The following is a 57,671-nucleotide window of genomic DNA, read 5'->3' as shown; positions in this document are numbered from 1 at the left end:
CAGTATCTGCGGATCGATCAGCATACCTACCGATACGAAGAAGATAGCACCGAACAGGTTTTTGACAGAAGTCACCAGGTTCTCAATCTTATGCGACTGTGTGGTCTCTGCCAGGATGGATCCCATGATAAAAGCCCCCAGGGCAGCAGAAAAACCGAACTGATCAGCCAGGGCAACCATACCCAGGCAAAGACCTATGGATACGATCAATAAGGTTTCGCTGTTCAGCAGTTTACCGGCGCGCTTAAAAAAAGAGGGAAGAAGGAAAATGCCCATCAAAAACCACAAACACAGGAAGAAGATCAGTTTCAGCAGTGAGAAAAAAAGTTGCGTTCCTTCAAACTGCTGGCTCACCGAAACGGTGGAAAGTATCACCATTAATAAGATGGCCACCAGGTCTTCTATGACCAGCACCCCCAGGACCAGTGTCGTAAATTGTTTTGTTTTCAGTCCCAGTTCATCAAAAGCCCGGAAGATGATAGTGGTGGAGGAAATGGCAATGATGCCGCCGAGAAAAATACTATCCATATTTGACCATCCCAATAACTGCCCGGCCATAAAACCCAGCAGCATCATAAAGCTCAGTTCGGTAACACCTGTAATGGCAGCAGAGCCGCCCACTTTCAGCAGCTTTTTGAAACTAAACTCCAGGCCCAGGGTAAACAGCAGGAATACCACCCCGATCTCAGCCCATATCTTGATGCCTTCAATGTCTACGATCGTGGGAAACAGCTTGAAATTCGGGCCTACCAGCAGGCCTGCAATGATATAACCGAGTACAACGGGCTGTTTGATCCGCTTGAAGAAAAGGGTGATCACACCGGCAGCGCCAAGGATCAATGCAAGGTCCTTTATCAGATTGGGTAAATGCGTCATTGTGCTTTTTTAATCAATAAGATCACTCGAATGGCATATCCGGATACAAAACAAACCATACTTGCCACTGTAACGAAAATACGACTAAGTATTCAGCTATACCAGCACACAATAGCGCAACAACCGTCTAAAAAACTTCATCCCTTTTGTACAAAATCCGCAGATCAGGAATACAAAAGGGCCACACTTCTGTGTAGCCCTGTAACCATTTTCCTATCTATGTAATACGCACAACCTATGCGTTATTCTTTACCAGTTACAAAAACATTAAATTGTCTGATCAAAGCACATCCATAGTTTCCTGCTGAAGACAGATTCAGATAAATGGTGTAGTAACCGGGGGTTGTTACTGTAAAATTCTTTCCGTTGGCAGAGGGTGTATTGTATCCATTTTTCGTTTCTTTTCCCATCGTGAGTGTGTTATCATCGTTTGCCCTGAACCTGAATTCGCCCACCTGCAGGGCAAGCGTTACCTGGTAGTTTCCGGTTACAGCATCGTATGTCATAACCGGATCTGCTTCATCGGTACTGGTTACGGCGGTTCCATGAATACCCCACTTGTCAATCCGGGTACAACTCCAGGTATTGTTGTTGGTGCTGGCTTTGATGAAATAGTTACCCGCATTGGCAGTAATGGAAAACAGGGTTCCTCCGAAACCAAATTTATTGGCGCCCAGATTGGTAAACGTATTGGTAATCTCCCATTTGGCTCCTTTCACAAACATGAATTGTGGGTTTTGTTTGGTGAAGTTGATGTATCCCTCATAGTCGCCGTCGTTTTTCGTACTTACTATTTGAGGCGCATTACTCAATTCCCAGTCCTGGTAATTACCCGGCACTTTCATGTATTGTGGATATGCATATTCTGTGGTAGGCCGGTAAGTGGTTACATTCAGCGAAATGGGTTCAGAATATACCAGAACATCATGATCACCATACAGGTCGGTTGCTTTTACCCTGAGTGCAATCCTGGTTGTAATACCAGCGGGGGTCAGGTTACTCAGTTTCTGATTCAGCTCTTTAACCAGCAGATCCAACTGACTGGCAGAAGTGTTACCCAATTCTATCAGTTCAGAAAAATTAGATGACACGGCAGCGGCTTCAATGGTATAACGCAGAGGATTATTGCCCGGCAAGGGAACCCAATTAAAACTGATGGCATTTTTATCCGCATTCGTTTGCTGTAAACTAACGCTCTCTACAGAACTACGGAACCCTGTAATGACGGTAGTTCCCTCTTTAATTTCACTATGAGGAACAATCGTTGCGGGAGTATCGACCTGCTTCTGGCAGGCGGTAAGAAATAATAAGGCAACTCCGATTAAAAAAAAGCCGGTATTTCGGGGGGCCTGTTTTGATTGGGTTTTGGGGGTAAGCAGCCTCATCAAATACAGTTTTGGTACAACTATCTATACATCAAGATGTATATTGATTACACTACAAAGAGACGACAACCCCCTTGGCCGGTGAATAGAGCGTGTTGTGAAAGAATAGTAGGAATCTAAGGCCCGGAGGGGTAAACAGAATGGCATGGGGCACATAGATATCAGAAAGATCTCCGGGTAAACATCATATAGAAGGCTTCGTAACCCTCGCAAAAAAGACCGTAGTGAAACACCTATAAAATTTCGAACTAAGCGGTCATATTTTACGTTAATCGCTGAAAATCAACAGATATTAAAAATACATTTTGACGAAAAAACAACATTTTGGCACTTTTTATTGCTTTTTTACTGCATTTTATCAATCGTTCAGAATAGCGCAGACGCTGGAAGAAAATCGTTGTCTACTGCCGGATATTAATCACCAGGGGCAATGAATAAGCGGATACCCGGATAACCACGATTATCGGTATAATGATGCCATCAAAGACAAGACAGGTAGTTAATACTACAAAGATTGAGAACGCAATCCGGATGTTAGTGATCGCAGTTAATCAAGAGGAGCAGAACTGTTTTAGCGGATACTACTGATACCCCCATCTACATGAAATACCTGTCCGGTGATCCAGCTGCTTTTATCACTCAAGAGAAATGCGGCCGTTGCTGCCATGTCATTGTCGGTTCCGATTCTTTTTAATGGGTGCCGCTGTGCATTTGCTTCAACTTTTTCCTGCGTGTTCAGGAACTGCCGGGTTAAAGAGGTTTGTGTGATGGACGGGGCAATACAATTAACCCTGATCGTTGGAGAAAGCTCTGCAGCCAGCGCTTTGGTCAAACCCTCAATGGCACCCTTGCTGGCACTCACCATACTATGAAAATTAAAACCCGTTTGTACAGCAACGGTGCTGAATAGTACAATGGAAGCCTGACCGCTTTTTTTCAGTGCTGGTAAACAGGCCTGGATGATTTTAATAGCGCCGGCCACCTGTAATTTGTAATCTTCCACAAATTCTGCTGCCGGTATCCTCGAGAACGGTTTCAGGTTAACAGAACCCACACAGTAGGCCAGTCCATCCAGCTGATCGGGTAGAAAACCCAGATCGGGGTTGTCATCCAGCACATTCAAATAATGATAGGATCTGTTGTTGTTGTCGGGCCGCTGGTTCCTGTAATAAGTAGCATAGATTCTATTGCCCGGTTCCAATTGTTCGCAAAGAGCATTACCAATTCCGCTGGTGCCGATGATCAGATAATTGTTCATGGGTAATGTAACATCCCAACCGGGCATTTGTTTATCGCTGGCATGGTAACGGTCACATGAGAAATGCGCCAAACAAAAAACCCCGACATTACTGTCAGGGTTTCTGTGGTGTGGGCCGGGATCGAACCGGCGACACAAGGATTTTCAGTCCTTTGCTCTACCGACTGAGCTACCGCACCATTTCAGTTAGCAATTAATAATAGATAATTAGTAATTACTTTTTTATCGGTTTGTCCCTATTCGGGGGTGCAAATATAGGGTTGCCGGCTTATATTCAGAAATTATCCACAAAAAAATTAAAAACCGTGGTTTACTGCTGAAAAACCGGGGCCTCCCGTACCGCTGCGAAGAATACCATCCGCACAAAAGGACCATCCTTAAAACTCACAGTTATTGGGTGTTCTCGCAAAAGCGATCACATCGCGGATATTTGTCATGCCTGTCACAAATAATACCATTCGCTCAAATCCCAGTCCGAAACCGGCATGCGGTACGGTTCCAAAACGACGGGTATCGAGGTACCAGCTTAGCTCCTCGGCAGGGATATGCATTTCTTTCATACGCTGCTCCAGTTTGTCCAGACGCTCTTCCCGCTGCGATCCGCCAACGATCTCGCCGATACCCGGCGCCAGTATATCCATGGCCGCTACGGTTTTGCCATCATCATTCTGGCGCATGTAAAAGGCTTTGATGTCTTTCGGATAATTGGTCAGTATCACCGGTTTTTTGAAGTGTTTCTCTACCAGGTAACGCTCATGCTCACTCTGCAGGTCCACACCCCAGCCCTCTACCGGGTATTGGAATTTCTTCTTCTTATTGTGATTGCTCTCTTTCAGGATCTCGATCGCCTCTGTGTAAGTAAGACGCTGAAAATCGTTGTTCAGCACAAACTCCAGCTTCTCGATCAGGCCCAGTTCGCTGCGCTTGTCCTGCGGCAACTGTTTTTCCTCGTCTGACAGTCGCTGCGCCAGGAATTCCAGGTCCTCGCGGTTATTGTCCATCACATACCGGATCAGGTATTTAATGAATTCTTCCGCCAGGTTCATATTATCTTCCAGGTCATGAAAAGCCATTTCCGGTTCGATCATCCAGAACTCGGCCAGGTGGCGGGTAGTATTCGAATTCTCCGCCCGGAAAGTAGGTCCGAACGTATAGATCTCACTGAAAGCCATGGCTCCCAGTTCACCTTCCAGCTGACCGCTTACCGTAAGGTTGGCGCTCTTTCCAAAAAAGTCTTCCTTGAAGTTGATGGAACCGTCTTCGTTACGTGGCGGATTATCCATCGGTAATGTGGTTACCCGGAACATTTCACCTGCACCTTCCGCATCACTGGCTGTGATAATGGGCGTATGCAGGTATACAAAACCTTTCTGGTGAAAGAACTGGTGCACTGCAAATGCCAACGAGTGGCGGATACGGAACACCGATCCAAAAGTATTGGTACGGAAACGCAGGTGCGCTTTTTCGCGCAGGAATTCCAGGCTGTGTTTTTTGGGCTGCAGCGGGTATTTTTCCGCATCACTATCGCCCAGTATTTCAATTGTGGCCGCTTTTACCTCAATATTTTGTCCCTTCCCCACAGAGGCTACCACCTGCCCTGTCACTTTCACAGAAGCCCCTGTAGTCAGGCGTTTCAGTAAAGTCTCTTCAAATTCGCCCAGGGTAGCTACTACCTGCAGGTTATGATTGGTGCTGCCATCGTTCAAGGCAATAAACTGGTTGTTACGAAACGTTCGTACCCAACCCATTACGATTACATCCTGTCCTGCCGCACCGGTGGCGAGCAGTTGTTTGATCTTGGTTCTCTTGTTAAACATGTTGTATGTCAATGAGTGAATGAGTGAATGAGCGGATGAGTGAATGTTCATCTGTTCATTGCTGAATCTGGGGGTTGCGGTCTTATGAATGGGTTTGGGATGTTCCGCCAATCCATGATCCGCCGGTCCGCCAATATATCGGACCGCAAAGATAACCAAACCGGCCGCCAAACCGTGTTTTAACAGGATTCTAAGTCTAAAAAGCCTAAAAAAATGTTTGTTTTCCGAAAATCTGGCTTAACATTGCACTGGAAACCAAACCGGTTCGGTCTTCAATTCGCTCTCGACACAACCTGTTTACTCTCTTTCCGCTCAAACAATCACAACCCGATCTGAGTTCCAAAGTTCCTTAGACTGGATTTTTAACCCTTGACAAATTGAATATCCCCTATTAACAGATTTTATTTCTTATGTACGACATTTTGCAATTAAATGACATGCTCCTGCCTGAGTTGCTGGATATTGCTGAGCAACTGAACATCACCGGTGCTAAAAAATTAGACAAGCAGGGACTCATCTACAAAATACTGGACAGCCAGGCATTACAGGCCAGTGAAACCAAAGAAGACCCCAAGAAAAAGAATGCCCGGCAGCGTAAACCCGTTACGGTAAAGACCACTAACGGAACCGAAGAAGCAGAAGTAATGCAGGAAGCACCCGCTCCGGCAGAAAAAGCAGCACCTCGCAAAGGACCAGCCCGCAAAGGCAAAACAGATAGCCGTCAGCAGACTGCCAAGGCAGAAACCGCACAGCCCCAGGAAAGTACGGAAGCCCCGACAGAAGCGCTTGTGGCAACCGAAGCCAGCCAGCCCGGCGAAAACGGCACAGCACCCGATGCACCCCAGCACCAATACCCCGCTAAACAACAACGCAAAGAACCCGCATTCAATATTGAGTTCGAAGGTGTGATCCTGGGAGAGGGTGTTTTGGAAATGATGCCCGATGGCTATGGTTTCTTACGTTCCTCTGACTACAACTATTTATCATCCCCTGACGATGTATACGTTTCGCCATCTCAGATCAAACTATTTGGCTTAAAAACGGGCGATACCGTACATGGTGCAGTGCGTCCACCCAAAGAAGGTGAAAAATATTTTGCCCTGTTAAAGGTTGACAGCATCAACGGCAAACGCCCGGACGAAGTTCGCGACCGGGTACCGTTCGATTACCTGACTCCGCTGTTCCCTTTTGAAAAACTGAACCTGTTCACCACTTCCAATAACTACAGTACCCGTATCATGGACATCTTTACCCCCATCGGTAAGGGCCAGCGTGGACTGATCGTGGCACAACCCAAAGTGGGTAAAACCATGCTGCTGAAAGAAGTGGCCAATGCCATTGCGGCCAACCACCCCGAGTGTTACCTGATGGTGGTACTGATTGATGAACGCCCGGAAGAGGTGACTGATATGGAACGCAGCGTTCGCGCAGAAGTGATCGCTTCTACATTCGATGAGCCCGCAGAAAAACACGTTAAGGTTTCCACCATCGCATTGCAGAAAGCAAAACGTTTGGTAGAATGCGGACACGATGTGGTGATCCTGCTTGACTCCATCACCCGTTTGGCACGTGCACACAATACCGTTGCGCCGGCATCCGGTAAAGTATTGTCCGGTGGTGTGGAAGCCAACGCCATGCAGAAACCCAAACAGTTCTTTGGCGCCGCCCGTAAAATTGAACACGGTGGATCACTCACCATCCTGGCAACAGCCCTGATCGAAACAGGAAGTAAAATGGATGAAGTGATCTTTGAAGAGTTCAAGGGTACCGGTAACATGGAACTATTGCTCGATCGACGCCTGGCCAACAAGCGTATTTTCCCGGCTATCGACCTGACAGGTTCATCTACCCGCCGCGACGACCTTCTGCTCGACAAGGAAGTACTGCAGCGCATGAACATACTCCGCCTCTTCATCAACGATATGAATACAGAAGAAGCAATGAGCGAACTGCTGAAACGCATGCGAGGGACCAAAGACAACGAAGAGTTCCTGATGTCGATGAACCGATAAGAGCGATCCTAACTTATACAAAGGGAGACAACCAAATTGTCTCCCTTTTTTATTTCCTCCCCCCAACGGATTTCTTTTACTCTCTTTTTTTCCTGTCCCTCTCTTACCGAAGCCTTCCTGACCAAACTGTCAACCGTCTGTATGTTACCTATGGCATTGTATTCCAACTCAGCCGGTTTGTTCTGTGTCTGGTGCTAAGAAATAGCAGGTAGCAGTAAGACGAGAAAGGGGTAGCAAATTTTTTATACCAGGATCTGTTACGCTGCAAATACGATCTTATTTTAGCAATGTCTTTAGCGCAACGACAGGTTGCTATTTATAATAACCATTTCGTTCGATCTCTTCGCGTACGTTTTCCGGAACCAGGTAACGGATCGATTTCCCGTTACGGATGGTATCGCGGATCTCTGTGGCAGAGAGTTGTAACAGGGGAGCATCCAATACCAGGTGTTTCGCGTTCCAGTTGTCGGTTATCGGAAAACCCGGACGTTGGTAAATGAGGAAGGAATAGTTTTTTACCAGTTGCTCAAAATTCTTCCAGCGGGGCAGGTTCTGAAAACTATCACTGCCCATCACGATCGAAAAATCGTGTTGCGGATATTTCTCCTGCAGATAAGTAAGTGTGTCGATGGTATACGAGGGGCGTGGCAGCTTGAATTCCACATCAGACGCTTTCAACCGAAAGTCGTTTTCCACCGCCAGGTGAACCAGGTTCAGCCGGTCGTACTCATTCAATAATACAGAAGAGGGTTTCAGCGGGTTCTGTGGTGATACCACAAACCAGACCTGTTGCACATCGGTATGGTTGGCTACATAACTGGCCACGATCAGGTGTCCGATATGAATGGGATTAAAAGAGCCAAAATACAGACCGACTTTCATCTAATTAGTTGATAATCAATTAATTAAGAAGTTATGCTACTTCTACAAAGATACTATGAGCCTCATTCATCCGAAGACTCAAGTGATAGCCCGCCACCGATATGGATATGGGATCACCCAGGGGTGCCACCTGTTCTACTTTTACCTGTTCCCCGGGAACACAACCCATTTCCATCAATTTGATAAATATGTCATCTTTCTCGAACGAATGGATCACTGCATGCTGGCCCACGGCTAATTCTGACAATCGTTTCATTTCCACTAATTAATATTTAAAGGTAAAGCGGTAGCATAGCATTTTGTTACGAATTTTGGAGTAATACCTCATTATGTCCAACATACAGTTCCGTTCAGCTGACAGAAGCCTGCAGCTGCCAGGCAGATCCGCACTCAAAGCTTTTATTGCCGGTATCTTCAAAAAAGAAAAGCAGGCGCTTGCTTCCATCACGTACGTGTTTTGCTCAGATGCGTTCCTGCTGCAAATGAACCGTGATTTTCTGCAACACGATTACTATACGGACATCATCACTTTCGGCCTGTCGGAAAAAGGGGAACCGGTAGAGGCGGAAGTATACATCAGTCTCGACCGGGTCAAAGACAATGCCCGTAACCTGCAACAGACCTACCGGCAGGAAATCGTACGGGTGATCTTTCATGGCGCCCTGCACCTATGCGGTTATAAAGACAAAAAGAAAAGTGAAATCGAACTGATGCGGAAAATGGAAGATCATTATTTGCGTTTATTTGAGAAACAGCAAATGCATGCCTAAGGCACTGGTCTTTTTTTTGTGTTTCATCCCCATTCTCTCTTTTTCCCAGGTATCGGTAGTTGAGTTGGAGGTCAAGTCCATCCCCGGGCCGGTTACACGGGACTCCTTTGTTGACCGCTGGAATTTTGCACAACCCGGATACCAGAAACTATCCCCGCAGGCCAAAGAACTGTTTTACTGGACCAATTACAGCCGCAACAACCCAAAAAAATTCTGGGACAGTGCCGCGGCACCCATCATACAACTATTCCCCCGCTTACAAACACCCGAAGCCCGCAGTCTTGAACAGAGCTTACTCCAGACAGGACCACTGCCCATGTTCAGGCTAAACCCCATTCTGGTTAAGACCGCCCAAGCCCATGCCAACGATATGGCAGCCAATCAGGCCGGTGCCAGCCATATTTCTACCAATGGAAACGATTTTGCTACCCGGATGCGGATGGCGGGTATCCGTGGAGTGGCCAACGAAAACGTATCCATCAGCAGCCAGAGCATCTTGCTCTCTGTCGTCCTCCTGTATTTAGACATAGACCTTCCCGCCCTGGGCCACCGGAAAACCCTGCTCGATCCAATCTTGAGGGAAATAGGAGTTGGTACGGCCTTGTATGGTAAGGATCAATGGTTTCTGGTTCAGGACTTTGCCGGTCAGCAATAGGGCTCAGGTTCCACGAATCCCAGTTTCACCCCGGAACATTCGTTTTAAAAAATGGTTCCACGAATCCCAGTTTCACCCCGGAACACAGTAATTTTGGTTATGGCAAGAAAAAGATGGACGCCCCAGGAAGAGATCACCGACTCTTTACTCCGTACCCGGGAGAAAAGAAAATGGCAACTGGCCTATAGAAGGTATGTGCTGGAGAACCTGCCGAGTGAAGCCTATGCCCATTATTTCGGACTGGACAGCGTCACCCTCCGGCAATGGTTCGAGTGCCAGTTCACAGAAGGGCTCTCATGGGAGAACTTCGGGAAAGCCTGGCAGTTCGACCATATCATTCCCTCCACCTATTTTGATTATGGCGTGGAGGAAGACCTGGTGCTGTGCTGGAGTTTTATCAATATGCGGGTAGAACCCATTGAACAGGATAGGGCAAACCGGATCGATATCCTATCCGTTAAGGCCTATTTCCAGGATCTGTACCAGGCTACCGGTTTCGGACTCTGCCAGAAAATGCTGGAGAAGATCCAAATCATTGAAGAGTCCCGTCAAAAGAATCACCCGCCCATTGAACAGTTCCTCATCCAGAACAAAGAAAAACTGGAAACCATCGGTACCCTGAACCGGGAGGAACTGGCCAGTCTGAACCAGGGCACCCCGCTTTCCGATATTTTATTAGAAAGGGAAATCCTTAGAAAATTCACCGCAGGCCAATAAGGCTGATTTATCTTTGCCGACTATGTTTCCTGAATATGATGTGATCGTTGTAGGCGCCGGGCACGCCGGATGTGAGGCCGCTGCTGCTGCCGCCAATATGGGCAGCAAAGTGTTGCTGGTGACCATGAATATGCAGACCATCGCCCAAATGAGCTGTAACCCGGCCATGGGCGGTATCGCCAAAGGACAGATCGTTCGAGAGATCGATGCCATGGGTGGTTATAGCGGTATCGTCAGCGACCTGAGTACCATCCAGTTCCGGATGCTGAACCGTAGCAAGGGGCCCGCTATGTGGAGCCCCCGTACCCAGAACGACCGTATGCTCTTTGCAGCCACCTGGCGCGAGATGCTGGAGAAAACCCCGAACGTGGATTTTTACCAGGACATGGTCCGCTCCATCATCATCAAAGGAAACAAAGCCTGTGGCGTTCTGACCGGATTAGGCCACGAGGTAAGGGCAAAGTCTGTGGTTGTAACCAGTGGAACCTTTTTAAATGGTATCATCCATATTGGTGAGAAACAGTTCGGCGGAGGCAGGGTTGCCGAAAAAGCTGCAACCGGTATTACCGAACAACTGGTGGCATATGGTTTTGAGAGCGATCGCCTGAAAACCGGAACACCGCCCAGGGTAGACGGCCGCAGCCTCGACTACAGCAAAATGGAGGAACAGAAGGGCGACGATGAGATCGTTGGATTCTCTTACACCAACACACCCCGCATCAAACCGGAAGCACAAAGAAGCTGCTGGATCACCTACACCAACGATACGGTGCATGATATCCTGAAAACCGGTTTCGACAGGAGCCCCATGTTCCAGGGAAGAATTGAAGGGATCGGTCCGAGGTACTGCCCCAGCATAGAAGACAAGATCAACCGTTTTGCAGACCGCGACCGTCACCAGCTGTTTGTAGAGCCGGAAGGATGGAACACGGTCGAGATCTATGTGAATGGTTTCTCCACTTCTTTACCGGAAGAAGTTCAATACGAAGCACTTCGTATTGTTCCGGGGTTTGAGAACGTCCGCATCTTCCGTCCGGGTTATGCCATCGAATACGACTACTTCCCACCCACACAATTGAAATATTCCCTGGAGACTAAGAACCTGGCCAACCTGTTCTTTGCAGGACAGATCAATGGAACCACCGGTTACGAAGAAGCCGCCTGCCAGGGACTGATGGCCGGTATCAATGCACACCAGAACGCCAAAGGTCTGGAGCCCTTGATCCTGAAAAGAAGTGAAGCCTATATTGGTGTACTGATCGACGACCTGATCAGCAAAGGCACCGAAGAACCCTATCGTATGTTTACGAGCCGCGCCGAGTTCCGCACGCTGTTGCGCCAGGACAACGCCGATCTGCGCCTGACAGAGATCAGTCATAAACTCGGCCTTGCTTCAGACGATAGGATGGCAGAAGTGGCGCGCAAGAAAAACGAAGTGGGTTCCATCAAAAAAACACTTTCTGAAACCAGCGCGGAACCAGAACAGGTGAATCCTTATTTCGAAAGTATCGGTTCGGCTCCGGTATCTGAGAAACAAAAGATCGCCAAACTACTGCTACGCCCTAATGTTGATCTGCCATCTTTACTTAACTCAGTTCCAACCTTACAGACTGCGTTAGCAATGCAGCAACCAGACTCACTAGAGCAGGCAGAGATCCAGATCAAATACGAACGTTATATTGAAAAGGAGCAGGAGATCGTTGACAGAATGAGCCAGCTGGAGAACATGGCCATTCCGTCGGCTTTTGATTATGACAAGGTGAACGCCCTCTCCAACGAAGCCTTACAGAAATTCAAGAAGATCAGACCAGCCACTCTCGGCCAGGCAAGCCGCATCAGCGGGGTGAACCCTAGCGATGTACAGATCCTGATGGTTTATATGGGCCGTTAATCAATTATTGGATAACTTAGGTTTCTTAAACGATTCTGCTATGAAACCTATGCTCTCCCTGCTCGGGCTGGTACTGTTATTGTTTTCCTGCAAACAGACAGACAGCAACGCACTCTCTGTAAAAGATTACCATGCCATTGTTGACACAGGCATTCAGACCGGCGGTGTAAAACTTATACCCATAGAGACCCCTGTTGGTAAATTCAACGTGTGGACCAAACGTTTCGGCAATAACCCAAAGATCAAGGTGTTGCTACTGCATGGAGGTCCCGGCGGTACACATGAATTCTTTGAATCCTTTGAAAGTTTTCTTCCACAGGAAGGAATAGAGTTCTACGAATACGACCAGTTAGGCTCGTACTTCAGCGACCAGCCCAAGGACAGCAGCCTGTGGACCACTGAACGTTTTGTAGAGGAAGTGGAGCAGGTACGGAAAGCTCTGGGTCTTACTAAGGATAATTTTTATCTCCTGGGACACAGCTGGGGCGGTATCCTCGCAATGGAATATGCACTGAAATACCAGGATCATATCAAAGGACTCATCATCAGCAATATGATGAGCAGTTGTCCGGAATATGGGAAATATGCAAAAGAGGTTTTGGCCAAACAGATGGATCCAAAAGTGGTGGACAGTGTGCGTGCCATGGAAGCCAGAGGTGCTTATACCGATCCGAAATACATGGAACTACTGACCGGTTTTTATGAAGCACATCTCTGCCGCGTGAAACCCTGGCCAAATGCAGTTCAGCGTGCTTTCCCTCATATGAACGGAGAAATCTATACAATGATGCAGGGGCCCTCTGAGTTCGGTATCTCCGGAAGATTGGCCAATTGGGACCGGAGCAAAGACCTTCCTAACATAAAAGTGCCCACGCTGACCATCGGCGGCAAACACGACACCATGGATCCCGAACACATGAAATGGATGGCCACTCAGGTGCAACAGGGCAGAAGTGTGATCTGCCCCAATGGTAGTCACGGTGCCATGTGGGATGACCAGCCCACTTATTTCCCGGGGCTGATCAGTTTCATCAAGGATGTGGATGCGGGCACTTTTAAGAAGTAGCCGGCTCACCGACCAGAAACCCGCTTTACCGAATTTATGATGAATGGTTTTCACAATTAACCGATTTCAGTAGTTTTAGTACTCTTCCAAAACCAACAATCAAATCATGAGAAAAATCAAGCTCCTGCTTTCCGGGTTGCTGTTTGCTGTATTGCTGCAGGCCCAGGAAACATTCCCCGTGAACGGGGTGGCTGACAAACGCGAAGGCTGTTATGCTTTTACGAACGCCACCATCGTTACCAATGCACAAAACACACTCACCAATGCAACACTGGTGATCCGCGACGGCAAGATCGTTGCCGTAGGCACAACTGGTGTCGTAATTCCGAAAGACGCGGTAGTGGTAGACTGTAAGAACAAGTACATCTATCCCTCCTTCATAGACATCTATAGTGATTATGGTATAGCCGCTCCACAACGTACGATGGGTGGTTTCAACTTTAACGCCCCGGCTCAGATCAGCTCAAATACCAAGGGTGCTTATGGCTGGAACCAGGCAATCAAACCGGAAACAGCAGCTGCCAAAGTTTTCTCAGTGGATGATGCCAAAGCGAAATCTTACCGCGATAACGGTTTTGGCACAGTGCTTACTCATGTAAAAGATGGTATTGCCCGTGGAACCGGAACCGTAGTTACCCTGGCCAACCAGAATGAAAACCTGGTGATGTTAAAAGAAAGAGCTTCTGCTCACTATTCTTTCAACCGCGGGACGTCTACACAGAGTTACCCCAGCAGTATGATGGGTTCCATCGCCCTGCTTCGTCAGACCTACCTGGATGCACAATGGTACAAGAACAAGCCCGCAAAAGAAGGTGTGAACCTTTCACTGCAGGCCTGGAATGATAACCAGTCACTCCCCCAGATCTTTGAAGCAGAAGACAAGTGGAATGACCTGCGTGCCGACAGGATCGCGAAAGAATTCGGTACACAATATATCATCAAGGGCGGAGGCAATGAGTACCAACGAATCAAAGAGATCGCAGGAACCAAAAGTCCTTATATCTTATCCCTGAACTTCCCCCAGGCAATGGATGTGGAAGACCCCAATGATGCCCGCGCGGTATCTCTGGGTGATATGAAACACTGGGAACTGGCCCCTACCAATCCTGCTGCTTTTGAAAAAGCGAATATCCCATTCTGCCTGACCACAGCCGACCTCCGCGATGCCAAGCTGTTCATGACCAATCTGCGCAAAGCCATTGAAATGGGTCTTTCAGAAACAAAAGCCATGGAAGCGCTTACAAAAATACCGGCCACTTTATTAGGCGTTTATGATAAAGTGGGAAGTATAGAAACCGGTAAACTGGCTAACTTCCTTATTACCAACGGACCGCTATTCTCAGAAAAGACCACTATCCTGCAGAACTGGATCCAGGGAGATAAATATGGTGTGAAGGAAGATGCCTGGTATGATGTGAAAGGAATTTATAACCTTACCCTTAACACTCCTTCAGGCCCCGTTACCTATAGTCTCGATGTGAAAAGTGCCGCTGCTGCCAACGTGATCGGAAAAGATACCCTTACCGGCAAGTTCAGCTTTGATGGTAAACAGGTGAAACTGAGTTTCTCTACTGTGCCCGCCAGAAGACCTGCAGCTGGGGCTCCTATGGCCGGCGCCGGATTGGGTGGTGCACGCGGTGGCGCTGCAGCAGCGCAATACCGTTTAAGCGGTGTGGCCAATGGGAATAACTGGAACGGATACGGAGAAGATACCGCCGGTCACAAGATCACCTGGACCGCATCCTTTGTCTCTTCAGCAACTGCCGGTACAGACTCATCGGCCAGAAGACGCCCGAATATTCCACAGCGTTTATCCAAAGTAACATTTCCTTTTGACGGCTATGGCTGGGAAGAAGCGCCTAAACAGGAAAACCTGCTGATCAAAAACGCAACCGTTTGGACCAACGAAAAAGAAGGTAAACTGGAGAATGCCGATGTATTGGTGAAAGACGGCAAGATCGCCAAAGTGGGCAAGAACATCACAGACGCTAGCGCGAAAGTGATCGATGCTACCGGTAAACACGTAACCGCCGGTATCATCGATGAACACTCACACATTGCTGCATCCTCAATTAATGAAGGCGGGCAATCCGTAACTTCTGAAGTAAGGATCGCTGACAACCTGAATCCGGAGGACATCAATATCTACCGTCAGTTAAGCGGTGGTGTTACCTCTTCTCATATCCTGCACGGATCTGCCAACACCATCGGCGGACAAACACAGCTCATCAAACTGCGCTGGGGTGCGAATGATGAAGACCTGAAGTTCAAAGGTGCTGATGGCTTTATCAAGTTTGCGCTGGGCGAGAACGTGAAAAGAACCACTTCTACCAGCAACAACCGTTTCCCGGATACCCGTATGGGTGTGGAGGAAGTGCTGAACGATGCTTTCGCCCGTGCAAAGGATTATGAGAAAGCGCTGAAAGCCGATCCTAAGACCAAACGCGACCTGGAACTGGATGCGCTGGTTGAGATCATGAATAAGAAACGTTTCATTACCTGTCACTCTTATGTACAGAGCGAGATCACTGCTGCTTTGCGCATCGGTGATAAATATGGCTTCAAATTCAACACATTCACGCATATCCTGGAAGGATATAAAGTGGCCGATAAGATGAAGGCACAGGGATCCAGCGCTTCTACTTTCTCTGACTGGTACTATTATAAGGTAGAGGTTACTGATGCCATCGCCTACAATGCTGCCATCATGCACAAAGTGGGTCTGAATGTTTGTATCAATTCAGACGATGCTGAAATGGCCCGTCGTCTCAACCAGGAAGCGGGTAAAGTGGTACGTTATGGTGGTGTATCTGAAGAAGATGCCCTGAAAATGGTAACCCTGAACCCGGCCAAAGCCCTGCACGTAGATGACAAGGTAGGAAGCCTAAAAGCCGGTAAAGATGCAGACCTCGTGATCTGGAGCGACAACCCGCTGAGCATCTATGCCAAATCAGAAAAGACAATTGTTGACGGTATCGTATACTTCGACAGGGAGAAAGACGCAGAGCAGCGCAAGAAGATCAGTAGTGAAAGGTTCCGCCTGACACAGAAGATGATCGGTGAGAAAAGAAGCGGAGGTCCGGTAAGACCGGCAGAACCCAGCTTCCAGGTACTGTTAAGCTGCGGCGACCATGACCACAAAGATGGAATGTACACCATCCATACCGAAGACGCCGAAACCCTCAACAAATAAACCGACAGATTATGAAAAAAATATTCAGCACACTCAGCGTATTACTTCTGGTCGCCGGTTTAACCAAGGCACAGGAAGTTGTATACCCGGCCAAAGAGAACAAGGGCCGTATCTATATCACCAACGGAACCGTTCACGTAGGTAACGGGACCGTTCTGGAAAATGCGACCATAGAGATCAACCAATCAAAGATCACCCAGGTGGGCACCCATATCACAGCGGCTGCCGGAGCAACCGTGATAGACGCCAAAGGCAAACATGTATATCCCGGTCTGATCCTTCCTGCAACCGATGTGGGACTGAAAGAGATCGGTGCAGGTGTACGCGCCAGCAATGACTTTTCGGAACTGGGCGAGTACAATTCCAATATCCGTTCCATCACTGCGTATAACACCGACTCCCGCGTGATCGGCGTATTGCGCTCCAATGGTATCCTGCTGGCCAATATCGTTCCGGCCGGCGGATCGGTGAACGGCTCATCCACTGTTGTTCAGCTGGATGCGTGGAACTGGGAAGATGCGGCTTACAATATGGACGGTGGTCTTCACGTAACCATGCCCAGCTTTATCAACCGTTTTGGCGGCAGAAGGGGTGGCGGTATTCCTCCGGCTCTGTTGGCGCAGCTCGGCATCAGCATCAACGCACCGGCAGATCCTGCCAAAGCAGCACTGGACAAGGTAGAAGAGATCAAATCCTTCTTCCGCCAGGCAAAAGCCTACCTGCAGGAACCCTCACACGAAAACGTGAACCTGAAATTCGAAGCGTTGCGTAAACTCTTCGATAAAAAACAAAAGCTCTTTGTTCATGGCGACCAGGTAAAACAGATGCTGGTAGCCATAGACTTCGTGAAAGAGTTTGGTTTTGATGTAGCGATCGTAGGCGGCAGTGAAAGCTTCCAGATAGCAGACCTGCTGAAAGCCAATAATATCGCTGTTATCCTGAACGAGCAGCATGCATTGCCCGCCACTGAGGATGATGACATAGACCAGCCTTACAAGACACCCGCCGTATTACAGAAAGCCGGTGTATTGTTTGCACTGAATGATGGCAGCGATAACGCACGCTACCGTAACCTTTCCTACAATGCAGGCACCGCCGCTACCTATGGCCTGACCAAAGAGCAGGCTTTACAGGCCATTACGCTCAACGCAGCCAAGATCCTGGGGATCGCCGACAGGACCGGTTCGCTCGAAGCTGGTAAGGACGCCAATATCGTGATCAGCGAGGGCGACCTGCTGGATATGAAGAGCAGCACCGTGACCGATGCTTTCATCCAGGGACGCCAGGTCAGTCTCGATAACAAACAGAGACAACTCTACGAACGCTATAAGTATAAATACGGTATCAAATAGAACAATACCGATAGCAGAAAAAACCTCCGGAGATCCCGGAGGTTTTTTATTTCCCTGCCCGCCGCTCTTCCTAGTCCACTATGGACTATCACCTGCATTTACTACCTTAGCCCCATGGGTAAGAAACTATTTCTGCTAGACGCGCTGGCATTGATCTATCGGGCATATTATGCGTTGATCCGCAATCCCCGTATCACTTCCAAGGGAAGGAACACCAATGCACAATTCGGATTCACCAACACACTGTTCGAACTCATCAACAAAGAAAAACCCACGCACCTGGCGGTCTGTTTCGATACACATGCACCCACTGAGCGACATGTAGACTTCACCGATTACAAGGCCAACCGTCAGGAAGCGCCGGAAGATCTGTTGGATGCCATTCCGGATATCAAAAGGATCATAAAGGGGTTCAATATACCCGTGGTGGAACTGGATGGCTATGAGGCCGACGATGTGATCGGGACCGTGGCCTGGCAGGCAGCCGACAAAGGATATGAAGTATACATGGTCACGCCAGACAAGGACTATGGGCAGTTACTGATACACCCACATGTATATATCTATAAACCACCTGCATTCGGAAATGCGGAGGAGATCCTGACTGCAGAAAAGATCTGTGAGAAATGGGATATCAAACGCGTAGAACAGGTGGTTGACATGCTGGGCCTGATGGGAGATGCGGTGGACAATATACCCGGCATACCCGGTGTAGGAGAAAAGACAGCCGCCAAGTTGCTGAAGGAATATGATACGCTGGAGAATATCCTTGCCAACGCAGATAACATCAAGGGAGCTTTGGGAGAAAAAGTGCGGAACGGGATAGAACTGGCCATCGTCAGTAAAAAACTGGCCACCATCATCACCAATGTGCCGGTAGAATTCCACGAAGAAGATTATCGGCTGAAAGAATGGAATAAAGAGGCGTTGGTAGAAGTGTTCACAGAATTGGAATTCAAAACACTGGGTAAAAGGATCCTGGGCGATGAGTTCAACGCTTTTCATGCAGCTCCGCAATCTGTTCAGACAGACCTGTTCGGCAACAATGTTCTCTCGCAGGGAAAAAAGGAATCAGCGTCCAAAAAAGAAACTGCGCCCGTTCTTCTGGGAGAAGAAAGCGCCGGACTGTTGGCTGAGAAAAATATTCACAACACCGAACACAACTACCAACTGGTAGAAGGCAAACAAGCGATCGACAGTCTGGTAAAGACCCTGTTGGAACAGAAAGAAATCTGTTTTGATACGGAAACCACCAATATCGATGCTAACGATGCTGAACTGGTGGGCATGAGTTTTTCTTATAAACCAGGGGAGGCTTTTTATATACCCTGTCCTGCAGATCAAAAAGCTGCCCACAGCATCCTTGAGCAGTTTGATCCGTTGTTCAGTAATAAAGAGATCACCTGGGTAGGACAGAACCTCAAATACGATATGCTTGTATTGAAATGGTACGGAAAAGAGCTGGCCGGAAATATTTTTGATACCATGCTCGCCCATTATGTCATAGAGCCGGAAGGCCGGCGTAGTATGGATTTACTGAGTGCACAGTACCTCGGCTACGAACCAGTGCATATTGATGAGCTGATCGGCAAAAAAGGAAAGAACCAGCTGAACATGCGAGATGTGGAAGTGCATAAAGTAAAGGAGTATGCTGCTGAAGACGCCGATATCACCCTGCAATTAAAACAGGCATTCACACCACTGCTGAAAGAAAAAGAAGTAGAACGCGTTTTTGAAGAAGTGGAAAATCCGCTCGTACGCGTACTGACCGATATGGAATTCGAAGGTGTTAAGATCGATGTGGATTTCCTGAACGATTACAGCAAGGAACTGGAGAAAGATGCCAAACAGTTTGAAGAGAACGTATATGCTCAGGCTGGCGTACGTTTTAACCTTGCATCACCCAAACAGCTGGGTGAAGTACTGTTCGAGATACTCAAGATAGATCCCAAAGCCAAAAAAACAAAGACGGGTCAATATGCCACCGGCGAAGACGTATTACAGAAACTGGCCGCCAACAATCCGATAGTGGCCGACATCCTTGGTTTTCGCGAGTTGACTAAACTCAAAAGCACTTATGTGGATGCCCTGCCGGAAATGATCAACCGTAAGACCGGTCGTGTGCACACTTCGTATGCACAGGCCGTAGCAGTTACCGGCCGACTGAGCAGCAACAATCCCAACCTGCAGAACATTCCCATCAGAAGCGATAAGGGGCGCGAGATCCGTAAAGCCTTTTTGCCCAGAGATCATAAACACGTTTTGATCAGTGCCGACTACTCACAGATAGAACTGCGTATTGTAGCGGCCATCAGTGGTGACCCGAATATGTGCGAGGCCTTCAAAGAAGGAAAAGATATTCATACGGCCACAGCAGCCAAAGTGTACAACGTGCCAGAGTCAGAAGTCACCAAGGAAATGCGCTACAAAGCCAAGAGTGTGAACTTTGGGATCATTTATGGACAGGGTGCATTCGGACTGGCCGATAACCTGGGTATTTCGAGGACAGAAGCCAAAGAGATCATTGATAATTACAAAAAGGAATTTGTTGGCATCACTTCCTATATGGACGACACCGTCCGTTTTGCCCAGGCAAACGGTTATGTGCAGACATTGATGGGAAGGAAGCGCTGGTTAAAAGACATCAACTCTTCCAACTTCACCGTTCGGGGTTATGCCGAGCGAAACGCCATCAACTCACCCATACAGGGAACTGCGGCCGACATGATCAAACTGGCCATGATCCGCATCTATGATGAGATGAAAAAAGGAGACTGGAAATCCAAAATGATCCTGCAGGTACACGATGAATTGGTGTTTGATGCCGTTAAAGAAGAGGTGGATGACCTGAAAAAACTCATCATCGATAATATGACACACGCTATGATCCTGCCCAACGGAGTTCCGGTAGAAGCGGAAGTGGGTATGGGCAGCAACTGGCTCGAAGCACACTGATGTCTTATTAAACACAGCAAAATACACCATGACGAACGAACAGACCATACAACGGTTTTACACCGCATTCCAGCAGTTGGATTATGCCACCATGCAGGCCTGTTACCATGATGAAGCGGTTTTCAACGATCCCGTCTTTGGCCTGCTGGATATCACAGAGACCCGCGCCATGTGGGAGATGCTGTGTAAACGTGCCCGGGATTTTTCGCTGGTGTATGGCAATATCCGGCTACTGGATGAGGAATATACCACCTGCGACTGGACCGCATCCTACCTGTTCTCAAAAACCGGCCGCAGGGTGGTGAACCGTGTAACGGCGCATATGCGTTTTAAGGACGGGTTGATCATTGAGCACACAGATGCTTTTGATATCTACCGATGGTCAAGACAGGCTTTTGGGTTGACGGGCCTGTTATTTGGATGGTCCCCCTGGATGAACCGTAGCATACAACGTAAAGCAAAATTGGGTTTGCAGCAATTCATGAACAGCTGAGCCTTGCTACATCATAGCAAACAGGAGAAAAAATATTTCAAGTAAAGCCATGATCAGCACGAGCCTTCGCCAGCTTCTCCGCAGAAACGAATCCCTGACGAGGGTTCGGTTTTGTAAGATGAAGTAAAGAGCGGCAGAAGCCAGTACCAGTAAAACCAGTTTCTGATAAGCTAAAGAGGTTTGAAAAAAAGGAAGTACGGATGTATACAAGGTCTCCATTTCCGACATTTCCTTTCCCTTACTGGTGGCATCGATCATGAACCACCTGGTGATGGCATAGGCCGCCGGGAGCACCAGAATGGTGGAAACTGGCAGAAAAGACCTGTTTTTCATAGGTTTAAGTTAACAAAATCCCGCCTCTTTTTTATCTTGTCCTATATTTAAACATGAACTGGACCTTCTTTTTCCAGAGTAGCTGGCTGATCGGCGGGCGTTATTTCATGATAGCGGGCTTTGCCTTTTTACTGTTTTATGTACTCTGGCGTAACCGATTCTTCTACAAAAAAATCCAGTTGCGTTCTCCCCGTTATTCAGATTACGTGCGTGAGATAACCTACTCAGTACTTACCATCTGCATCTTCTCCTTCGTTTCTGTCATCCTGTTTAAACATCCACAGGTGGCTCCGCATACCACCCGGTACTATTCGATAGAAACATACGGGTGGGTGTATTATTTCCTCGCTTTCCCTCTCATGCTCATCATGCACGATACCTATTTTTATTTTACGCACCGGCTCATGCACCACAAAGCACTGTTCCGGTGGTTTCACCTGGTGCATCATAAGTCCACCAACCCATCCCCCTGGGCCGCTTATGCTTTTCATCCGCTGGAAGCCATTGTGGAAGTGGGCATTGTGGTGATATTCATGTTCACCATACCGATACACAAGACACACCTCCTGATCTTTTTTCTCATCATGATCATTTATAATGTATACGGACACCTGGGTTATGAATTATATCCAAAGGGATTCAGTAAAACGGCCGTTGGTAAATGGCTCAACACATCTGTTAACCACAACCAGCACCATCAATACTTTACCGGAAACTATGGGCTCTATTTCCTGTTCTGGGATCGGGTATTGGGTACAGTAAGAACTGATTATGACCAGCGATTTGAAGAAGTAAAGTCAAGAAAGCGTGCTTAGTGGTTCACCGACCAATTATAAAACTGCAGGTTACCTTTCCCCTGGATCATGATATTCTTGACATTACGCCCGAGTTGAAGCGAAAGTTGGTTGTTTCCTTTTTGTAAAGGTACCCGTACATAATGGATCGTGGCGGGTAATGATTGCCAATTACGGGTATCTGCTTTTTCGGTGGCTGTATTGAAAAGATTCACCAGTAACCCTGCGGTAAGCGCAGCTGTTTCTGCATTACGCTCTTTTTTCCTGTCGTCTTTTTCTTTACTGCTGCCTTTGGAAATTTCTCTGGCCAGGGCCGATGCACCCGCTTCTGTGAGCTTCTTGGTGATCTGCCTGGTAAGTGCAGCGGTCACTTCTTTCAGGATCCTTTCTTTCAGGATCTCTGGTGCAAGCGTGTTAAGGTCTTCCGCTAATTCAGCTGTGAATTTCAGCCCGTTAACCGTAACGGCAGCTTCAGCAAAAGGATAGACCCTCGGTGTATACGAAGGAACCGCCACGCGGATGGTCCTGAATTCATTCAGCCGCGAATGGTTCGGCGAGATCCGTGCTGCTGAAAAATCTACCGGCACATTAAAACTTCCATACTGGCTATTGAACAGGAAAACGCCATTGCCATTACCCTGCTGCATCAGCACAAAATTCTGTTCTGTTTTTTCCGGAACCATTCCCCTTTCAAAAAAAACGATGAGTTCCCCACCTTCCTCAGTGGCTGTTGGTTGGTAATTGCGGTTCAGTTTACGTTGGTATAGTTCGACCATATCAGAAAAACCCATCTGGCTGGCCGTTCTCAGAAGATCGTTCTTCAATTGCTCCGGCATTCTTACCCCATAATAATCAGGGCCCTGGGCAGAAAGGAACAGGTCTGTGGCATTCCGGTAAGAGATGAAAGCATTGTTGATCTCCCCCGCCGCCTCGTAGACCAACCCCTGGACGATCAGGGCAAAAGCATCCTCGGTATAGCGGTCGGCATTGGGCTTGAATTTATCCTGCTGTGCCTGCGTGCTCAGCGTGATCCTCCTGGCTTCCACCACTGCTTCGGATACATCGCCCTTGTACAGGTAGTTCAGCGCTTTATAATAATGCAGGAGGAAACGTTCAAAATCTTCACCCAGGTAGGTCTGCATCATGGGGTTCAACAGGTTGCCCACTATCGCATCACCCAGTGTTTTCTTTTTCTGTTCTATTAAATCGTCGGCAAGATTCAGGTAAAGATTACTGCTGTCGTAGGAACCCAGCAAGTGATAAACCTTCCCCTTCTCCATATAATACAACAGCCTGTTCTTGTCATTTTGCAGCAGGCTGTTCTGTTCCAGCAGGCTCTTGGCTCGGTAATAATCTGCCTGGCCAATACTGTTGTAATAGCCCGACATCTTATTATTGTAGGTAGCGCAGGAAAATAAAACGGGCACACATAGCCATGCTATCCATGCCCGTTTCAGTGTCTTCTTCATGAGAGAGGGGTTTCAGCCGCGGTAAAATACCGGTCCTTAGTTCTTAACCATTTTTGCAATCTTTTTTTCACCGATCCAGACCACTTCATTGGTCTCAATATTGGTGAGCTCAAGGTTCACCTGGTAAGTAACCGTTTTCTGGCGCTTATATGCATCAACGATCGAGTTGATGCTTCCCTGCAGGATATAATCGGCTCCTTTTTCCAGTCCAAACTTCTTCATCGTGCTCTGAGAGGCATTGGTCTGCTGGTCGGCCTTTTCAGCGCGCATTTCTTCGCGTTTTTTTCCACTCTGCACCAGTCCCACTTTATCTGATTCAATGAAAGCGATCTCCAGGTCTTTCATGAAGGTTTCCGCTTCAATATGTTCATGACTCTTATTGGTGATCATGCCTACCATCACCACGGGTTTTTTTCCCTTGGCGCTGACGTGGTTGATAATCCACTTCTCATTCAGGATCTGGCTGGTAATCTCTTTTGCAGTCAAACGACTGTCTGTATTGTTCCAGTTCCCGCTCAGGTCGATCTGTGTAGCAGGATCGATGCGCGTAACCGTACGGTTGGAACAGGATACAAAAAACAGGGCTGTGGTAACGGATAAAACTAAAGCTGTACGTTTCATAGATATTTCCTTATTGCGTTTGTATTAGGTGTGATAGGCGGTCAGGTCAAAATCCGAACCACCAGTTACCGGACCGGAAACCGATAAACGGGCGACTGATACCCCAGCGGTTCCAGTTGTATGGATTGTAGGCGCCATATCCATAACTGTTCCAGCCGTATGGGTAACCAAAATTCAGAGAGGGGGCTATCAAGGCCGATTGTCTGCGGTAAGACCGTCTTTCTGCCCGGCGTTCTTCGCGGGCCTCTCTCCAGTCGTAAGCCTTATACGTATTCTGTATGGTGGTATTGGCCCAGCTCAGAAGAGAATCCTTCTGGTTCATGTATTTCTGCTGGCTGATCAGGTAATTCGGATTCTGGTCTGGCAACAGTTCGCCACTTTGTGCCTGTGTCATTGTAACCAGCAAAACGAAGAGAATGGGTAAAATTCCACGTTTCATAGGAACCTCCTTTTTGTTATCAGTAACAAAACTAATACCAATTCCGCATCCGGCAGATCCGGAGCTGTTAAAACGGGACGACTGGTCAAAATCTGCCATAAATGGCAGGGTCTCAGGCTTTTTTCTTGTAGATCGGAACGGTGCTGCAGGGCTCACCATACATGATGCTTTTTACAAAAGGCCTGAGTTTATTGGTGATCTCCACATACGCTGTTTCCGGAATATCAACTTCACCGCAACCTTTTACCACAACACGCTGGTCGGTATAATCCTCCCCTTTTACAGCAGCCAGGTTTTTCAGCAACAGGGTACTGACCAGTTTCTTCTCGTCACCAAACACCACTTCTTTGGCAAAGGGTTGCAGGTAACTGGCCACCAGCATATAGGCCCACATGGGAATGATGGCGTCGGCCGTACAGGTAATGGCCACATAAGCATCCTGGTAAGCCGTCCAGTCGGTACTTTGTAATGCGGTACGAAAATCCTTTTCTTTCAGGATCAGGCCCATGAACAGGTATTCTTTCAGGTCAAAGGTCTTGATCTCGCCTTTCGGATAATATTCTTCCAGGTCAAAGCTGACCAGCCCGCTTTCCGCTACTTTATTCACAAAGGTCTCACTCATGAAGTATGCTTTACGCTGTAAAATTACAGATATCCCGGTGCTTTTGTTTTCGGTATCCGTAAAACAAAAGCCCGGCCATAGTGCCGGGCTTCAGAAAAGATATCATTCTGTTAATAGAACTTAGCTCGGTTATCCTTGATGCTGGCCGCTCTTTTCAGCGCATCCAGTCCACGGTAAGAAGCCATTTTAGCACTCTGGATCAGGCTTTGTTTAATGGTTGCCTGGTCAACCGCTTCTGTTTTAGCTCCGGTTGTCTCAACTTTAATAGAGAAAACACCCGTAGCGCCAGCAATCGGTTCACTGGCTTTGCCCACCAGGGTCTTATTGAAAGCGGCTCCCACGATCTTGGGTTCGCTACCTACGCCACTGATGAAAGGAGCAGTAAAGCTCAGGCTGTCGGCACGTAATACCGGTGCACCCGTGCTGCTGGAATAAGCTTCCAGTGTATTGCCCTTGAATTTGGTTTCGATAATCTGCTTGGCTTTTTTCTCATTCCTTACGATGGTTTCAACGGTAGGCCTAGCTTCAGCAGCAGAAGCCAGTCCGGCTTTGTTCACAGCGCTCACAACAGCCACCACAAATCGGTCGCCGATCTCGAAAGGTTCAGAAACCTCACCGGTTTTGTGTTCGTATACCCAACGAACCAATTGGCGGCTCTGGCCCAGTCCGGTCACGGCAAAGTCATTCTGTTTGATATCGTTTGCATTCAGTACCTGTCTTCCGTCTTTCAGAGCATTGGCACTGAATTTTTTAGCGTCTTTACTGGCAACAGCAAACTGTGAAGCGGCAGTATTAGCAGCAGAAACGGTTTCATTGCTGGCAAAAATGGGTTTGGCCAGGTAAGCGATTTTATAGGCCGGTGCGTTGTTCTTCTGGCCCAGGATCTCTACATAATGATAACCGTAATCGGTTTTAACTACCCCTTTTGATCCAACCGGATTATCGAATACATAATCATTGAAAGGGATCACCATTTGTCCCTGTGGGAAATATTCATACACACCACCATTGTTCTTGCTGCCACCATCATCAGAATATTTGGTGCACAGCGCACCGAAGTCGGCACCAGCTTTGATAGCAGTCTGGATACTGTCAATAAGCTTCTTACCCAGGCTGTCCGGACGAACCTGCTGACCGCTTCTGGGGTCTGAAGTAGCGACCAGGATATGGCGAACCTTAACACTGTCGGGCCACTGTTTTACACCCACCATTTTAGCCAGCACATAATTGGATCCATCCACATAAGGACCGTATACGGTTCCTACCGGAATACGAACCAGTGTATCCTTATTAAGCTGCTGCATACGGGCCTTGCTGAAATAACTGTTATAGTAAGGCACTTCGCTGCTGTTCTTGTTCAGGAAAGCTTCTACATCAGTAGTAGCGGCAAATTCATTTTTCAAAGCCTGTACCTGGTTCAGTACAGCAGCTGAATCAGAACTGCTTGGTGCGGAACTGTAGGTAACATATGCAATATTGCGGGTTTCTTCCAGCTTGGTATATTCGTTCGGATGTTTCTTCACATAAGCGTTGATTTCTTCATCGCTTACTTTGGCCATGCTATCAGAAACTGCAGCATAAGGAACGTATACATAAGAGAAAGACGTGACCGCATTATTATCAGCCTGCTGTTTTTCCAGCATCCATTTGGGCGCGTAGGCTGCCTGCATCAGCAGGTTCTGGTATTTATTACGTAATGTCTGTTCAATAGAGGGATCGATATATACGCTGTTAATCATTTTGATCTGTTCAGCATTCTTACTTTTCTTGATCTGCGCAAAAGCTTCACGGGCATTATTGGCCATGAACTGACCGGTATTGGGATCGGTAAATTCATTTTTAAGAGGAGAGTTTTCACCGAATAAGATATCGGTCAGTTCTTTCGGAGATACCTGCAAACCCAGTTTCTCGTATTCCTGGTTCAGAACGATCTTCTCAACTGCCTGGTTCCAGGTAGAACCGATCAGTTGTTCGCGCTGGGCACCTTGTGGTCCGTACATACGCTCCTGCATGGCCAGCTGCTCTTCAAAATCGCCACGCTCTATACTTTTACCATTTACTTTACCGATGACGCTGGTATTGGAAAAAGCTCTGCCGCCACGGCCAACACCGTCCTGCAGAATGAAAGCGATCAGGGCCAGCGCAATGATACCAAATACGATCCACGCACCTTTGTCACGAATACTTTGAATTACAGACATAATACTTTTATTAATGTTTTATCCCGGATTTAAACGGGAGGCAAAAATAGGGGAATAAAACATTAGAACAAATTGTGGATAACAGGGTTAAGTCTAAGAATGACAAGGATTCCGGGAACAGGGTGCCAAAAGCTTCCGGAACCGAATCAGCCCTATACCCGGGAATTTACCAAAGCCGGCAAACAGATTTCCACATAACCCTGTTTATAACCCCAAAAATCGGTGGAGAAATCAGTTTTTTACCCTGGTGATTGTGGAAAGAACTGGAATAAACTCTCCCGGATCATATTCGATAACTGGTTGAGTCAGAATTCACTTGCTGTTTATCCCTGTTAATTCACAGTGCCGTAAAAGTGGATAGTGAAAACAGGGTCATGTGAATTAGCTAATCCACCCATGTTCATAAAACACCTGGAATCAATACAGAATGCAAAAATATCTGTGGATTATATTGTGAATTACGGTGAATAAACCAAGGGTAATTACCTTTGACATCTGGGGATAAGTAAGTTATCCCGATATCCACAGCTGTAATAATAGTAGTTTGTTTTAATAAAAAGGTATTATTTAATACTATTACAAGTCTTATGAACATCAATAACGATAGTATTTTAGAAAAAGGATTTTTAGACATAGAAATTGATCCGCGTCTGGATTTATTTGCCGAGATTGAGCGCCTAAAGAAAGAAAAAAATGCGGTCATACTCGCCCACTATTACCAGGAACCCGATATACAGGATGTGGCAGATTTTATTGGCGATAGCCTTGGGCTGGCGCAACAGGCCAGTAAGACCGATGCTGACCTCATCGTATTTGCCGGTGTACACTTCATGGCCGAAACAGCCAAGATCCTGAACCCCACCAAAAAAGTGGTCTTGCCGGATCTGAAAGCGGGTTGTTCACTGGCTGATAGTGCGCCTGCTCCTTTGTTCAAAGCTTTTAAAGACCGATATCCCGATCACCTGGTCATTTCCTATATCAACTGCAGCGCAGAGATCAAGGCCCTGAGTGATATCATCTGTACCAGCAGTAATGCCGAAAAGATCATTGAAAGCGTACCTAAGGATCAGCCCATCATATTTGCACCCGATAAGAACCTGGGTGCTTATCTCAATAAAAAAACAGGCCGGAACATGGTGTTATGGAATGGCGCGTGTATGGTTCACGAGATCTTCAGCCTGGAAAAGATCACCAAATTGAAGGTACGTCACCCGAAAGCCAAACTGATCGCTCACCCGGAATGCGAGGATTCTGTACTGGCCATTGCTGATTATATCGGCAGTACCACACAGTTGCTGAAATATTCAGAGACCGACAGCTCGCAGGAATATATTGTGGCCACAGAAACCGGTATTCTGCACCAGATGCAGCATAACAGCCCCAATAAGACCTTCATACCCGCGCCGCCTAACAACAACTGCGCCTGCAACGATTGCCCGCATATGAAGCTGAATACACTGGAGAAACTCTATCTCTGCATGCAGTACGAGCAACCGGAACTGGTGATGGATGAGAACCTGCGTTTACAGGCTAAAAAATCCATCGATCGTATGATGGAGATCAGCCGCAAAGCGGGATTGATAGGATGATGATATTGTATACCACGGAGCTTGTCTCTGACCTTTAGTGGAGCGTAATTTTTAGCAGGAATCAATGGGCAAGTGAATGGTGAGTAGTCAGTAGGTAGTGAAAGGGGTAGTGATCACTACCTACTGACTACTCACCATTCACATTTCATAACTGTTACCCACTCACGATGGTAACCACTCAATCCTCAATACCCGGTTGAACAAGGGTATTTTTTGACTGCTGCAGTAAGGAACGGAGGTTTTTAAAAGTCTGCACCAGACCCTTCGCAGAAAAGCTATTGATGATCCAGGCAGGTAATTCGCCACCAGGATCCACGAGTAATACATATTCAGCCCTCACTTCCTTCTGACCAACAGGAGTCAGCGTCCATTTTCCGTTAGATTGAATGATACGCACCCGCCTGGGATGAAGCGGTTCCCATCCGCTTACATTGTTGGCGTTGATGGTCACTACTTTACTTGTTACATCCTGTATGATCTGTATATGAGATACAAAATCGCGGTTGGTGGCCGGCCAGGGAAAAATCACTTCACTGTAATAATACAGTTCAGAAGGTGAAACCTGTTTTAATAAACGGGAGCCACGACTATTGTATACCCAACTATCATAACGCGCCACATCAGCGATCACACCGGTGATCCTGGATAGGCTGGTGTTAAAAACAGCTTCCAGTTTCACTGCATTGATCCTGGAATCGGGCATTTTTCGCGACCAGGTTTTGATTCCATCCTGTTCTCCCGTCAATTTCCAGTTTTCCTGTGCCTGGCACAGAAAGGAAATAAACCCGATACAACCCGTCAATAATAGCTGTTTCAGCATATATAAATTGGATAACGAATGAGCGAAACCAACTGCAAGGTAAGAGAGCCGGAGAAACAGTGTTTTCGCTTGCCCCGATTTAACAATTACGGTTGCTGCATTCATACCGTTAAAAAACCCTTCAGGAAAGGTATTTATACGATTGCCGGCACAGTGGTGTTCCCCTATATTTACCGAACCAGGAAGTCCTAAACAGGCACAATAAGGGATAAACTAAATACGTTAGTAAAAAAAATACTAAAAAAATTAGTGTGTATAAGAAAAAACAACTACTTTTACGTTCCCATTAATTTTGACCCTTAAATTCTAAGACAATGAGCAATGCAGAAAAACTAAAGGCGCTGAAGCTGACGATCGATAAGATCGACAAAGACTATGGTAAGGGCAGTGTGATGATGATGAACGAGAAGAGCCAGGAACCGATGGAAGTGATCTCCACAGGTTCTATCGGGCTGGATGCCGCGCTGGGTGTGGGTGGTTTGCCAAAAGGAAGGATCATTGAAATATACGGTCCTGAATCTTCGGGTAAGACCACGATTGCTATTCATGTGATTGCAGAAGCACAGAAAAAAGGCGGTATGTGCGCCATCATAGATGCTGAACATGCATTCGACAGTTCCTATGCCCAGAAACTGGGTGTGGATGTTGATAACCTGCTTATATCACAACCCGATTATGGAGAACAGGCCCTTGAGATCGCCGACAGGCTGATTCTTTCCGGTGCACTGGATGTGGTGGTGATCGACTCTGTAGCGGCACTGGTCCCAAAAAGTGAACTGGAAGGTGAAATGGGCGACAGTAAAATGGGACTGCATGCCAGGCTGATGAGCCAGGCCCTGCGTAAGCTCACCGCCACTATTAATAAGACCAATACGATCTGCATATTCATCAACCAGCTTCGTGAGAAGATCGGTGTCATGTTCGGTAATCCCGAAACCACCACCGGGGGTAATGCATTGAAGTTCTATGCTTCCGTTCGACTGGATATCCGCCGTATGACGCAGATCAAAGATGGCGATGCAGCCGTGGGTAACCATGTTAAGGTGAAAGTGGTGAAGAATAAAGTGGCGCCACCGTTCCGTGCTGCTGAATTCGACATCATATTCGGAGAGGGAATCAGCAAACTTGGCGAGATTATTGATATGGGTGTGGAACTGGGTATTGTACAGAAAAGCGGCTCCTGGTTCAGTTATGAAAGCAACAAACTGGGTCAGGGGCGCGATTCCGTTAAGGGCCTGCTGCACGATAACCCCGAACTGGCCAATGAAATTGAAGCTAAGATCAGGGCCAAAATATCTGAAGTGAAGCTGGCAACAGAAGCCTAAAATTTTTTTAGATGGGTTAGTTAGTAGAACCACCGCAGGGATGCGGTGGTTTTTTGTATACAAAAAAGAGGATTTTTGCCCCCGAATTAGATATTTTCTAAATATAAACAGAGAATATCCTTTTAATCGACTAATATTTTCATTCGGTGTGTATTTTTTTCACCGCAGAGCCGCGGAAGGGCAGAGAATGCGCAGAGAAAACCCACCGTGTCTTTGCACCTCCGCGAGCAGTTCCTCGTGAGTGGTCAATGGTGAATAGCCAATCAGGCACTTTTAAATGACAACCTGTCTGCCCGGCTGGTCGGGTTACAAATTCTCCACCAAGCTTCCCGGCCATTTATTATATTGAGGAGATTAATTTTCAGGTATTGCTCTACTCCCTGGTTAAAATATTCGTCCGGCTGGCTTTACAGATCTTCTGCACAAGGATCACGGTAACGGGTAAGCGTTCGTTGGGAACTGCCGGTCCCTTGCTGCTGGTGGCCAATCATCCCAATTCTTTCCTGGATGCCATCATTATCGGCGCCCGGTTTCCCAGGCCGGTCCATTTCCTGGCCAGGGGCGATGCCTTTCATAAACCCTGGCACAATATCCTGCTCCGCCTGCTCAATATGATACCTGTATATCGCCTGAGTGAAGGAAAAGAGAACCTGCACCTGAACGAAGAGGCTTTTCGGCGGAGCACAGAGATACTGGCATCGGGCGGTATCGTCCTGATCTTCATAGAGGGCATCTGCGTGAACAAACATGAACTGCAGCCCTTCAAAAAAGGAGCAGCCCGCATAAGCTGGAACAACCGAAACCTGCCGCAATTTTCAGTGCTACCGGTGGCCATCGGATATGATTCTTTTGTTTCTTTCGGTAAAGAAGTATTGATACAGCTGGGAGACCCACTCTTCCCCGATCGGCTTTTCCCTTTTTCCGACGAGGCCCGCAACCTGCAATATTTTAATAAACGTTTGTCGGAAGAGCTGCTTCCCATGATCGAAATACCCGCCGCAACACCGGGCGCACCGGTTTTACAGACGGCTCTTTCTTATTTTGCCGCTGTGCCGGGCTGGCTCATACATGCGCCATTGTATTATCCACTGAAACACCTGATCCGCCAAAAAACGACCGGAACGGTCTTTTATGATTCGGTGCTGTTCGGTTCCCTGTTACTGCTCTATCCCGTCTACCTGTTTTTGCTGTGTTTATTTTGCCTGCAACTGGGTGCCAGTCCTTCGTCGGTATGGCTGTTTTTCCTGCTCGCACCGTTTGCTGCTTATGTCACGGTTCGGTCCTCCAGGAATTTTTCTGTGAAGCGTGCAGAACCGGTCATTTTATAAACGACGGTTACCTTACCTTCATACCAGGTATCAATCATAAAAACATGTCTCAGATCAAAATACTCGGCAAACGCAAAAGGATCGCCCTGGTGGCGCACGACCATAAAAAATCAGACCTGCTGGAATGGGCCAAACACAACAGTGTGCAATTGGCCAAACATGAACTGTTCGCTACCGGTACCACCGGTCGTTTACTGGAAGAAACGCTTGACAGGCCCGTTAAAAAACTGTTGAGTGGCCCGCTCGGCGGCGACCAGCAGATCGGCGCCATGATCGCCAACGGCGAGATCGATATGATGTTCTTTTTCTTTGACCCCATGGAGGCACAACCGCACGACAGTGATGTAAAAGCCCTGCTGCGCTTATGCGTAGCCTGGAACATACCCATGGCCTGCGACCGCGCCACGGCGGACTTTGTGATGACCTCACCGTTCATGCACGAAGAGTATACCTGCACGCTGCCCGATTATGGTGGCTATCTAAACCGCAAGATCTGATATGGAGACAGTGATACTGCGCCCCTGGCAAAAACAGGACGCACAGGAGCTGGCATCGGTGGCCAATAACCGGCAGATCTGGAACCAGGTTAGGGACGCATTGCCCAGTCCCTATACCGTGATGGATGCATTACAATGGATCGCACATGTGAATACACAGCGACCTGTGCTCAATTTCGCCATCGTGTACAACGGGAAGATCGCGGGCAGTATCGGCGCCACGCTGCAGACAGATATCTCGCGCCGCAACATAGAGATCGGCTATTTTGTGGGACAACCCTACTGGGGAAAAGGCATCGCCACCGAAGCGGTGAAACAACTGGTACAATTCATCCATACCCAAACAGATATGGTGCGTATAGAGGCGCACGTATTTGCATCGAACAAAGCTTCCATGAAAGTGTTGCAGAAAAACGGTTTTCACCTGGAAGCCATACACCGCAAAGCTTCGTTCAAAAACAACGAGCTGGTAGATGATCATCTCTGGGTAAAATTCACTTCCTAAAACAACTGTTATGAAAAAAATTGTCTTTGCCTTGCTGTTATTGAGCACCACATCGGGTTTTGCCCAGGACAGCCTTACCAAAAATGACCTTCCTGCTGCATCCCGCCTGATCGATGTCAGTTTTACGCAGCAGGAGATCGACAGTATGTATGATGGTGTTAAGGAGAATATGTTGCTCTATCGCCTCATGCATAAGAAAGCACTGAACAATTCTGTACCCATGAGTTTGTGGCAAAGCCCTGTGTTGCCGGGCATGCAGTTCAACGAAAAACAGGAAAAGCAGCAATGGAAAATACCCACTAAAGTAAAACTGCCGGAAAACAGGAGTGAGCTGGCATTTTATAATATCCTGCAACTGGCATCGCTCATCAAGAACAAACAGATCAGTTCGGTGGAGCTTACGAAGTTTTTCATTGACCGTATCCGCCAATACGGAGATACCTTACAATGTGTGATCACGGTCACCGAAGAGATCGCTATGCAGCAGGCGCAGCGTGCCGATGAGGAGATCGCCGCAGGAAAATACCGCGGACCCCTGCACGGCATCCCGTATGGATTGAAGGACCTGTTTGCCGTAAAAGGTACCCGCACCACCTGGGGCGCCGCACCCTACCGCAACCAGGTGATAGAACAGGATGCATTCGTATACACACAATTACAGAATGCCGGTGCAGTACTGGTGGCCAAATTTACCCTGGGTGCATTGGCCATGGGCGATTATTGGTATGGCGGAAGAACCAAAAATCCCTGGAACCTCTTAACGGGTTCATCGGGCTCTTCTGCGGGTTCAGCTTCTGCAACCGTGGCCGGACTGGTACCCTTTGCCATCGGTACAGAAACCTGGGGTTCCATCGTGTCGCCGGCTTCTACCTGTGGAGCAACCGGTTTGCGACCCACGTTCGGCAGGATCAGTCGCAGCGGCGCCATGACCCTGAGCTGGAGCCTGGATAAAGTGGGTCCTATCTGTAGAAGCGCCGAAGATGCGGCTGTGGTGTTCAACTATATACACGGTACAGATGGGTTAGACCAAAGCGCTGTTACCAAACCCTTCAACTACAATGCAAAGGCCGACATCAAAAAAATGCGCGTGGGTTATGCCAAGAATTATTATGACCGCATCACCGATACCACCCGCAGTGAATGGAAAGTGCTGGAGACCTACAGACAAATGGGTGTGGAACTGGTGCCGGTGAACTTCCCGGACAGTGGCCAGTATCACTATGCCATCATGGACATTGTGATCGGCGCCGAATGTGCAGCGGCCTTTGATGATTTCACACGCACGAACCTCGACGATGAAATGACGCGCCAGGGAAAATATGACTGGCCCAACAGTTTCCGCACATCGCGTTTTGTACCTGCGGTGGAATACATCAATGCCAACCGTCACCGTTACCTGCTCATGCAACTGGTGAACGAAACCATGAAGGAGGTAGATGTGCTGATCTGCCCCACCCGCGGCAGCGGCAACCAGGGTGCCATCACCAATCTGACGGGGCACCCGGTGGTTTGTATGCCCACCGGTTTCGATAAACGCAGTAACCTGCCCACCAGCATCACCCTGATCGGAAAACTGTACGACGAAGCCACGATATTATCCGCCGCCAAAGCCTACCAGGATGCCACCCAATGGGACGAAATGCACCCACCCATGTTTCGGTGATCTTTGGCGCGTTGGCGTATTGACGTATTAGCATGTTGGTGGTATTTGATCACTCACTCACCACTACCTACTCACGACGCAGCACTTTGGTAGGGACTGGTCTGGGCGTATTGTGAGACGCTCAACGATCATCAGTGTAATTAGCACATTACCACATTGGCTGATTAACTCATTCGCTCAATTCCGTAAATTGCTGCATCAATCAATCCCAATCTTATTACCATGAGAAGAGTTATTGTTTGCGGCGTCATTGCCGCGCTGGCTTTTAATGCCCCGTTGTCGGCACAAAAGACCCTGACCGGTTTCACTGAGCGATCGGCTGCTGAACAGAAACAGCTGGAACAGAAATTCGATGCGCAACTGAGTGCCGCAAGAGTAGGCCAGGCCATCAAGGACCTGTCGGCCGTACCACACCATGTGGGCTCTGCAGGCGGAAAAGCTGTTGCAGAAAATATTCTGAACAAGTTCAAAACCTATGGATGGGATGCCAAACTGGAGACCTACCAGGTATTGTTTCCCACACCCAAGACAAGGGTGCTGGAAATGCTATCACCTACCGTATACAAAGCGTTACTGAAAGAACCTGCGCTAAAAGAAGATGCCACTTCTGACCAGGCAGACCAGTTGCCCACTTACAATGCATGGAGTGCGGATGGCGATGTTACCGGTGAGCTGGTTTTTGTGAACTATGGATTGCCACAGGACTACGAAGTGCTGGAGAGCCTGGGCATTGATGTGAAGGGAAAGATCGTGATCGCCAAGTATGGCCGTAGCTGGCGCGGCATCAAACCCAAAGTGGCGCAGGAGCATGGGGCCATCGGTTGCATCATTTATTCAGATCCCAAAGATGATGGTTACTACCAGGGTGAAGTATATCCGAAAGGCGCATTCAAGAATGAATATGGGGTGCAGCGCGGGTCCATCATGGATATGGTGATCTATCCCGGCGATCCTTTAACACCCAATATCGGTGCAACAGAAAATGCTAAAAGACTGAACCGTCTCGAAACACCCAACCTGCTGAAGATACCGGTATTACCCATCAGCTACCACGATGCCAAGCCATTGCTGGAAGCGCTGGAAGGTCCCGTGGCGCCGGCAGAATGGAGGGGTGCCTTGCCATTCACGTACCATGTGGGTCCGGGTAAGAGCAAAGTGCATTTGAAAGTGGATTTCGACTGGAAATTACAACCCGCGTATAATGTCATTGCAAAGATCACCGGCTCACAATATCCCGATCAGTGGGTCATCCGGGGTAATCACCACGATGCCTGGGTCAATGGCGCCAACGATCCCATCAGCGGTGCCGCTGCCTTACTGGAAGAAGCACAGGCCATCGGCCAGCTGGTAAAAACCGGATGGAAGCCCAAACGCACATTGGTGTATTGCGCCTGGGATGCAGAGGAACCCGGACTGCTCGGCTCTACCGAATGGGTGGAAGACCATATCAGCGAACTGCAACAGAAGACCGTGGTGTACATCAACTCAGACGGCAATGGCCGCGGGTTCCTGGGTGTGGAGGGATCACATGCGCTGGAGACACTGGTCACAGAAATCAGCAAGGACGTCACCGACCCGCAGACAAATGTTTCTGTATTCGAACGCGTAAAGGCCAATAACGCTGTGAACGCTGCCACCGCCAAGGCCAAAAAAGAAGCATTGGCGAAACCCACCTTCAAAGTGAATGCCATGGGTTCGGGTTCCGACTATTCCTCCTTCATCCAGCACGCCGGCATTCCTTCTCTGAATATTGGCTATGGCGGTGAGGATGATGGCGGTGAATACCATTCCATCTATGATTCATACGATGACTACAGCCGTTTCAAAGACCCGGGTTTCGTCTATGGTGTAGCACTGGCCAAAACAGCCGGACGCGCAGCTTTGCGTATGGCCAATGCCGAACTGCTGCCTTTTGATTTCAGGAGCCTGCACAAGACCGTGAGCGATTATGTGAAAGACCTGCTGAACCAGACAGAACAAATGCGCGAGAACACAGCTGCAGAGAACGAACTGATCCGCGCCAATGGGTATGCACTGGCCAACGATCCCACCGAGAAAAAGAAATTGCCACAGGCAAAAGCCGAAGTGCCTTACCTCGATTTCTCTCCCATGCTGAATGCGTTGACCGATCTGGAAAAGACCACCGAACAACTGGCAAACGCCTGGAGCAAAGCGGTGAACAATCATGGTAATACCGAAGCCTTCAACAAAGCCCTGTACCAGGCCGAGCAGCAACTGCTTACCACCAACGGACTGCCACGCAGAAGCTGGTACAAACACACATTGTATGCACCGGGCTTTTATACCGGTTATGGCGTAAAGACTATCCCGGGTGTACGTGAAGCCATTGAACAGCGCAATTGGAAAGAGGCACAGGAGCAGATCACCGTGGTGGCCGCTTCCCTGCAAAAACTTTCTGCTTACCTGCAGCAGATCGCACAGTAATTTTGCGTGCAGAAGCGCCCAATATGAAACAAAGACGATTTTTAATATACCTGGTAGCAGCTATGGCTGCTACCAGTGTTTTTGCACAGGCCCAAAGAACCAAAAGCACCTTTCCCATAAGCGCTTTGCGACTGATCGGCGAAAAAGAGATACCGTATAATCTTTCTTACCAGGGAACCACGGTCGGCGGTTTATCATCCATCGACTACGACAGCAGGACCGATCTGTATCACCTTATTTGCGATGACCGTTCAGCCATTAACCCGGCGCGTTATTACACGGCAAAGATCTTCTTCACGGAAAAGGGTGTTGACTCTGTGGTCCTGCTGGGTGTGACCACCCTGTTGCAGCCCAATGGCAAAACCTATCCCAATGCCAAAGAAGATCCCGCGCATACGCCTGACCCCGAAGCCATGCGTTATGATCCGCTGCGGAAACGTTTTGCCTGGAGCAGTGAGGGCGAAAGGATCATTCGCGGAAAGGATTCGGTATTGCAGAACCCATCCATCCATCTGATATCACCCGCAGGTAAGTTCATCGACAGTTTTCCCCTGCCTGCCAATCTTCGCATGCAGGCCATAGAAAAGGGACCCCGACAAAACGGTGTGCTGGAGGGCATGAGTTTTACCCGTAATTATCGCAGCCTGTTGGTGAACGTGGAGGAACCCTTGTACGAGGATGGTCCGCGGGCAGACCTGTCCGACAACCAACCCTGGATCCGCATCTATTGTTTTGATGTGGCCAGCAAAAAGAACACGGCGCAGTATGCCTACAAACTCGATCCCGTTGCCTATCCCACCACACCAGCCGGCGCATTTATGGTGAATGGGGTGCCGGATATACTCTCGCTGGATGACAGGCAACTGATCGTGATGGAACGTTCTTTTTCTACAGGCAGGTGGCCCTGCACCATCAAACTTTACCTGACCGATCTGTCAACCGCCGGCGATGTGCGCAACAATGTCTCACTCCGCAAGCACCCGCCTGCAAAACCACTCCGCAAAAAACTCCTGCTGAACATGGATACGCTGGGCATGTATGTGGACAATGTGGAAGGCATGACACTCGGCCCCATCCTGCCCAACGGCCACAGAACACTGGTGTTGGTGTCCGATAACAATTTCAATCTTGCAGAGAAAACCCAGATGTTTGTATTCGAAATCATCCCATGAGCCATCAAATCCCATCTCTGCGCAACCTCTCCGCTCTCCCTGCCTCCGCGGTGAAAAAAAGCTCGCTACGCAACCTGCTTGTTTTTCTCTCGCTGCTTGTTTCCCTCTCAGCCTGTCAGCAAAAACAAGACCCCAACAAACCGCGCATCGAGATACAGACATCAAAAGGGGAAATTCTCATAGAACTCTACCCGCAACGGGCACCCAAGACCGTGGCGGCGTTCTTATCATACGTGGATTCCGGTTATTACTATAACAGTAATTTTTACCGTGCCCTCACCATGGACAACCAGCCCTCCAATGCACCCAAAACGGAGCTGATACAGGGAGGCATCTGGAAAACCAATAACAAACTGGCCGTACGTATTCCGGGTATCCCACATGAAAGCACCGAGCAGACCAAACTCCTGCATGATGAAGGCGTACTCTCACTTGCCCGGGCAGAACCCGGAACAGCGGGCACCGAATTCTTCATCTGCCTGAGCAAACAACCCGGTCTGGACCATGGCGGCGAAAATGTGCCCGACAGGCAGGGTTATGCCACATTCGGTAAAGTGGTGAAGGGTATGTCGGTAGTAAGAAAGATCTCCCGCCAAAACGAGAACGACCAGTATTTCTCACCCCCCGTGGCCATCTACAATATTGTAAGGAAATAACGTGTTGTGTTATTAGAAAACGACCCACGCAGGATGTCCGATGAAAATTTACCAATCAGTCCCTGTGGACGTCCCGCAATGCGGGATTTGGGTTCGGTATCGAGCGAAGCGTAGATAGATCAGATCATGCGAAGCAGATCTGATCAGAGGCCAAAGCAGTCCGGGAACAGGGACGGGGCCCAGCGGCCCTGAGCGGCACGAACCCAAACCATCAGCGTGATCGCGAAGACGCAAAGGCTTAGCCAATACTCCCTGCACCCAGGGTGGAACATCAACGCTTTCACAAATATTTATCTGACACGCTTTCAATCCGGCACACACATTGAACGGGTACTATTATCAGTTCATCCCTAAAGCAATGGATATGAAAACGATGCCATGGATAACAGGCGTCCTGATGAGCGTAGTACTGCTAACTGCCTGTGGTAGCGTTGCCCATGTACAAAAAGACAATAATGTAGATATGTCTCGTTACAAGACCTATGCATGGGTAGCGGGAACCCAGAAAGACAGTGTGACAGAAAAACCCAGGATAACCGATCTCTCGAACCAGAAGATCCGGGAAAGCATAGATCGAAACCTGCAGTTGAATGGCTGGACACTTTCGAAAAGCCAGCCTGATGTATTGCTGGTATTCGATGTGGATATCCAGCGTGAAACCCGTTTGGTGAACGATCCGATATATTCTTATCCTACTACCCGATGGTTCTTCAGTCCGTATAGCCGCAGGTATGTGCCGGTGTATTATCCTTCGCAGTTCATCGGGTATGACAGGCGGAGAGAGACCTATCGCGAAGGAACACTGACCATTACGGTAATGGATGCCAAAACAGAAAAGACCATCTGGCAGGGCTGGACCGTTTCAGAAGTGGATGGTCGCCGTTTATCGGATCACCAGATAGAAGAAAATGTAAAAGCGATCCTGAAAAAACTGAAATAAGGGGCTCCCCCCTTTTTGTTTCCTATAGTCCGGAGGCCGCCCAAGTTGGGTGGCCTCTGTGTTTTATGGACTATTAGAAACCTAAGTTCTGAAACAGCGAAACCCGTAACACATTGGTATTGGTGTAAGCGGTACCGCTACCGTTTTCCTGGAAAATATTGGTGACACCAAATACTAGGTTATCGTGCCGGTTAACGGCATAACTGAATCCGAGGAAAATGCGGTTCTGGTCGAACAAGTGGTTATGACCATTGGGCGAATAGTAGAGATAAAGCTCATTGCCCACGGCAAGTGCCAAACCATGAGGCACAAATCCTTTTTTGTTTAGGGATACCTGGTAAAAAAGATTGTACCTGAGTTTATGGGTGAGGGTATAGTCGTCAGATGCTGTATGGCTGTCAATAGCGCTGTTCCTGAATTTCTGTTCGGCACGGATCCATTGCATCAGTTTTGTTTTCTGGCGTATGTGATACCATTGGTATTGCTCCCAGCCGAAATGTTCCTGCAGGGCAACACCGGGGTGGTTCTCGCCCGGAAACAGATCGGTAAAGCCATAACCAGCGGTGAATTTGTTGTTCCGGTTATTATAGTAAGTGGCGGCCAAACGAAAACTGGCCTGCGAGAAGCCGTTGAAATAATGATCTGCCGAGTGGATCTCTGCATCTACCCAGAGACCAAAATGTTTGGAAAAGCGGATCTGCGGAAACCAGCCGGCCCAGGCCTGCTGTTCGTAACGGACAGGTTTGGATTGTGCGTGAGCGAAAAAAGTCGTACACGACAGGATAAAAAGAAGAAACAGTTTTCTAAGCAGCATGCAGTTCTGGGGTGGCAACCAAAAAGGGAAGATACTGAATAAAATATCATGTTTCTGTGCGCAATAATTAAAAGTGTAATTTTAAGATATCATCAGCCAAAACAGAGACCAACCGACCGGTAACAATGCTGCCAACGAGGAACCATAGGAACCACCACAAAAAAAATAACTGGAGAAAACTATTGCGTATCCTTGGCCCCGGACTGGTTACCGGCGCCAGCGACGATGATCCGTCCGGTATTGCCACTTACTCCCAGGCCGGTGCGCAATTTGGATATGCCACTTTGTGGACGGCCATGATCACCTTCCCCCTGATGGCGGCCATACAGGAAATGTGTGCGCGTATCGGCATCGTTACCTCCCGGGGACTGACCGTCACCCTCCGGAACCACTATCCCAAACCGGTATTGTACCTGATGCTGCTGTTCGGTTTCCCGGCCATCACATTGAATATCGGATCCGATATTCAAAGCATGGGAGCGGTGGCGCATATGTTGTACCCGGGTATTCCCGAATGGTTGTATTGCGTAGTGGTGACCGCGTTGCTCATGTATGTGATCATCCGTTACCCCTACCGAAAAATTGCGCGTATCTTAAAATGGCTATGTATTTCCCTGCTGTTGTATATACTGGTACCCTTTATGGTGGAACAGAACTGGGGAAATGTGTTGAAAAGTACGGTTTTCCCTACCATCTATTTCAACAAAGAATTCCTGGCCATACTGGTGGGCATACTGGGTACCACCATTTCGCCTTATCTCTTTTTCTGGCAGGCCACGATGGAAGCGGAAGACATTGCGCATAAGAGAAGAAAAGTGGTGGTGGACAAACATATCCTAGATAACATGATGCTCGATGTGAACATTGGTATGGCCTTTTCCAATATCGTGATGTTCTTTATCATTCTCACTGCAGGAGCGGTGCTGTTCAAGGGCGGCATACACCAGATAGACACGGTTGATGAAGCGGCCAAAGCCCTGGAACCACTGGCGGGTAAACTCACCTATCTCATTTTTACCATCGGCGTTATCGGTACGGGCTTTTTGGCCATACCGGTGCTGGCAGGTTCACAATCCTATATGCTGGCTGAAACCTTCGGTTGGAAAGCGGGTCTCGATAAACGGTTCTCGCAGGCAAAGGGATTTTATGCCTCTATTGTTCTTTCGCTGCTGGTAGGCCTGTCGCTGAACTTCGTCGGCATCACACCCATACAGGCGCTGATCTATACGGCCATCCTGTACGGATTGACCGCACCGGTGCTCATCGCCATCATCCTGCACATCGGCAACAACAAAGCCATCATGGGCGAACACACCAATTCCAGGTTGTCCAATACGTTGGGTTTCCTCACCCTGATCGTGATGACCGCAGCAGCGGTGGGCCTGTTGTATTTCTACTTTTCCTGAACCTCTAGTGAACACAGGAACCTCATTGTTTGAAAATCGTAGTTTTTTCTTTGAAGTTCATTAGACCGAGCATAGCGGGCGTCGTTCTTTTGTATCCTGAAATTACGCTTATTATATATGGTCACCAGGAGAACGCTTGTATCGATCAGTTTACTGCTGTTGGCGCGGCTTTCTTTTGCACAGCAAACGGATAGTGCCAAAACAGCGGCTCATTTTTCGGGATCTGTGCTGGTGACCAACAATGGTATTTCACTGATACCTACTTTTTCATTGGGTAAACCGGCCACTATCATCAACCTGTCAACAGGCAGGGGCAGGCTCAGTTTTGAACCCGAACTGCGGTTCTCACTGGAAGCAAAACCCTTGAGTTTTCTTTTCTGGTGGCGCTACAAACTGCTGCAGGGCAAACGCTTTACCGTGAACCTGGGCATGCATCCGGCACTTAATTTCAGGACCAATACCCTACTGGTCAATGGTATCAAAACAGAAAACACCGTGGCCAGGCGATACCTGGCCGCAGAGCTGAATCCTGGTTACCAGCTTACCCGGCAGATCCGCCTGGGCGCCTATTACCTGTATTCGCGCGGACTGGATGAGGGCACCACACGGGTAACGCATTTTGTTACGGTCAATACCAGTTTTTCCCATATCCCCCTGCCGGCCAAACTGCAGCTGCGTTTTACGCCACAGCTGTATTATTTACAGACCGATGCAGAAGACGGGTATTTTATCAGCTCCGCTTTTCAGCTGAACAGGAAGGATTGGCCGATATCGCTGGGTGCCCTCGTGAATAAAAGACTGCAAAGTAATATCACGGGCAGCAAGGAACTGGTCTGGAACCTGAGTCTCTCTTATGCATTCAACAAAAAACACCTGCGACAATAAACGAACTGCAGTAATTTGTATACAATGAACCAAGTGGAAACGATAGAGGAGTTTTACCGCCGCAAGTTCGACTGGATGCCGGATAATATCCGCAACGAACTCGGCCACTTCAACGTGTTCAAACTGGAGCCGCTGGTAGAGGGCAAACCCACCACCATTCCTTACAAACGCCGTGACTACTACAAGATCATGCTGGTGATCGGCAACAGCAAAGTGCATTATGCCGATAAGGTGGTGGAAGTGCAGAAACAGGCGCTCTCTTTCTCCAATCCGCAGATACCGTATAAATGGGAACACCTGGACAGGATCCGCAGCGGCGTCTATTGCATCTTTAACCAGCATTTTTTTCACCAGTTTGGTAATCTGAACCAGTACTCGCTATTCCAGCCGGGGGGCACGCATATATTCGAACTAACCGATGAGCAGCTGAACCAGGTAACCGTATTTTACCAGCGCATTTTTGAAGAGATCAACTCAGAATACGTACATAAGTATGATGTGCTGCGCACGATCGTACTGGAGCTGATCCATTTTGCGCTGAAGATGCAGCCATCGGAGAAGCTGGACAAACAGCCCATCAACGCCTCGCAAAGGATCGCCACCCTCTTTCTCGAATTGCTGGAGCGGCAGTTTCCCATTGACGATAACCACAAACAGGTGAACCTGCGCAGTGCATCCGATTATGCCGCGCAGTTGCATGTACATGTGAACCACCTGAACAGGGCCGTTAAAGAGATCACCCAGAAGACCACCACGCAATTGATCGCAGAGCGTGTGTTGCAGGAAGCCAAGATCCTGCTCAAACAGAGCAACTGGAGCGTTGCCGAGATCGCCTATGCGCTGGGTTTTACAGAAGCCACACACTTCAATAATTTCTTCAAGAAACATGCGGCACTGAGTCCGCTTCAGTTCAGGAAGGTTTGATCTTTGTAAGGATCTGTTTGAATCGGGTCAGTTATCACAATGGAACCTGCTTAATTTTGAATAGCAGATAAAATACAGACACCATGAATAAAACAATGCCTGCCTGCCAATTGGGCAAAAGCGGTTTGACCGTATCCGCCATCGGACTGGGTTGTATGGGAATGAGTTTTGGTTATGGCGCTCCCGCGGATAAGAACGAAATGATCAGCCTGATCCGCAAAGCGGTGGAGCAAGGCGTCAATTTTTTTGATACGGCCGAAGTGTATGGTCCCTTCACCAATGAAGAACTGGTGGGCCAAGCGCTGGCGCCTTTCCGCAACGAAGTGGTGATCGCCACCAAATTCGGTTTTAAGGCATCGCCCACAGACAGCACCCGCTGGTCGCTGCTCGACAGCAGACCCGAACATATCAAAGCCGTGGCAGAAGCATCGCTGAAAAGACTGAAGATAGAAGCCATCGACCTGTTTTACCAGCACCGCGTAGACCCGGAAGTGCCTATTGAAGAGGTGGCGGGTGCCGTTCAGGACCTGATACGCGAGGGTAAAGTGAAACATTTCGGCCTCTCAGAAGCCGGAGCGGCTACCATTCGTCGCGCACATGCGGTACAGCCTGTAGCCGCATTACAAAGCGAATACTCTTTGTGGACGCGTAACCCCGAAGCAGAGATCCTTCCCACGCTGGAAGAACTGGGTATCGGATTTGTGCCGTTTAGTCCGCTGGGCAAAGGATTCCTTACCGGAGCTATGAACGCCAACACCGAATTCGACAGCACCGATTTCCGTAAGATCCTGCCAAGGTTCACGCCGGAAGCGCTGAAGGCCAACCAGTCTTTAGTAGACCTGCTGACAAAAGTGGCTGCTGAAAAAAATGCCACACCCGCACAGATAGCGCTGGCCTGGCTGCTGGCACAGAAACCATGGATCGTTCCCATACCCGGAACCACCAAACTGCACCGCCTCACCGAAAACAATGCCGCCGCATTCATCAACCTCAGCGATGATGAATTGCGCAGGATCCATGAGGCTGCTAACAGCATCGAGATCATGGGTGCACGCTACCCGGAGCATATTGAAAGGATGACGGGGAGGTGATTATCAAATCATTATTTTACTGTGAACGCAAAATGAATAATTCGTTAACAAGCATCTTGTTAACATTTACATAAAACGGGGGGGCGAGTATTGCACTTCAAAACTGCTTATGAACTACCCCCAAAAACGTTCATTCCACGTTGTTGCTGTTTTATTTTTTTTGTTACTGATCAGCAGCAACAGCTTTTCACAGGCTGCCGGCCCCAGTAAAGACTACCAGCTGATCGCCGGAAAGAATTATGTGCAGAGCAAGAATTATTACCTGCTTACTCTGTTCGAATCATTGGCCCCTGTAAGGAATTTGCTGAAAAAGGACCTTGTCCTCAATGCTATTGCCAGGCAAAAAGCAGATTCTATCAAAAATGCGCTGAAGTATTGCAACCGCGATGCTTTGTGTTATACTTCCCGCCTCAAGTTCAGCCAGGAAGAGATCCATGCCATCAGCAACAGGCTTGCTGAATTATACCAACCGGGCAATGAACTGGACCGGCTGGTGAAACAACATCTGATCCCTTCGGGCTGTTATATCTTGTTCCAACACCTGTCTGCAAAAGAGATGCTGGTGAAAGCATGGGAGCAGGATGCCATGGGGATCAATTTCTGCATTGGTGTATATGGCGAGGGCAAAAAAGCCAATTACCCGCTTATCGATTCCATCAGCTTTGCCACGCGCAATCCAAGGGATACCAGTACCTACCACCCTGGTTATACGAGCCTTCTCTATAACACCACTTCATTGCTTTCCATTCAGGTAAGCGATACTTCCTTGTTTTACCAGGCTCCCATGATGGCGGCGTTGCAGTTCCTTGAGATCAACGAAAGAGACCAGGCTGCCGATTTTGAGCCGATGGCTGCGGGAGAGAACAAGGTGGCAGTGAACAAGATCAAGACCATTCATTGGGACAACTATAAATACTCGGTCATACTGGTTCCCGGCGCCGGTCCGGACGATCCCAAAATGCCATTAAGTGCGGAAGGCATGCTGCGCTGTCGTCTTGCTGCACTGCAGTATCAGAAAGGCCTGGCCCCATTCATCATGGTATCGGGCGGTAAAGTGCACCCCTACAAGACCAGGTACTGCGAGGCGACAGAGATGAAACAATTCCTGATTGACAAGCTGGGCGTTCCTGCCTCGGCCATCATCATAGACCCGCATGCCAGGCATACCACCACCAATATGCGCAATGCGGCCCGCCTGATGTTCCGTTATGGAATACCGTTCAATAAACCAGGTATCACCTGTACCACGCGTGGACAAAGCGCCATGATTGGTACCACACTCATAGAACGTTGCCGCAAAGAGCTGGATATGGCACCATATAGAAATGGCCAGCGACTCAGTGAAACAGAGATCGAATTCTTTGCACTGATCGAGGCATTGCATATCGATCCTACAGAACCGATGGATCCTTAAAACACGGTAATGATCCAACAAAAACAATTTTGGCTTCTTCTGATACCGGCTGCACTGCTTTCTTTTTCCTTCCTGCAACAGCAAAAGGGAATGGAGATCACCCAAAGTCAGTCCATCGATTCCCTGGGCGCCTGCCAGGGGGTTTCTTATCAGAACGGAAGGATATTCCTCTATGGCGACCGCGAGATCGGTGTGATCAGGGAGTATAAGGAGTCGGGAGACAGCCTCCAATACCTGAACCGCGAGATCAGGCTGACCGTTGCCGGTCAGGATGTGATCAATCACCCTACCGGTATGGCTGTGCAGGGTGACCTGCCGGTCTTCATCGGTAACAGCGTACGGCTTAATGCAGAAGGCAGTTTATGGAAAGCAGTGATCTACCAGGTGAACTGGGAGGGCTTGCAGCAAACGCGTACGCTGGATGGCAACCTGGTCAGCACGATCGATGATGATACCTGTATCCAGGGAACAAGACCGGAATATGTGCAGTATCAGAATAAATGGTATGTGGCCACCGCAGATTATGGCGGAAAAGCAAATGAAGTGAGACTGTATGATCCGGTAGCACTGGCCAAAGCCAAAAAGACAAGTGACAAAGGAGTGCTGGTGAAAAAGTTCAGCTGTTCTCCCTGGGTGCAGAACCTGTTATGGATACCGGAGAAAAAACAGCTGGTACTTATCCAGAATCAGGTAGAGGGAAGAAAGTGGCGCTTTACGTATGTGGATCTCGACAGGTCCATCGCATCCGGTAAGGAAGAAGTGGTGCGCGTGGTAGATATCAACGAAAGGGCGGATGAACTTGAAGGATTCACATTCACAGGATCGCTCAATAAAGGCATCGGGGTTTCTTCGTCAAGGAGGAACAACGTGAATAGGATGCAGATAAACTGGTAAATCAAACAAGCAACTGAAAAAACACACAATGAAAAAGAACAGGAAGATTTTACAACTGATGGCAGTTCTCGCCATTCAGTTATGCATGCTTGCGACAGGTACGTTGCTACAGGCACAAACAACAGGCCAGGTAACAGGTGTTGTTAGCGGTACTAAGAACCAGCCCATGGCAGGTGTCACTGTACAGGTGAAAGGGACCTCCCGCGTAACAGTAAGTAACAATGCGGGCAGTTATTCCATAGCGGCCGCTAAGGGCAGCGTGCTGGTGTTTTCCTATACTGGCTATCTGACAAAAGAGATCACCGTGGGTGACAATACAACCGTAAGCCTTTCCCTGCAGGAAGACGTGAATACGCTGGAAGAAGTGGTAGCGGTGGGTTACCAGCGTTTACGGAAATCTGATATCACCGGAACCATCGCCAGCGTGAAAGCCAAGGAGATGAACCTTTCCGTACCTACGCTGGGACAGGCCCTGGTGGGTAAAGTGGCAGGTGTGCAGATCTCCCAGGTGAGTGGTGCACCTTATTCCAGCACCAAGATCCGGGTGCGCGGTATCGGTTCGGTAAATGCAAGTTCTGAACCTTTGTATGTGATCGACGGCTATGCAATGGGCGGTAATGCCAGCCAGGGACAGGGCAATGGTGGTAATGGTACAGGGGGTTATAACCCTGCGCTGGGTGGCAACGATATCTTTATCAACCCAGGCGATATCGAATCCATCGAGATCCTGAAAGATGCGGCTGCGGCAGCTATCTATGGCTCACGTGCCGCTTCGGGCGTGGTGTTGATCACTACCAAGAGGGGTAAACAGGGCACGGGCAAACTGGAATACGATATGCAGATCAGCAGCCAGGGCCTTGCAAAAAAAGTGGACATGCTCAATGCAACACAATTCGTGGACCTGTTTGTAGATGGCAGAAACCTGAATTACAAGGATGTGCTGATCTCAAAAGGCGTTACCTGGAACGATGCTTTCTATTCAGATAACAATGCCACACGTATCATAAAGGCAGGTCAAACGGCAACAGGCTGTTCGGTATGTATCCTTGCCGACCTGTATGATTTCACTACGCAAACCAAAAAGGCGCCCAAGTATAATACAGACTGGCAGGATGCGCTGTATGGCAAGGTAGCGGTACAGCGTCATAACCTTTCGTTCTCTGGCGGTACCAACAATACACGTTATTTTATCAGCGGCGGTTATCTTGATCAGCCCGGTATCCTTAACAGCACCTTCCAGAGAAGGATCAACTTCAGGGCGAATATTGATGCGGATGTTTCCAGTAAACTGAAAGCTTCGGCTAACGTATTTGTCACCAACACAGACGGAAGGGAAGTACAGGAAGGAAGGTTCAACCAGGGTCCTATCCTGGGAGCTCTGGTGTATATGCCCATATTCCCGGTATACAATCCTGATGGAACACTAATGACCTCCGACAAGGGTTCCAGCGCACAGACAGATGGGTTCGCCTATTCTTTCCAGGGTATCGAGAATCCGCTGGCGCTGGCACAGCGTGTGAATATCAGGAGAAAGGGTCTGCGTGCCACTTATAATGCGACGGTTGCCTATGAGATCATCAAAAACCTGGTGGCCAAAGCCAATATCGGCGGTAGTACCTACAATGAAAAATACGAGTATTATTATCCAACCAATCTGTCCAGCGGTGTCAACCCTCCGGGTTCACCCCAATCCATCCTGGCGGCGAACGCTGCTGCGCAGACACTGAGCACACAGGATGGTCTTGCCGAGTTCACGCTGGATTATAAAAGAAAGTTCAACAAACACAATGTGGCCCTGCTTGCCGGTTATACAGCACAGGAAACCAAAACGGATATACTGGCCGTTACCGCCAAGAACTATACCAACGACCTGGTACCAGAGATCAGTGCGGGCGGTTCAGTGGCAGGAGATTTTAACCGGCAGGGTAATACCGGAAAGTCTACCACTACCCTGGTATCTTACCTGGGAAGGGTGGTGTACAATTACGACAACCGGTATTTTGTTACGGGTTCGTTCCGTGCAGACGCTTCCTCACGTTTTGGACCGGAGAACCGCTGGGGCCGTTTTGGTTCGGTATCTACCGGCTGGACCATTTCCAACGAGCGTTTCTACACTAACTGGTTAGGAAAAAATTCAACACTCCGTTTACGTGCCAGCTGGGGTCTTACCGGAAACAACAATATAGGTAACTATCGCTACCAGCAGGACCTGTCAGGTTCGGGCGGTGTGGTGATTGGAAATACCGTGTACAACGCAACCTGGGCAGGTGGTACAACAGATGCGAAACTGGGTTGGGAATCCACCGAGCAGTATAATTTCGGACTGGATGCCACATTGTTGTCGAACCGTGTATCCATCATGCTGAACTATTATACCAGTAAGACCAATGACCTTTTATACAATAAGAGCATATCTGCCATCAGCGGCGCCACTTCTATCCTTACCAACCTGCGTAATTCCAACCTGAGCAACAAAGGTTTTGACCTGCAGGTAGATGCAAGGGTGCTGCAGACAAAGGACTTCAGCCTGAACATCAGCGGTAACATCATGGCCAACCGTAACAAAGTGGTGAGCCTGGGCGGTGCCAGTGAGATACAGACGAACGGTGCGGAAAGAAGTTATATCACACACGTAACACGTGAAGGTGATCCGATCGGTTCGTTCTACGGATTGAGGGTAGCCGGTATGGTGCGTGAAAAAGATATGGCGGGTGTAAATGCAGACCTGGCCGTGTATAAGGCCAATGGCAATAAATTCCCTGCAGGCTATAAGATGCAGGCATTCCCCATCTCTTCTTATTCGACCACTCCTTTAAGCCCCGGCGACCTGTATTTTGTAGATAAGAATGGCGATGGCGTCATCACCGATGCAGACAAGGATATCATCGGTACCCCCTATGCGAAATACACCTATGGTTTTGGTCTGAACATGACGTACAAACAGTTTGACTTCAGTGCCTCCTTCAATGGTTCACAGGGTAACCAGGTCATTGACGGACAGGATTATTATATCCGCAACATGGAGGGTTCGGGTAACCAGTATGCCGTGGTGGATCAGCGATACAGGAGTGAGGCCAATCCGGGCAATGGTAAGGAGTACAGGGCATCACGCGGAGGTACACAAAGTAACAGTACGCGTTTGTCTGATTATTATTTGCAGGACGGATCTTTCTTCCGCTGTACCAATCTGACACTGGGCGCCAACCTTTCACAGATCAGTTACCTGAAAAAGGTAGGTATCAACGCGCTTCGGGTGTATGTATCGGTAGACAATGTGTTCACCATCACCAAATACCTGGGTTATAATCCGGAAGTGGATTTCAATAACGGTGCCAACCTGACTCCGGGTGTTGATTATGGTAAATATCCGCTCGTGCGTTCTTTCAATGCAGGTATCAAAGTTCAATTCTAACCATCCAATCATGAAACAGATTCGTATGAATAAGATAATCAAGACCGGGATCGCCTGCCTTATGTTCGCAGTGGCCACCGGCTGCAGCAAAACATTCGTGGAGCAGGCTAACCCCAATGCCGTTCCGGTAGATGCTGCCTATAAAACAGAAACAGATATCACTACAGGTGTATACGGTGTGTACCAGGCGTTGAGAAGTTCCAACTGTGTTGGCGAAGGAGCATCGCTCTGGACAGATGACAGGGCCGATGATATCAACACCACCGATAACCAGTCAAACAATGGGGAACCCTTTCAGTTCACCGCGTTCTCACTGGTACCGAGCAACAGTTATCTCCAGTCGCACTGGTCTGCTTTGTATGTGCCTATCACCCGGGCAAACCTGATCCTGTCTGTGATCCAGGATATACCCTTCGCCAATGAAGCTACCCGTGCACAAAATATCGGAGAACTTAAGTTCCTGCGTGCCTTCCTGTATTTCCAGCTCGTAAGGGAGTTCGGGGACGTGCCGTTGGTAACGGAGCGACTGACTTCTGCCGATCAGGCCGCAGCATTAACGTTCCGTGCCAAAAAGGAAGTGGTTTATGACCAGATCGTAAAAGACCTGAAAGATGCGCTGGCCAGCGGTTTACCGGTGGTGCACAATGCAGCCAATAAGGGCAGGGTATCCCTGCAGGCGATCAATGCCACTTTGGGTAAGGTATACCTGACCATGGCCACCACGCTCAGCAGCACGCCCTCTGCCGAATACCTTAACCAGGCAAAGACCTACCTGTTGGCCTGTTATAACCAGAAGACCTTCAACAATCTCTCAGATATCCCGTTCACCGATGTGTTCGATGTGAACAAGAAAGCGACCAACCCAGAGATCATCTGGCAGATCGTGTACAAACAGGGAGATCCCAACTATTCATCCGCATTGGCCAGGAACAACCAGGCAAAGGGCGATGTTGGCTATATCTCCCAATTCCCATCACAGGGTGCAGGCGCTTTGTTTACCAAAGACCTCCTGAATGAGTTCGAGACCGGCGATGTGCGTACGAATTTTTCGATCCGTTATGTAGCGGCCAACAACGGGTATTATATCTCCAAGTTCCGTGACAACTCTGCTACGGCGGGTACACTGGGTTATGGCGGCAACGACTGGATCCTCATACGTTATGCGGATGTGATCCTGAACCTGGCAGAGGTAAGTATGTATCTCAATGAAACGGCCAATGCGATCCTTTACCTGGATATGGTACGGGCCCGTGCATCCCGTCCGTTGTACGCGGTAATGATGACCGATCTGTCGTATGCAACCAAATATCCTACGTTAAAGCTGGCCATACTGCATGAACGAAGGATAGAACTGGCTTTTGAACATCATCGCTGGCATGACCTTACCCGTTTTTTCAAACCGGATGAACTGGTCACGTTCTTCAAGTCCAAGAGCCAGGCCAACTATGATAATTCACCTTTGAACAATTTTACCACCAAGGATTATTATTTCCCGATACCGTATAATGAATTCAAGCTGGACCCGGTGAAGATGTACCAGAATCCCGGTTACTAAGAACTGACTTAACCTATTATCCTATCCAGAGACCCGGTGGCACAGCTGCCGGGTCTTTGTATTTATGCCTGTGTAAGAATTTCCGGGAAAGTATTGTCCGGATATTCCGGGTGCTTGAACGGTTTGTAACCTTTTCGGCATTCATAGACTCTAATCAGTAGTAACCACAAAACCAACAACATGGAAACTACTATCAAGAACCCCTCCCTCACACAGGTATTCAACCTGCTCAAGTTCACCTTCGGCATTATTCCCATCGTGGCGGGGGCCGATAAGTTCACGAACCTGCTCACCCATTGGGATCAATACGTGAATCCCGGTATCGCCAGCCTGTTACCCTTCTCCGCTTCGGTGTTCATGATGATCGTGGGGGTCATTGAGATCGCTGCGGGTATCATTGTGCTGAAAAAACCGGAAATTGGCGGATATATCGTGGCCGCCTGGCTCACCCTTATCGCACTGACCCTGCTGCCGGGCCTCAAATATGTGGATGTGGCCGTGCGGGATCTTGTGATGGCGGTAGCTGCATTCTCTATGGCCAGGATCGCTAAAATCATTGCTTGAACCATGAGCCTGTCTGAACCACTTACCGAAACTGAGATCATCAGGCGCATCCTGAACGGAGAGAAAGCACTCTATGAGATCATCGTCAGGCGCTTCAATCCCTACCTGTATAAAGTGGGCCGATCGTACAATTACCACCACGAAGACACGCAGGACCTCATTCAGGAGACCTTTGTGGACGCGTATAAAAATCTGTCACAGTTCGAGGGACGTTCGGAATTCAGGACCTGGCTCATCCGCATCATGCTGAACAACTGTTACCGGAAAAAAAACAAAGCCAGTTTTACCAACGAGATCATGCAGGAACTGAACGACCAGGCCCAGCCCCTATTTACCAACGCAGACACTGATACTGAAAAGATGGTTCAAAACCGTGAATTGGGACATATCATCGAGAACGCCCTCGGCAAAATGCCGCATGATTACCGCATGGCATTTTCGCTGCGCGAGATCAGCGGACTGCCCGTGGCAGAAACGGCCAGCCTGTTACAGATCAGTGAGGCCAATGTAAAGGTGCGGGTGAACCGGGCCAAGACGATGTTGCGCCGCGAGATAGAGAAGACCTACTCAGCCAGCGAGCTGTTTGAATTCAACCTGGTGTATTGCGACAGGATTGTAGCACGGGTGATGCAGCAGATAGAAGCGCTTTGAGGAATACCCGAAAACTCATTGCACACCTGTTTCCACGATGGTCCGGAACGTAAGGTTCACGCGGGGTAACCGTGTGCGCTGTGTAGGCGGTAAGCGGTGCAGCCAATAGGTTTGGGTGGTTCCCTTCATTACCAGTAAACTGCCATACTCCAGCGTAAGTGATACGGTGTCACCAGTGGTCTTGTGTTTGAATGAGAATTTGCGCTCGGCGCCAAAACTCAGGGAGCCGATGGCACCGTCTTTTTTCAGGTCTTTTTCCGCATCGCTGTGCCAGGCCATGCCTTCTTCGCCGGTATGGTAGAGGTTGAGCAGGCAGGAGTTGTAGGTCTCACCCGTTTTTTCTTCCACCAGTTGTTTCAGGGCCAGTAAAGTATCGGTCCAGGGCAGGGCTTTTTTGGTGGTGTTGGAATAGGTGTAGGAAAAGTCGCGATCGCCATACCAGGCCACTTTGCGTTTGGTGATGATGCGTTTGCCGAAGATCAGGGCCTCATCATTCTTCCATTCTATGCCGTTCAGCAATTGGTGCAGGTAATCATCTGCACTGGTCTTCGAAAGCAGTTTTCCGTAATACAGCACAATGCCGTCATGCGGCAGCAGGTTGGTGTTTTCGTTACTGAACAGGTCCATGTTTCCATTTTTGATAGGCCGCCCGCAGGCAATGACCGCAGGGCCGGTAGCCCTTGTCCATCGCTTCCTGCTCACTGGCAAAGAAGACCCGGTTTTCCGGTCGCATCCTTTTTCCCGAGGTGCAGTGCAAAGTTCCGTAGATCCGCAGACGCCGGTTGCCCGCATAACAGATCTTTTTTTGACGGATCAGGCTACGTATGGCAGCGGCGTTCAATAGCCCGTGTGTCAACATCCGGAATAATTGTATTACAAAACTCGGTGCAAATGGTTGGCGGCACAACCCGGAACTTGCGGACATACCCGGGATCTTTCACACACAATTTTACAACGATCATTTCTGCCTGTTTACCAACGGAAACAGCCTGACCTCAGTCAGCAAACCCGAAGCAACGGGTGTTTTATTGGCAGCATTGTATGGCTCATACTTATTGCTATGCGCATGTAGGGATGGTTAAAGTTTGGGTAACAGGGTGGTTCTACAAGCGGTGATGTTCATTACTGCAGAGGGCTGTTGCGGGTTTTGGGCATTTCTGCACAACCGCCGGGTTCTACGGTGTATACGGTACTCACTATTTTCCAGCCCGTTGCGGTGTTCAGTAAAGTAAATACATCAATGCCGCAGTGCGACAAACTGGTATTGAGGTGAAAACTATACGGGGCCCATACCACGGCAATATTGTGGTGTATGTTTACCTCATACCCAAATGCTTTTTCGTAAAGGGTTTCTTTGAAATGGGGTAGTTTTTCCATGTCTTCTGCAAAACTGCGCATGGGGGTTTGTAAACTATCGTTGCGTTTGCGCGAAACCCAGATCTGCGCATTGCGTATTACCAGGCTGCTGTACAGGGCCGTATCTTTTTTTTCGAGGGCTTTAAAAAATTGATTGACGATGTTGATCACTGCTTTTTTATCGGCGGTTTCGGTTTCCTGTGCCATCAGGCTGGTGCAGGAAAGCAGAAGCAAACTCAGGACTGCTGTTTTCATGTCGGGCTGTTTGTTTGTGTAAGATACTGAGCCGGCCGTATAAATCCGAATAGAACTGTGCTGCTGCTAAAGGAAGCACTCAATGAAAGAGTCATCTCTTCGGAGCAATGAACCTATCAGGCAGCGGGGCTGCTGAACCTGGAAATGGAATCCAATACTGATCTGATCGTGATCTCTCCTTCTCCGAAGGGTCTCCCCAACGGGGGACCCTTCGGTTAGTATTACAAAACACTCAATGAAAGATCCAAGCCCTCTGAGAAAGAAACCTATCACCACTCTGTTTGAACCTTTGCAACTTCTTTGCTCACCTGTTCCTCCAGGAACGAAGCAAAAGCTTCATCGGTCATTTTCTCTTTGTGTTGCTTTAGCCCTTTCCAAAGTTGTATGAAGGTGGTTGGCCCGCCGGCGTTGTAGATCTGTTTGCCTGCCACGTGGAGCCGGCATTGGAACCATCCGTAGTTCTTCGGGTCCATCCGGTCATATTTTTTTTCAAAGCCGGCCAGGGTGGTGAACTCGTAACCGGCTGATCCGCCAGCCACCACCATTTCGGGGAAGGTTTCCAGTGCCGCTAAATTGGCGGGTTCCTTTTCGGCTATATAGGTATGCAGCATGATGTTGCAGAACAGTTCCTGCATCCAGAGCCGTTGCATGGTCAAACCTCCCTGCTGGTGAAAAGCATGGCCCAGTTCGTGTAATGCCAGCAGGTCAAAGAAAGCCATCATGCTCAGGTTGCCGTCGGGGGTCCTGTAGGCGGTTTTTACTTTGGCCGCCATATCAGGCGAAAGTTGATCGAGCGGGGGAATGAAACTTTTCCAGAATGCATTGTCCTCAGCGGCAACGAACAACCGCTCCTTGTCCGGGTAATGGGGCATTCCGTACACAGGGAAACTGGCATATTTTTTCCAGTGCTCCGGGTTCAGGATGAACACACTGACTTTTGGTGTAAAACCCACGAGGCCTTTCACATAGTCGATGGTCTTTTCGCAACGGCCAACAATGATCTTCGCCCGTTCCGCGTTACCGGGACTATAATAGGCTTTGATGGAATACCCGGTCAATTCCTGCAGGTCGGGATAGGATTGTGCTCTTGCATCCGGTAAGGCCAACAGGCAAAGGACCAGGATCAACAGCCACCTGTTTGTTCTCATCATGTAATGGTTTAGGTTCAACGGATAGGTGTCGATACTACCGGCAAAATACCGGCCGGTAAAGACCAATCTACCCCAAAACCGTCACTCCGCCACCGGGAAAAACGCCCTATTTCATGAACAGGAGAAAGCAGGGATCCGAAACAACTGATAATCAATCAAAGAATTTTGGGATCGGTCGTCATACCAAACAGAGAAGGCGTGGTCTGAGATGATAGGGACTTGTCAGAGAAGGGAATATTGATCTTACTTAGTTTCCCTTCCCCGAAGGGGACCCTTCGGTTAGTATTACAAAGCACTCAATTGAAGAGCCAACTCTTTGCAGAAGAGAATGCCCTCTGTTGCTGTTCTATCTTCCCCGCAGGGTCTCCCGAAGGGGACCCTTCGTTTAGTATTACAAAGCACTCAATTGAAGAGCCAACTCTTTGCAGAAGAGAATGCCTTCCTGTTGCTGTTCTATCTTCCCCGCAGGGTCTCCCGAACGGGGACCCTTCGTTTAGTATTACAAAGCACTCAATTGAAGAGCCAACTCTTTGCAGAAGAGAATGCCTTCCTGTTGCT

The 57,671-nt window shown here is 48.6% G+C and carries 49 protein-coding genes and 1 tRNA gene (1 of these 50 only partly in view); 31 read left to right on the top strand and 19 right to left on the bottom strand.

Features of this window, described 5'->3' with window-relative positions; all coding sequences use genetic code 11:
* The 5 genes from ACH3Y6_RS02710 to asnS form a co-directional block, all read right to left on the bottom strand.
* Nucleotides 1-876: the 5' portion of a monovalent cation:proton antiporter family protein gene (locus ACH3Y6_RS02710; RefSeq protein WP_490834033.1), read on the bottom strand. It extends 1,350 nt beyond the left edge of the window; 876 of the gene's 2,226 nt are visible here — the first part of the coding sequence; the start codon lies at nucleotides 874-876; its stop codon lies beyond the left edge, outside the window.
* 242 nt (nucleotides 877-1,118) lie between these two features.
* A complete protein-coding gene (locus tag ACH3Y6_RS02705; RefSeq protein ID WP_490834032.1) occupies nucleotides 1,119-2,261 on the bottom strand; it encodes a SusE domain-containing protein in 1,143 nt (380 codons plus the stop codon).
* 571 nt (nucleotides 2,262-2,832) lie between these two features.
* On the bottom strand, nucleotides 2,833-3,591 hold the full coding sequence (locus ACH3Y6_RS02700; RefSeq protein WP_490834031.1) for an SDR family NAD(P)-dependent oxidoreductase: 759 nt from the start codon (nucleotides 3,589-3,591) through the stop codon (nucleotides 2,833-2,835).
* Between the two features lie 34 nt (nucleotides 3,592-3,625).
* A tRNA-Phe gene (locus tag ACH3Y6_RS02695) sits at nucleotides 3,626-3,698 on the bottom strand.
* Between the two features lie 198 nt (nucleotides 3,699-3,896).
* On the bottom strand, nucleotides 3,897-5,336 hold the full coding sequence (gene asnS, locus ACH3Y6_RS02690; protein ID WP_490834030.1) for an asparagine--tRNA ligase: 1,440 nt from the start codon (nucleotides 5,334-5,336) through the stop codon (nucleotides 3,897-3,899).
* Nucleotides 5,337-5,746: 410 nt separating this feature from the next.
* Between asnS and rho the strand changes: the two genes are divergently transcribed.
* Nucleotides 5,747-7,348 (top strand): transcription termination factor Rho, encoded by a 1,602-nt coding sequence (gene rho / locus ACH3Y6_RS02685; RefSeq protein ID WP_490834029.1) that lies wholly within the window; start codon nucleotides 5,747-5,749, stop codon nucleotides 7,346-7,348.
* A gap of 312 nt (nucleotides 7,349-7,660) precedes the next feature.
* Here rho and nadD read toward each other — a convergent pair whose 3' ends face one another.
* Together nadD and ACH3Y6_RS02675 are read right to left on the bottom strand one after the other, a co-directional pair.
* The gene (nadD, locus tag ACH3Y6_RS02680; protein WP_490834028.1) at nucleotides 7,661-8,230 is read right to left on the bottom strand and encodes a nicotinate (nicotinamide) nucleotide adenylyltransferase; all 570 of its coding nucleotides are present in this window, start codon (nucleotides 8,228-8,230) and stop codon (nucleotides 7,661-7,663) included.
* Nucleotides 8,231-8,261: 31 nt separating this feature from the next.
* The gene (locus ACH3Y6_RS02675) at nucleotides 8,262-8,486 is read right to left on the bottom strand and encodes a FeoA family protein (RefSeq protein WP_490834027.1); all 225 of its coding nucleotides are present in this window, start codon (nucleotides 8,484-8,486) and stop codon (nucleotides 8,262-8,264) included.
* Between the two features lie 73 nt (nucleotides 8,487-8,559).
* On the opposite strand from ACH3Y6_RS02675, the gene ybeY reads away from it, so the two are divergent.
* From ybeY to ACH3Y6_RS02630, 9 genes are all read left to right on the top strand, one after another.
* Entirely contained in the window at nucleotides 8,560-9,000 is a 441-nt protein-coding gene (gene ybeY, locus ACH3Y6_RS02670) for an rRNA maturation RNase YbeY (protein WP_490834026.1), read from the top strand.
* On the top strand, nucleotides 8,993-9,655 hold the full coding sequence (locus tag ACH3Y6_RS02665; protein WP_490834025.1) for a CAP domain-containing protein: 663 nt from the start codon (nucleotides 8,993-8,995) through the stop codon (nucleotides 9,653-9,655). The genes ybeY and ACH3Y6_RS02665 overlap by 8 nt, the downstream gene beginning before the upstream one ends.
* Nucleotides 9,656-9,754: 99 nt before the next feature.
* On the top strand, nucleotides 9,755-10,372 hold the full coding sequence (locus ACH3Y6_RS02660) for a hypothetical protein (protein WP_490834024.1): 618 nt from the start codon (nucleotides 9,755-9,757) through the stop codon (nucleotides 10,370-10,372).
* Nucleotides 10,373-10,394: 22 nt separating this feature from the next.
* Nucleotides 10,395-12,263: a tRNA uridine-5-carboxymethylaminomethyl(34) synthesis enzyme MnmG gene (mnmG, locus tag ACH3Y6_RS02655; protein ID WP_490834023.1), complete on the top strand. Its 1,869-nt coding sequence runs from the start codon at nucleotides 10,395-10,397 to the stop codon at nucleotides 12,261-12,263.
* Between the two features lie 40 nt (nucleotides 12,264-12,303).
* Nucleotides 12,304-13,329: a proline iminopeptidase-family hydrolase gene (locus tag ACH3Y6_RS02650; RefSeq protein ID WP_490834022.1), complete on the top strand. Its 1,026-nt coding sequence runs from the start codon at nucleotides 12,304-12,306 to the stop codon at nucleotides 13,327-13,329.
* A gap of 106 nt (nucleotides 13,330-13,435) precedes the next feature.
* On the top strand, nucleotides 13,436-16,522 hold the full coding sequence (locus ACH3Y6_RS02645; RefSeq protein WP_490834021.1) for an amidohydrolase family protein: 3,087 nt from the start codon (nucleotides 13,436-13,438) through the stop codon (nucleotides 16,520-16,522).
* An 11-nt stretch (nucleotides 16,523-16,533) separates the two neighbouring features.
* Nucleotides 16,534-17,874, top strand: a complete 1,341-nt coding sequence (locus tag ACH3Y6_RS02640) for an amidohydrolase family protein (RefSeq protein ID WP_490834020.1) — start codon at nucleotides 16,534-16,536, stop codon at nucleotides 17,872-17,874.
* A gap of 114 nt (nucleotides 17,875-17,988) precedes the next feature.
* Nucleotides 17,989-20,829, top strand: coding sequence for a DNA polymerase I (gene polA, locus ACH3Y6_RS02635; protein ID WP_490834019.1), 2,841 nt, complete (start codon nucleotides 17,989-17,991; stop codon nucleotides 20,827-20,829).
* Between the two features lie 28 nt (nucleotides 20,830-20,857).
* Nucleotides 20,858-21,322, top strand: coding sequence for a nuclear transport factor 2 family protein (locus ACH3Y6_RS02630; protein WP_490834018.1), 465 nt, complete (start codon nucleotides 20,858-20,860; stop codon nucleotides 21,320-21,322).
* Between the two features lie 6 nt (nucleotides 21,323-21,328).
* Here ACH3Y6_RS02630 and ACH3Y6_RS02625 read toward each other — a convergent pair whose 3' ends face one another.
* Entirely contained in the window at nucleotides 21,329-21,655 is a 327-nt protein-coding gene (locus ACH3Y6_RS02625) for a hypothetical protein (protein WP_490834017.1), read from the bottom strand.
* 53 nt (nucleotides 21,656-21,708) lie between these two features.
* Here ACH3Y6_RS02625 and ACH3Y6_RS02620 point away from each other — a divergent pair, with 53 nt between their 5' ends.
* Complete coding sequence (locus tag ACH3Y6_RS02620) at nucleotides 21,709-22,470, top strand: sterol desaturase family protein (protein WP_490834016.1); 762 nt, start codon at nucleotides 21,709-21,711, stop codon at nucleotides 22,468-22,470.
* On the opposite strand, the gene ACH3Y6_RS02615 is transcribed toward ACH3Y6_RS02620, so the two are convergent.
* The 5 genes from ACH3Y6_RS02615 to ACH3Y6_RS02595 all read right to left on the bottom strand — a co-directional run bounded on the left by ACH3Y6_RS02615 (nucleotide 22,467) and on the right by ACH3Y6_RS02595 (nucleotide 27,801).
* Nucleotides 22,467-23,918, bottom strand: a complete 1,452-nt coding sequence (locus ACH3Y6_RS02615) for a COG3014 family protein (protein ID WP_490834015.1) — start codon at nucleotides 23,916-23,918, stop codon at nucleotides 22,467-22,469. The two genes, ACH3Y6_RS02620 and ACH3Y6_RS02615, sit on opposite strands and share 4 nt — an antisense overlap.
* Before the next feature lie 36 nt (nucleotides 23,919-23,954).
* Entirely contained in the window at nucleotides 23,955-24,539 is a 585-nt protein-coding gene (locus ACH3Y6_RS02610; protein WP_490834014.1) for a penicillin-binding protein activator LpoB, read from the bottom strand.
* Nucleotides 24,540-24,585: 46 nt separating this feature from the next.
* On the bottom strand, nucleotides 24,586-24,978 hold the full coding sequence (locus tag ACH3Y6_RS02605; RefSeq protein WP_490834013.1) for a hypothetical protein: 393 nt from the start codon (nucleotides 24,976-24,978) through the stop codon (nucleotides 24,586-24,588).
* 112 nt (nucleotides 24,979-25,090) lie between these two features.
* Nucleotides 25,091-25,600 (bottom strand): DUF2480 family protein, encoded by a 510-nt coding sequence (locus tag ACH3Y6_RS02600; RefSeq protein WP_490834012.1) that lies wholly within the window; start codon nucleotides 25,598-25,600, stop codon nucleotides 25,091-25,093.
* A gap of 110 nt (nucleotides 25,601-25,710) precedes the next feature.
* Nucleotides 25,711-27,801: a peptidylprolyl isomerase gene (locus ACH3Y6_RS02595; RefSeq protein WP_490834011.1), complete on the bottom strand. Its 2,091-nt coding sequence runs from the start codon at nucleotides 27,799-27,801 to the stop codon at nucleotides 25,711-25,713.
* A 587-nt stretch (nucleotides 27,802-28,388) separates the two neighbouring features.
* On the opposite strand from ACH3Y6_RS02595, the gene nadA reads away from it, so the two are divergent.
* Nucleotides 28,389-29,390: a quinolinate synthase NadA gene (nadA, locus tag ACH3Y6_RS02590; protein ID WP_490834010.1), complete on the top strand. Its 1,002-nt coding sequence runs from the start codon at nucleotides 28,389-28,391 to the stop codon at nucleotides 29,388-29,390.
* A gap of 178 nt (nucleotides 29,391-29,568) precedes the next feature.
* Here the strand turns inward: nadA and ACH3Y6_RS02585 are convergent, their stop codons facing one another.
* On the bottom strand, nucleotides 29,569-30,210 hold the full coding sequence (locus ACH3Y6_RS02585; RefSeq protein ID WP_490834009.1) for an START domain-containing protein: 642 nt from the start codon (nucleotides 30,208-30,210) through the stop codon (nucleotides 29,569-29,571).
* Between the two features lie 314 nt (nucleotides 30,211-30,524).
* On the opposite strand from ACH3Y6_RS02585, the gene recA reads away from it, so the two are divergent.
* From recA to ACH3Y6_RS02540, 9 genes are all read left to right on the top strand, one after another.
* Nucleotides 30,525-31,535 (top strand): recombinase RecA, encoded by a 1,011-nt coding sequence (recA, locus tag ACH3Y6_RS02580; protein ID WP_490834008.1) that lies wholly within the window; start codon nucleotides 30,525-30,527, stop codon nucleotides 31,533-31,535.
* A gap of 368 nt (nucleotides 31,536-31,903) precedes the next feature.
* Nucleotides 31,904-32,863 (top strand): 1-acyl-sn-glycerol-3-phosphate acyltransferase, encoded by a 960-nt coding sequence (locus tag ACH3Y6_RS02575; RefSeq protein WP_490834007.1) that lies wholly within the window; start codon nucleotides 31,904-31,906, stop codon nucleotides 32,861-32,863.
* A gap of 44 nt (nucleotides 32,864-32,907) precedes the next feature.
* Nucleotides 32,908-33,360, top strand: a complete 453-nt coding sequence (locus ACH3Y6_RS02570) for a methylglyoxal synthase (RefSeq protein ID WP_490834006.1) — start codon at nucleotides 32,908-32,910, stop codon at nucleotides 33,358-33,360.
* Between the two features lies 1 nt (nucleotide 33,361).
* Nucleotides 33,362-33,865, top strand: coding sequence for a GNAT family N-acetyltransferase (locus ACH3Y6_RS02565; RefSeq protein WP_490834005.1), 504 nt, complete (start codon nucleotides 33,362-33,364; stop codon nucleotides 33,863-33,865).
* A 10-nt stretch (nucleotides 33,866-33,875) separates the two neighbouring features.
* Complete coding sequence (locus ACH3Y6_RS02560; RefSeq protein ID WP_490834004.1) at nucleotides 33,876-35,528, top strand: amidase; 1,653 nt, start codon at nucleotides 33,876-33,878, stop codon at nucleotides 35,526-35,528.
* Between the two features lie 222 nt (nucleotides 35,529-35,750).
* Nucleotides 35,751-37,973, top strand: a complete 2,223-nt coding sequence (locus ACH3Y6_RS02555) for a transferrin receptor-like dimerization domain-containing protein (protein ID WP_490834003.1) — start codon at nucleotides 35,751-35,753, stop codon at nucleotides 37,971-37,973.
* 23 nt (nucleotides 37,974-37,996) lie between these two features.
* The gene (locus ACH3Y6_RS02550; protein WP_490834002.1) at nucleotides 37,997-39,145 is read left to right on the top strand and encodes an esterase-like activity of phytase family protein; all 1,149 of its coding nucleotides are present in this window, start codon (nucleotides 37,997-37,999) and stop codon (nucleotides 39,143-39,145) included.
* Nucleotides 39,142-39,801: a peptidylprolyl isomerase gene (locus ACH3Y6_RS02545; RefSeq protein ID WP_490834001.1), complete on the top strand. Its 660-nt coding sequence runs from the start codon at nucleotides 39,142-39,144 to the stop codon at nucleotides 39,799-39,801. The genes ACH3Y6_RS02550 and ACH3Y6_RS02545 overlap by 4 nt, the downstream gene beginning before the upstream one ends.
* Nucleotides 39,802-40,165: 364 nt before the next feature.
* The gene (locus ACH3Y6_RS02540; protein WP_490834000.1) at nucleotides 40,166-40,741 is read left to right on the top strand and encodes a DUF4136 domain-containing protein; all 576 of its coding nucleotides are present in this window, start codon (nucleotides 40,166-40,168) and stop codon (nucleotides 40,739-40,741) included.
* A 73-nt stretch (nucleotides 40,742-40,814) separates the two neighbouring features.
* Here the strand turns inward: ACH3Y6_RS02540 and ACH3Y6_RS02535 are convergent, their stop codons facing one another.
* A complete protein-coding gene (locus ACH3Y6_RS02535; RefSeq protein WP_490833999.1) occupies nucleotides 40,815-41,555 on the bottom strand; it encodes a DUF2490 domain-containing protein in 741 nt (246 codons plus the stop codon).
* Between the two features lie 125 nt (nucleotides 41,556-41,680).
* Here ACH3Y6_RS02535 and ACH3Y6_RS02530 point away from each other — a divergent pair, with 125 nt between their 5' ends.
* The 10 genes from ACH3Y6_RS02530 (at nucleotide 41,681) to ACH3Y6_RS02485 (ending at nucleotide 54,351) form a co-directional block, all read left to right on the top strand.
* On the top strand, nucleotides 41,681-42,961 hold the full coding sequence (locus ACH3Y6_RS02530; protein WP_490833998.1) for an NRAMP family divalent metal transporter: 1,281 nt from the start codon (nucleotides 41,681-41,683) through the stop codon (nucleotides 42,959-42,961).
* A gap of 117 nt (nucleotides 42,962-43,078) precedes the next feature.
* The gene (locus ACH3Y6_RS02525) at nucleotides 43,079-43,846 is read left to right on the top strand and encodes a hypothetical protein (protein ID WP_490833997.1); all 768 of its coding nucleotides are present in this window, start codon (nucleotides 43,079-43,081) and stop codon (nucleotides 43,844-43,846) included.
* Nucleotides 43,847-43,870: 24 nt separating this feature from the next.
* Nucleotides 43,871-44,770 carry a helix-turn-helix domain-containing protein gene (locus ACH3Y6_RS02520; protein WP_490833996.1) on the top strand — a complete coding sequence of 300 codons (900 nt, stop codon included), beginning with the start codon at nucleotides 43,871-43,873 and terminating at the stop codon, nucleotides 44,768-44,770.
* 83 nt (nucleotides 44,771-44,853) lie between these two features.
* Nucleotides 44,854-45,861, top strand: coding sequence for an aldo/keto reductase (locus ACH3Y6_RS02515; protein ID WP_490833995.1), 1,008 nt, complete (start codon nucleotides 44,854-44,856; stop codon nucleotides 45,859-45,861).
* Nucleotides 45,862-45,970: 109 nt separating this feature from the next.
* Nucleotides 45,971-47,275 (top strand): YdcF family protein, encoded by a 1,305-nt coding sequence (locus ACH3Y6_RS02510; protein WP_490833994.1) that lies wholly within the window; start codon nucleotides 45,971-45,973, stop codon nucleotides 47,273-47,275.
* A 9-nt stretch (nucleotides 47,276-47,284) separates the two neighbouring features.
* The gene (locus tag ACH3Y6_RS02505) at nucleotides 47,285-48,169 is read left to right on the top strand and encodes a hypothetical protein (RefSeq protein ID WP_490833993.1); all 885 of its coding nucleotides are present in this window, start codon (nucleotides 47,285-47,287) and stop codon (nucleotides 48,167-48,169) included.
* A 28-nt stretch (nucleotides 48,170-48,197) separates the two neighbouring features.
* Entirely contained in the window at nucleotides 48,198-51,581 is a 3,384-nt protein-coding gene (locus ACH3Y6_RS02500; RefSeq protein WP_490833992.1) for a SusC/RagA family TonB-linked outer membrane protein, read from the top strand.
* 25 nt (nucleotides 51,582-51,606) lie between these two features.
* Nucleotides 51,607-53,136 carry a RagB/SusD family nutrient uptake outer membrane protein gene (locus tag ACH3Y6_RS02495; protein ID WP_490833991.1) on the top strand — a complete coding sequence of 510 codons (1,530 nt, stop codon included), beginning with the start codon at nucleotides 51,607-51,609 and terminating at the stop codon, nucleotides 53,134-53,136.
* Between the two features lie 180 nt (nucleotides 53,137-53,316).
* The gene (locus tag ACH3Y6_RS02490; RefSeq protein WP_490833990.1) at nucleotides 53,317-53,700 is read left to right on the top strand and encodes a hypothetical protein; all 384 of its coding nucleotides are present in this window, start codon (nucleotides 53,317-53,319) and stop codon (nucleotides 53,698-53,700) included.
* Nucleotides 53,701-53,703: 3 nt separating this feature from the next.
* The gene (locus tag ACH3Y6_RS02485; protein WP_490833989.1) at nucleotides 53,704-54,351 is read left to right on the top strand and encodes a sigma-70 family RNA polymerase sigma factor; all 648 of its coding nucleotides are present in this window, start codon (nucleotides 53,704-53,706) and stop codon (nucleotides 54,349-54,351) included.
* Between the two features lie 15 nt (nucleotides 54,352-54,366).
* On the opposite strand, the gene ACH3Y6_RS02480 is transcribed toward ACH3Y6_RS02485, so the two are convergent.
* The 4 genes from ACH3Y6_RS02480 to ACH3Y6_RS02465 form a co-directional block, all read right to left on the bottom strand.
* Nucleotides 54,367-54,978, bottom strand: coding sequence for an alpha-ketoglutarate-dependent dioxygenase AlkB family protein (locus tag ACH3Y6_RS02480; protein ID WP_490833988.1), 612 nt, complete (start codon nucleotides 54,976-54,978; stop codon nucleotides 54,367-54,369).
* Nucleotides 54,962-55,210 (bottom strand): Ada metal-binding domain-containing protein, encoded by a 249-nt coding sequence (locus ACH3Y6_RS02475; RefSeq protein WP_490833987.1) that lies wholly within the window; start codon nucleotides 55,208-55,210, stop codon nucleotides 54,962-54,964. Before ACH3Y6_RS02475 ends, ACH3Y6_RS02480 begins: the two co-directional genes overlap by 17 nt.
* A 263-nt stretch (nucleotides 55,211-55,473) precedes the next feature.
* On the bottom strand, nucleotides 55,474-55,962 hold the full coding sequence (locus ACH3Y6_RS02470; protein ID WP_490833986.1) for a nuclear transport factor 2 family protein: 489 nt from the start codon (nucleotides 55,960-55,962) through the stop codon (nucleotides 55,474-55,476).
* A gap of 269 nt (nucleotides 55,963-56,231) precedes the next feature.
* Complete coding sequence (locus tag ACH3Y6_RS02465; RefSeq protein ID WP_490833985.1) at nucleotides 56,232-57,113, bottom strand: hypothetical protein; 882 nt, start codon at nucleotides 57,111-57,113, stop codon at nucleotides 56,232-56,234.
* Between the last annotated feature and the right edge of the window lie 558 nt (nucleotides 57,114-57,671).

The sequence above is a fragment of the Sediminibacterium sp. FW305-C-269 genome, assembly GCF_058231045.1.
This window is presented reverse-complemented; position numbering and strand designations above follow the sequence as displayed.

Bases quoted from the DNA above. Each gene is read 5' to 3' on its own strand.
- ACH3Y6_RS02705 (WP_490834032.1), bottom strand. From the start codon at position 2,261: ATGAGGCTGCTTACCCCCAAAACCCAATCAAAACAGGCCCCCCGAAAT.
- asnS (WP_490834030.1), bottom strand. From the start codon at position 5,336: ATGTTTAACAAGAGAACCAAGATCAAACAACTGCTCGCCACCGGTGCG.
- rho (WP_490834029.1), top strand. From the start codon at position 5,747: ATGTACGACATTTTGCAATTAAATGACATGCTCCTGCCTGAGTTGCTG.
- nadD (WP_490834028.1), bottom strand. From the start codon at position 8,230: ATGAAAGTCGGTCTGTATTTTGGCTCTTTTAATCCCATTCATATCGGA.
- ACH3Y6_RS02675 (WP_490834027.1), bottom strand. From the start codon at position 8,486: ATGAAACGATTGTCAGAATTAGCCGTGGGCCAGCATGCAGTGATCCAT.
- ybeY (WP_490834026.1), top strand. From the start codon at position 8,560: ATGTCCAACATACAGTTCCGTTCAGCTGACAGAAGCCTGCAGCTGCCA.
- ACH3Y6_RS02665 (WP_490834025.1), top strand. From the start codon at position 8,993: ATGCCTAAGGCACTGGTCTTTTTTTTGTGTTTCATCCCCATTCTCTCT.
- ACH3Y6_RS02660 (WP_490834024.1), top strand. From the start codon at position 9,755: ATGGCAAGAAAAAGATGGACGCCCCAGGAAGAGATCACCGACTCTTTA.
- mnmG (WP_490834023.1), top strand. From the start codon at position 10,395: ATGTTTCCTGAATATGATGTGATCGTTGTAGGCGCCGGGCACGCCGGA.
- ACH3Y6_RS02650 (WP_490834022.1), top strand. From the start codon at position 12,304: ATGAAACCTATGCTCTCCCTGCTCGGGCTGGTACTGTTATTGTTTTCC.
- ACH3Y6_RS02645 (WP_490834021.1), top strand. From the start codon at position 13,436: ATGAGAAAAATCAAGCTCCTGCTTTCCGGGTTGCTGTTTGCTGTATTG.
- ACH3Y6_RS02640 (WP_490834020.1), top strand. From the start codon at position 16,534: ATGAAAAAAATATTCAGCACACTCAGCGTATTACTTCTGGTCGCCGGT.
- polA (WP_490834019.1), top strand. From the start codon at position 17,989: ATGGGTAAGAAACTATTTCTGCTAGACGCGCTGGCATTGATCTATCGG.
- ACH3Y6_RS02630 (WP_490834018.1), top strand. From the start codon at position 20,858: ATGACGAACGAACAGACCATACAACGGTTTTACACCGCATTCCAGCAG.
- ACH3Y6_RS02625 (WP_490834017.1), bottom strand. From the start codon at position 21,655: ATGAAAAACAGGTCTTTTCTGCCAGTTTCCACCATTCTGGTGCTCCCG.
- ACH3Y6_RS02620 (WP_490834016.1), top strand. From the start codon at position 21,709: ATGAACTGGACCTTCTTTTTCCAGAGTAGCTGGCTGATCGGCGGGCGT.
- ACH3Y6_RS02615 (WP_490834015.1), bottom strand. From the start codon at position 23,918: ATGAAGAAGACACTGAAACGGGCATGGATAGCATGGCTATGTGTGCCC.
- ACH3Y6_RS02610 (WP_490834014.1), bottom strand. From the start codon at position 24,539: ATGAAACGTACAGCTTTAGTTTTATCCGTTACCACAGCCCTGTTTTTT.
- ACH3Y6_RS02605 (WP_490834013.1), bottom strand. From the start codon at position 24,978: ATGAAACGTGGAATTTTACCCATTCTCTTCGTTTTGCTGGTTACAATG.
- ACH3Y6_RS02600 (WP_490834012.1), bottom strand. From the start codon at position 25,600: ATGAGTGAGACCTTTGTGAATAAAGTAGCGGAAAGCGGGCTGGTCAGC.
- ACH3Y6_RS02595 (WP_490834011.1), bottom strand. From the start codon at position 27,801: ATGTCTGTAATTCAAAGTATTCGTGACAAAGGTGCGTGGATCGTATTT.
- nadA (WP_490834010.1), top strand. From the start codon at position 28,389: ATGAACATCAATAACGATAGTATTTTAGAAAAAGGATTTTTAGACATA.
- ACH3Y6_RS02585 (WP_490834009.1), bottom strand. From the start codon at position 30,210: ATGCTGAAACAGCTATTATTGACGGGTTGTATCGGGTTTATTTCCTTT.
- recA (WP_490834008.1), top strand. From the start codon at position 30,525: ATGAGCAATGCAGAAAAACTAAAGGCGCTGAAGCTGACGATCGATAAG.
- ACH3Y6_RS02570 (WP_490834006.1), top strand. From the start codon at position 32,908: ATGTCTCAGATCAAAATACTCGGCAAACGCAAAAGGATCGCCCTGGTG.
- ACH3Y6_RS02565 (WP_490834005.1), top strand. From the start codon at position 33,362: ATGGAGACAGTGATACTGCGCCCCTGGCAAAAACAGGACGCACAGGAG.
- ACH3Y6_RS02560 (WP_490834004.1), top strand. From the start codon at position 33,876: ATGAAAAAAATTGTCTTTGCCTTGCTGTTATTGAGCACCACATCGGGT.
- ACH3Y6_RS02555 (WP_490834003.1), top strand. From the start codon at position 35,751: ATGAGAAGAGTTATTGTTTGCGGCGTCATTGCCGCGCTGGCTTTTAAT.
- ACH3Y6_RS02550 (WP_490834002.1), top strand. From the start codon at position 37,997: ATGAAACAAAGACGATTTTTAATATACCTGGTAGCAGCTATGGCTGCT.
- ACH3Y6_RS02545 (WP_490834001.1), top strand. From the start codon at position 39,142: ATGAGCCATCAAATCCCATCTCTGCGCAACCTCTCCGCTCTCCCTGCC.
- ACH3Y6_RS02540 (WP_490834000.1), top strand. From the start codon at position 40,166: ATGAAAACGATGCCATGGATAACAGGCGTCCTGATGAGCGTAGTACTG.
- ACH3Y6_RS02535 (WP_490833999.1), bottom strand. From the start codon at position 41,555: ATGCTGCTTAGAAAACTGTTTCTTCTTTTTATCCTGTCGTGTACGACT.
- ACH3Y6_RS02530 (WP_490833998.1), top strand. From the start codon at position 41,681: ATGCTGCCAACGAGGAACCATAGGAACCACCACAAAAAAAATAACTGG.
- ACH3Y6_RS02525 (WP_490833997.1), top strand. From the start codon at position 43,079: ATGGTCACCAGGAGAACGCTTGTATCGATCAGTTTACTGCTGTTGGCG.
- ACH3Y6_RS02520 (WP_490833996.1), top strand. From the start codon at position 43,871: ATGAACCAAGTGGAAACGATAGAGGAGTTTTACCGCCGCAAGTTCGAC.
- ACH3Y6_RS02515 (WP_490833995.1), top strand. From the start codon at position 44,854: ATGAATAAAACAATGCCTGCCTGCCAATTGGGCAAAAGCGGTTTGACC.
- ACH3Y6_RS02510 (WP_490833994.1), top strand. From the start codon at position 45,971: ATGAACTACCCCCAAAAACGTTCATTCCACGTTGTTGCTGTTTTATTT.
- ACH3Y6_RS02505 (WP_490833993.1), top strand. From the start codon at position 47,285: ATGATCCAACAAAAACAATTTTGGCTTCTTCTGATACCGGCTGCACTG.
- ACH3Y6_RS02500 (WP_490833992.1), top strand. From the start codon at position 48,198: ATGAAAAAGAACAGGAAGATTTTACAACTGATGGCAGTTCTCGCCATT.
- ACH3Y6_RS02495 (WP_490833991.1), top strand. From the start codon at position 51,607: ATGAATAAGATAATCAAGACCGGGATCGCCTGCCTTATGTTCGCAGTG.
- ACH3Y6_RS02490 (WP_490833990.1), top strand. From the start codon at position 53,317: ATGGAAACTACTATCAAGAACCCCTCCCTCACACAGGTATTCAACCTG.
- ACH3Y6_RS02485 (WP_490833989.1), top strand. From the start codon at position 53,704: ATGAGCCTGTCTGAACCACTTACCGAAACTGAGATCATCAGGCGCATC.
- ACH3Y6_RS02480 (WP_490833988.1), bottom strand. From the start codon at position 54,978: ATGGACCTGTTCAGTAACGAAAACACCAACCTGCTGCCGCATGACGGC.
- ACH3Y6_RS02475 (WP_490833987.1), bottom strand. From the start codon at position 55,210: ATGTTGACACACGGGCTATTGAACGCCGCTGCCATACGTAGCCTGATC.
- ACH3Y6_RS02470 (WP_490833986.1), bottom strand. From the start codon at position 55,962: ATGAAAACAGCAGTCCTGAGTTTGCTTCTGCTTTCCTGCACCAGCCTG.
- ACH3Y6_RS02465 (WP_490833985.1), bottom strand. From the start codon at position 57,113: ATGATGAGAACAAACAGGTGGCTGTTGATCCTGGTCCTTTGCCTGTTG.